A 57,333-nucleotide genomic window follows, 5' to 3' on the forward strand; every position below is an offset into this window, starting at 1 on the left:
GATCACCGTCCAGGAGGCGCTCCAGCTCTACGCCGCCTGCTACCCCGACCGCGGACGTGTGGCCGGACGGCACCGCACGCCCGCGCCGCCGCCGCTGACCGCGCCTCCGGCGAAGTCCCGGCGGAAGGTGCCGGTGTGGATGTTCATCGCGCCGTCGATGATCGTCCTCGCGGTCATCATCCTGTACCCGCTCGGAAGAGCGATCTGGATGTCGCTGCACGGCGACGCGAAGACACTCGACCCCGACACCGGCCGGTTCGTCACGGGCGGGTTCGTCGGTATCGAGAACTACACCCGCTGGATCACCCAGACCTGCGGTACTGCCACCGGATCGATCTCCTGCCCGCCCGGCACTCTCGGTTCCCAGTTCTGGCAGTCGATCTTCAACACGTTCTTCTTCACGGGCGTGACGGTGTCGATCGAGACCGTGGTCGGTTTCGCCATGGCGCTGGTGATGGCCAAGTCGTTCCGCGGCCGCGGTCTGCTGCGCGCCTCGGTCCTCGTGCCGTGGGCCATCCCCACCGCCGTCACCGCCAAGCTGTGGTTCTTCATCTTCGCCAACGACGGTATCGCCAACAAGATGCTCGGCACCGACATCCTGTGGACCGCCGATCCGTGGCCCGCCCGTTTCGCGATCATCGTCGCCGATGTGTGGAAGACCGCACCGTTCATGGCGCTGCTCATCCTCGCGGGTCTGCAGATGATTCCGTCGGATGTGTACGAGGCGGCGAAGGTCGACGGCGCGAACGCCTGGCAACGCTTCACTCAGATCACGTTGCCGCTGGTCAAGCCCGCGCTCATGGTGGCAATCCTGTTCCGCACGATGGATGCGCTGCGCATGTACGACCTGCCCGCCATCATGATGGGCTCCAACCCCGCGACCTCGACGATCTCCGTGCTCGTCGTCGACCAGATGCGCCAGGGCGCCAACTCGGCGTCCGCACTGTCGACGATCACGTTCCTCATCATCTTCGCGGTGGCCTTCGTCCTGGTGCGGTTCCTCGGCGCCAACGCGGTCAGTACGCAGGAGAAGCAGCGGAAGGGAGACGCGGTATGACCGGCACGATCACCGCCACCGAGACGCCTGCCGACAAGACGCCACGCCCCGGTCCGAAGCGTGCGCGCAGGTTCCGGTTGGGCTCGATCGGTACGTACCTCGGGGTGGCGCTCATCATCGTCTGGGGCCTCGCCCCGTGCTACTGGATGGTCGTCACGGCGCTGCGCGATCCGGCCGATACGTTCAGCACGAGTCTGTGGCCGACGAATCCGACCCTCCAGAACTTCGCCGACGCCCTCGACCCCGACGCCAAGGTCAACTTTTCCCGCGCGCTGCTCAACAGTGTCATCATCGCGGGCGCCACTACCGCGATCGCGTTGCTGATCGGTGTGTTCACCGCGTATGCGCTGTCGCGTTTCGAGTTCCGGGGAAAGTATTTCGTCACCGGCATCATCCTCGGCGCGTCGATGTTCCCGGTCGTCGCGCTCGTGACGCCGCTGTTCCAGCTGTTCACCGATATCGGCTGGATCGGGAGCTACCAGGCGTTGATCATCCCGAACATCTCGTTCGTGCTGCCGCTGACGGTGTACACGCTCACCTCGTTCTTCTCCGAGTTGCCGTGGGAACTCGAGGAGGCCGCGCGCATCGACGGCGCGACCCGAGGGCAGGCGTTCCGTCTGGTGATGCTGCCGCTCGCGGCCCCGGCGTTGTTCACCACCGCGATCCTGGCGTTCATCGCGACGGTCAACGAATACCTGCTCATGTCGCAGCTCTCGAGTGAACGAACGGCCCCGGTGACCGTGGCGATGGCGCGGTTCACGGGCACGGACCCGTATGTGACGCCGTATGCGTCGATCATGGCGGGTGGCACGCTCGTGATGGTGCCGCTGGTCGTGATGGTGCTGGTCTTCCAGCGCCGGATCATCTCGGGTCTGACGGCGGGTGGCGTGAAGTCGTGAGACGTCGTCTCCCCCGCCGCCAGCGGCTCGAGATGATGCTCGGTGTCATCACGGTCTTCGCCGTGATGGCGGCGGTGGGGGCGGTCGCAGAAATGGTGTCACCGGAGCCCGGTATCGTGCCGTCATTGGTGCTGGCAGCATTCGCGCTCGCGTGGTGGTTCACATACCGCGCGTGGCGTCGCACGGATACGTCCTAGTGCCGTGTGCGTCACTTCTGCGCGTGACTTCGTACCATACGGTCGGCAGGATGGAAGAATCTGCCGAGTCCCATCCCGGAGAAAGTGGTACGTGTGAGCTCCCCGAATCCGTCGACGTCCAACCGCGGACGGTCTTCCGCTGATTCGAAGCCGCGATTGTGGCGAATAGTCCGATATGTCGTGTTCGCGGTGGTGGCACTGCTGGTGCTCGTGCCACTGGGCGTGTTCGCCGGTGCGTACATGTCGGCAGAGGTTCCCCGCCCGTCCGACATGACCACCAACCAGATCGCCCGGATCTACGCGGCGGACGACACCACCGAGATCACGCGGATCGTGCCTCCTGAAGGCAACCGCGTCGAAGTCGGCATCGACGAGGTCCCCGTGCATGTCCGCAACGCAGTGCTCTCCGCAGAGGATCGCGACTTCTACAGCAACCCCGGCTTCTCGGTGTCCGGATTCGCTCGCGCGGCCCGCGACAACGTCATGGGTAAGGACACCGCCGGTGGCGGCTCCACGATCACCCAGCAGTACGTCAAGAATGTGCTCGTCGGCGCCGACCGCACCCTCACTCGCAAGATGAAGGAACTGGTCATCTCCTCGAAGATGGCCCGCGAGTGGTCGAAGGACGAGATCCTCGAGGCGTACCTGAACACCATCTACTTCGGCCGGGGCGCCTACGGCATCGCCGCGGCCTCGCAGGCGTACTTCGGCAAGCCGGTCGGCGATCTGACGGTCTCCGAGGGCGCGGTCCTCGCAGGCGTGATCCAGACACCGTCGTCGCTGGATCCCGAGTTCAACCGCCCCGCGATCGAAGCACGCTGGAACTACGTCCTCGACGGCATGGTCGACACGGGCGTGCTGGAGTCCGGAGAGCGCGCGGAAGCGGTCTTCCCGGAAACCGTCCCGTCCGACCAGCTGGCGCGCGCAAACGAGGCGCCCGGTCCGGAGGGATTGATCCGGTCGCAGGTGCTGCGTGAACTCGGCGCGGCCGGCATCAGCGAGCAGCAACTCAACACGGAGGGCCTGCGCATCGTCACCACGATCGACCCTGTGGCCCAGCAGGCCGCTGTCGACGCGGCGCGGGGCAACCTCGAGGGCGAACCTGAGGACCTGCGGACCGCCGTGGTGTCCGTCGACCCGAACTCGGGGGCGGTGCGGGCGTACTACGGCGGCGAGGACGGTGCCGGGTACGACTACGCACAGGCGCCGCTGCAGACCGGTTCGTCGTTCAAAGTGTTCGGACTCGTCGCGGCTCTGCGAGAGGGCATCGGTCTCGGTGCCCGCTACGACAGCACCCCGCTGACGATCGGCAACCTCGAGATCAACAACGTCGAAGGTGAATCGTGCGGTAGGTGCACGATCGCGGAGGCGACGAAGCGGTCGCTGAACACCAGCTTCTACCGGCTGATGATGTCGATGAAGAACGGTCCGCAGAAGATTGCCGACGCGGCGCACGACGCGGGCATCCCCATGGAGATCCCCGGAGTCGAGGGGACCTCGCTCACCGAGGCCAACGGCATTCCCGAGGGCGGCATCGTGCTCGGCCAATATCAAGCGCGCGTGATCGACATGGCGTCGGCGAATGCGACCCTGGCGGCGTCGGGCACGTTCCACGAACCGTACTTCGTGCAGAAGGTCGTCACTGCCGAAGGTGACGTGCTGCTCGACCGGCCCGCATCTCCCGGCGAGGAGCGCATCGAATCAGCGGTCGCCGACAACGTCAGCCAGGCATTGCTTCCGGTCGCGGCGTACTCGCGTGGCCACGCGCTGGCAGGAGGTCGACCGTCGGCGTCGAAGACCGGCACCACCCAGCTCGGCGACACCGGAATGAACAAGGACGCGTGGATGGTCGGGTACACGCCGTCGCTGTCGACCGCGGTGTGGATCGGCACCTCGGACGCGGGCCCCATCACCAACCTGTGGGGCGGCTCCATCTACGGCTCGAGCCTGCCTGCGGACATCTGGAAGGACACGATGGACGGCGCGCTCGCGGGCACCGACGTGGAGAGCTTCCCGTGGCCCGACCCGATCGACGGACAGGCGGGCGTGCCCGCAGACGCCGGCATCAGCGATCCGACCACAACCGGTCGTCCCACACCCTCATTGGGCCTTCCCGGCCTGGGCGATCTGCCGCCGATCACGATCCCGGCGCCCCCGATCGAGGTTCCGCCGCAGGTGCAGTTACCGCCGCAGATCGAGGTGTTCCCCGGCGTCACGATCCAGATTCCGGGGATGTGACGTCGCGTGCTGCGGGTTCGTCGAGTGCGACGGCCCGTAGTGCGGCGAGATCGTAGTGCGGCGAGATCGAATATTTCGATGAACCCGGTGGGCACCCGGCGAGGTTGTCGTTCACCGCTCGCCGGTGCCTGGACGTGCGCGTAGGCGACCCCGACGACGTGCACCGAGGGCTCGTGGCACGATTCGAACTCGGCAAATACTACTGAGATGGGGATACAGGAGTGACCGAACTTCCCGACAACGCGCAGGCGGTCCGCGACGAGGACACATTCGACGTCCAGGCCGTCGCGGCATGGCTCGGCGAACACGCCGGCATCGACGAGATCCCGGAAGTGCGCCAATTCGCCGGGGGCGCATCCAACCTGACCTACCTGCTGCGCTATCCGGACCGCGACCTCGTGCTGCGCCGCCCGCCGGCCGGAGCGAAGCCGTCGTCCGGGCACGACATGGCGCGTGAATATCGCATTCAATCGATGCTCGCACCGGCCTACCCGCACGTGCCTGCGATGGTCGGCCTGTGCACCGACCACAGCGTGCTCGGCAGCGACTTCTACGTCATGGAACGCGTGCCCGGCACGATCCTGCGCGCCGACCCACCGACCACCCCGGACCTGACACCGGAACAAACCCGTTCCCTGTGTCTGCGGATCGTCGACCTGCTCGTCGAACTGCACGGCGTCGACCCCGAGAGCACCGGGCTGGACGAATTCGGCCGTGGCACCGGATACGTCGAGCGACAGGTCGCGGGCTGGACCAAGCGCTACGAGAAGGCCCGGACCGACAACGTCCCTGATTTCGCGCGCGTCACCCGCTGGCTCGACGAGACTCGGCCCGCCGATGTCGCGTCGACGATCGTGCACGGGGATTTCCGACTCGACAACATCGTCCTCGACGAGAACGACCCGTTGCGGCCGGTCGCGGTGCTCGACTGGGAACTGGCGACGATCGGCGACCCGCTCATGGACCTGGGGTCGTCGCTCGCGTACTGGGTGCAGGCCGACGACGACCCGATGATGCTCGCGACCAAGCGGCAGCCATCGGATCTGCCCGGCATGCTCACCCGCCGCGAAATCGTCGAGTACTACTCCGAGAGAACCGGTCTGCGGGTGGGCAACTGGGGCTTCTACGAGGTCTTCGGGTTGTTCCGGCTCGCGGTGATCGCCCAGCAGATCTACTACCGCTACCATCACGGTCACACCACCAACCCCGCGTTCAAGGATTTCTGGGCCGTCGTCGGCTACCTCGACTCCCGGTGCAACGCGCTCATCGACCAACTCGAGAAGGAGAGCCGATGAGTCGGCCACAGCGACGCAACATCCTCATCACCGGGGCCAGTTCTGGTCTCGGGGCCGGGATGGCGCGCGAATTCGCCGCGCGCGGACGCAATCTCGCACTCGCGGCACGCAGGGTCGATCGTCTCGACGCACTGCGGTCGGAACTGCTCGCCGAGCACCCGCACATCACGGTCGCGATACGGTCGCTCGACGTCAACCGTCACGACGACGTCTTCACCGTCTTCCGTGAGTTCGACGAGGAACTCGGCGGTCTCGACCGCGTGATCGTCAATGCCGGTCTCGGTAAGGGACAGCCGTTGGGTACGGGCTACTTCCACGCGAACGTGCAGACCGCGCAGACCAACTTCCTCGGTGCGCTCGCCCAGAGCGAGGCGGCGCTCGAACTCATGCGCCCGCGGGGCGCCGGGCACGTCGTCCTGATCTCGTCGATGAGCGCACTGCGCGGGGTGCCGCGCAACATGACGACCTACGGTGCGTCGAAGGCGGGTGTCGCGGCGCTCGGCGAGGGGATGCGATCGGACCTGGTGGGTACCGGAATCGATGTCAGCACCATCTTCCCCGGCTACATCCGTTCGGAGATCAACGAGAAGGTGAAGAAGGTCCCCTTCATCGTCGACACCGAAACCGGTTGTCGCGCACTGGCTGCGGCGATCGAGAAGGAGCCGGCCAAAGCGTACGTGCCGGGGTGGCCGTGGATTCCGCTCGCGTACGCGATGAAGATGCTGCCGTTGTCTGTGGTCCGCCGGATGGCGTAACCACCCCGGAATGGCCGAATGTCGCCTTCATACACCCGAAGTGTACGAAGGCGACATTCAGCCACGAAAGGGGAGAGTTAGTCGGCGCCGATGATGAAGGCCTCGAGCTCGGTGCGAGCTTTGTCGTCGGCCATCTGGACCGGCGGGGACTTCATCAGGTATGCGGAAGCCGGGAGGATCGGGCCGCCGATACCGCGGTCCTTGGCGATCATCGCGGCGCGGATCGCGTCGATGATGATGCCGGCGGAGTTCGGCGAGTCCCAGACCTCGAGCTTGTACTCGAGGTTCAGCGGGGCGTCACCGAAGGCGCGACCCTCGAGGCGGACGTATGCCCACTTGCGGTCGTCGAGCCACTGCACGTAGTCGGACGGGCCGATGTGGACGTCGCGGTCGTGGACCTTGCCGGCCAGCGGGCCGTTGAGGTTCGACGTGACGGCCTGGGTCTTGGAGACCTTCTTGGACTCGAGACGCTCACGCTCGAGCATGTTCTTGAAGTCCATGTTGCCGCCGACATTGAGCTGGTAGGTGCGGTCGAGCACGACACCGCGATCCTCGAACAGCTTCGCCATCACGCGGTGGGTGATGGTGGCACCGACCTGCGACTTGATGTCGTCGCCGACGATGGGGACACCGGCGTCGGTGAACTTCTTCGCCCACACCGGGTCGGAGGCGATGAACACCGGGAGAGCATTGACGAAGGCCACGCCCGCATCGATGCAGCACTGGGCGTAGAACTTGTCGGCCTCGTCGGATCCGACGGGAAGATACGACACGAGAACGTCGACCTCGGCGTCCTTCAGTGCCTGCACGATGTCGACGGGTTCGGCGTCGGAGAGCTCGATGGTCTCGGCGTAGTACTTGCCGATGCCGTCGAGGGTGTGACCGCGCTGCACGGTGATGCCGGTCGGCGCCACATCCGCGATCTTGATGGTGTTGTTCTCGCTGGCGTTGATCGCCTCGGAGAGATCGAACCCGACCTTCTTGGCATCGACGTCGAACGCAGCGACGAACTTGACGTCGCGCACGTGGTAACGGCCGAATTCGACGTGCATCAGACCGGGGACGGTCGTGGTGGCGTCGGCGTCCTTGTAGTACTCGACGCCCTGAACCAGAGACGAGGCACAGTTCCCCACGCCCACAATGGCCACGCGCACCGAGGTGCTGTTCTCACCCATGGTCGGGTTCTCCTTCTTTTCTGCTTGCTGCTGACGACTGCTCGGCGGCGATGAGTTCGTTGAGCCAGCGGACTTCGCGTTCGCTGGACTCGAGGCCGAGTTGGTGTAGCTGACGGGTGTAGCGATCCAAAGTGCCGCTCGCCCGTCCGATGGCGTCGCGGAGCCCTTCTCGGCGCTCCTCGACCTGGCGTCGCCTGCCTTCCAGAATCCGCATCCGCGCTTCCGCGGGCGTGCGGCTGAAAAAGGCGAGGTGAACGCCGAATCCGTCATCGGTGTAGTTCTGTGGGCCTGTGTCGGCCACCAATTCGGTGAACCGCTCTCGGCCTACCGGGGTGAGCTGGTAGACGCGACGAGCGCGCCGCTTCACCGGCCCGGGAACTCCGGCATCCTGCTCGGCGATGAGGCCGTCGGCCTGCATTCGCCGCAACGTCGGATACAGCGATCCGTACGAGAAGGCGCGGAAGGCGCCCAATAGCCCGGTCAATCGCTTGCGGAGCTCGTAACCGTGCATGGGCGATTCGAGAAGCAGCCCGAGGATTGCCAGCTCGAGCAAGGTGGGCCACCTCCTTCGTCCGTTCGAACCCAACCGAGTGATGCGATGCGAAACTATATCGCACCGATATATAAAACCATACGCGTGTGCCGATAGGTGTACGAGGAAGAGTTCGAGCGGTGACCAGCGGAACTCCTGCAGAACACAGGGCTCCCCGCGGCAACAGGATTTCCCACAGCAATAGGATTTCCCACAGCAATGCGCCGACAGCGACGTCGGCCACATTCACGACCACCGGCCGTGCGGGCTCGGGCAGGGTATTTCGATTCAGGCCTCGGCCGGGGGCCTCAGGTCACGCACGAGACTTGCGAGTTCCGGCAGCGTTGTCGCTGTTCCTGCACGTGCGACGAGGTCATGCCACTCTTCCTCGGTGAGCCGGCCGTCGGCATGCGCAGCGTCGAGATGCGTGCGCGCGTGGGCGCGATCGCTGTCGCGGACGCGGGTCGGCGAGGATTGTCGGCGGGCCACGGCAGAAGCGTAGTCGGCCCCGAATGCGTGTGCGGTGTCCAGTACCGAGCGCCCTCCGCGCCCACTTGTGCAGGGGCCGCACGTACTCTGGATCCCGTGCAAACTCAGCGGCAGGTGGTGGACTACGCGTTGCAGCGACGGTCGCTGCTCGCCCAGGTCTACTCGGGGAAACGCGGCGTGGCGGAGGTCTGCGACGCGGGCTCCTACCTGCTGCGAGCCGCAAAGTTCCACGGCAGGGGCAGCGACGTGGTGTGCCCGATCTGCCGCAGGGAGCAGCTGACTATTGTTTCGTGGGTCTTCGGCGACAAACTCGGGCCGGTTTCCGGTTCCGCGCGTACTCCCGAAGAGCTGATCCGCCTGGCATCCAGCCAGGAGGAATTCTCTGTCCACGTGGTCGAGGTGTGCCGAACCTGCAGCTGGAACCACCTCGTGCAGTCGTACGTTCTCGGTGCGCAACCCGCACCGAAGCGGCCCCGTCGCCGATCGACGGGTGCGAGTCGACGCACCGCGAGCGAGTGAACGGACACCGGACGACGTGACATCGACGTACCCGACGGTGTACACAGCTGCACAAGACCGAACGACCGAGTCGTCGACCACCTGTCCGAGGACGGAATCGAGGATGCGGCGTAACGCGTCGCGCCGACATTTGGAGAAACGTACGTGAGTTCCACCGACAACGAACCCGAGGACAACCGGGCGGTTCCGCCCCAGCCGAACGGCCCTGCCGGCGTCCCGCCGCAGCGGCCGACACCGGATGGTGCACCCGCTGCGGGGCGTCCGCTGCCGCCTCCGCCGCGTCAGCAGGGGTCGGGACAACCACCGGGTCCAGGTGCACGGCCGCCGCTTCCGCCTCAGGGGCATCCGCAGCAGCCCCCCGGCCGTGGCGGGCTCCCCCCGCAACAGCCGGGGCCTCGGCAGCCGGGGCCTCAGCAACCGGGTCCGCCGCCACAGGGTCCTGCGCAACAGGGCCGCGGTGGACCGCCGCCGCAGCAGGGTAGGCGCGTGCCTCCTCCGGGGCCGGGACAGCCGATGCGACCCGGCACGGGACCGGTTCCCCAGCAGCAGCGTCCGCCCCAGATGTTCCCCGGTGCACCCACGGATCGCGCACCGGGTGGACCTGCCGGCCCCCACGGTCCGCTGAACCCTGCCGATCGCCGTGCGCCGGGTGCCGATCCCACACGACGAGTGCAGTTCGGCGCACCGAACAGTCAGGAGCAGGCGGCAGTGCGGCAGCCTCTGCCGCGGACCACTGCATCTGCTTCCGGTCCGGCCGGAGGCCCTCCCTCGGGCGGGCCGCCCACTGCACCTCCCTCGGGAAGGCGCGGTGGCGGAGCCGGCGGTAACGGCGGAGGGTTCAGGATCCCGTGGCGCATGATCCGACGTATCGGATATGCGGTGGTCGCGGCGGGCATTCTCGTCCCCGTCCTCACCTTCATGCTCGCGTACGTCGCGCAGGATGTGCCGCGCCCCGGTGAACTCGTGACCAACCAGGTGTCGACGATCTACAACGCTGACGGATCGAGCGTCATCACCAAGATCATCCCACCTGAAGGCAATCGCACCGAGGTGGAGCTGGAGCAGATCCCCGAGCAGGTCCGCAACGCCGTGCTCGCAGCCGAGGACCGGGATTTCTACAGCAACGCAGGATTCTCGATCACGGGCTTCGCCAGAGCCGCGCGCGACAACATCCTCGGCCGCGACAGCGCCGGCGGTGGCTCGACGATCACCCAGCAGTACGTCAAGAAGGCGCTCGTCGGTGACGAGCGCAGTCTGACTCGTAAGGCCAAGGAACTCGTCCTCTCGGTGAAGATGGCGAACCAGTGGCCGAAGGACGAGATCCTCTCCGCCTACCTCAACACCATCTACTTCGGACGCGGCGCGTACGGCATCTCGGCGGCCGCGAACGCCTACTTCGGTAAGCCGGTCTCCGATCTGACCGTCGAGGAGGGCGCAGTCCTCGCATCGTCGATTCAGTTGCCGTCGCTGCTCGACCCGGAACAGAACCCGGTGGGAGCCGAGGCCCGCTGGAACTACGTGCTCGACGGCATGGTGTCCGCGGGGACCCTCAACGAAGCAGACCGTGCGACGAAGCAGTACCCGGCATACGTCCCTCTCGCCGAGCTCGACTTCGGCGACCAGACGATGGGCCCGGAGGGTCTGATCAAGAACCAGGTGCTGGCGGAACTGTCCGCCGAAGGCATCGACGAGAACCTTCTCAACACCGCGGGGCTCGAGATCACCACGACGATCGATGCCACGGCGCAGGCCGCCGCGGTCGACGCCGCACAGTCCAACCTCGAGGGTGAGGACGAGAACCTGCGTACCGCGGTGGTTTCCGTCGACCCGGCCAGTGGTGCGGTGCGTGCGTACTACGGCGGTGACAGCGGTGTCGGATACGACTTCGCGCAGGCAGGGCTGCAGACAGGCTCGTCGTTCAAGGTGTTCGGGCTGGCTGCGAACCTCGACCAGGGCAAACCGTTGTCTACGACCTACGACAGCGGTCCGCTCACCATCAACGGCATCGAGATCAGCAACGTCGAAGGTGAACAGTGTGGCGAGTGCACGATCGCCGAAGCACTCAAGCGCTCCCTGAACACGAGCTTCTATCGGATGATGCTCGACATGGACAACGGCCCGCAGGCCATCGCCGACATGGCTCACACGCTCGGTGTCGCGAAGGAACTGCCGGGCGTCGGCGAGACCCTCACCGAATCCGGCGGCGTGGGACCGAACTACGGCGTCGTCCTCGGTCAGTACCAGTCGCGGGTTCTCGACATGGCGTCGGCCTATGCGACGCTCGCCGCGTCGGGCATGCATTACGACCCGCATTTCGTGCAGAAGGTTGTCACCTCCGACGGTGAGGTGTTGCTCGACCGCGGCTCGCCGAGCGGCGAACAGGTGGTCGACGATGCCGTGGCCGACAACACCACCGCGGCCATGATGCCGATCGCTGCACACTCGAACGGGCACGCTCTCGCCGGTGGTCGTCCGTCCGCCTCGAAGACCGGAACCGCCCAGCTCGGCGACACCGGGTCGAACAAGGACGCATGGATGGTCGGGTACACCCCGTCGCTGTCCACCGCGGTGTGGGTCGGAACCGAGCAGGGTCTGCCACTGGAGAACAGCTGGGGCGGCATGATCTACGGATCCGGTCTGCCGTCGGACATCTGGAAGGACACGATGGACGGGGCCCTCCAGGGCACCGACGTCGAGTCGTTCCCCAAGCCGGGGAAGATCGCCGGTGAGTCCGGTGTGCCGACCTGGTCGGCCAAGTCGACAGCGCCGCCCACTACCAGTGGCAATCCGTCGGCGTCGCGAACGATCCCGACGTTGCCGGAGCTCCCCGAGATCACCGACATCACGACGCAGAACGTGGAAATCTTCCCGGGCGTGACGATTCCGATTCCGGGCGTGGCGCAAGCACCCGCCACCACGACGCCGCCTCGGGGGCCGTCGAGCAACGATTCGACTTCGGAGGAAGCCGAGACCGAGGACTCGGGTGGCAGTGACCAGACCGTGCCGTCGGCCCCCACCACCACGAATCGAGTCCCCCAGTTCAACCAGGCTCCGGGCGCGGCGAACGGCCAGGGATCCGATGTACTCCAGCCCGCCGGGTAGCCTCTCGGCGTGACCGTCAACGAGGAGGCCGAGCACAGGGGACACGTCTCTCCTGAGCCTCTCACCGACGATCGTCGTTCTGTGGATTGGCGCGACACCCCGGGTCGAACCGACCCGATGGTGTCGCGCCTTTCTGCACTCGTAGGGGGCCCGGTCGGCAGGCACGCCGTGCTGGGCCGTACCCGTTTCTTCACGCCGTTGCGGGCAATGCTGTTGCTCGCGGTGGTGTTCTTGGCCTTGGGTTGGTTCGGGAAGGCCGCGTGCATCCAGCAGGCGCCGCTCGGTCCCGACGGGGTGCTCGGGCTGGACTGGAGCGACAACCGCCAGTACGTCGCGATGTGCTATTCCGACGTCGTTCCGCTCTACGGCGCGGAACGTCTCAACGAGGGTGCGTTCCCGTATGCGACGTCGTGGGAGGAACCGGGCGCGGACGGGCAGACACAGACCCGCTACATGGAGTATCCCGTCGTGTCGGGGCTCTACCAGTACGTATCGATGCGCGTCGCGAAGGCATGGGACTCGGTGTCGTGGCTGCCCGGCGGGCTCCAGGTGGCGATCTACTTCAACGTCGTCGCGTTGGGGCTGGCGTTCGCGTGGCTTGCGACGGTGTGGGCCACCGCCATGTCCGCGGGCCGGCGCGTCTGGGATGCCGCGCTCGTCGCTGCCTCACCGCTCGTGATGGTCCATGCGTTCACGAACTTCGACGCCCTGGCCACGGCATTCGCTGCGGGCGGTCTGCTCGCGTGGGCCCGCCGCCGCCCCGTCCTCGCGGGTGTATTGCTCGGCATCGGTGCCGCGACGAAGTTGTATCCGCTGCTCCTGCTCGGACCCCTGCTGGTGTTGTGTCTGCGCACCGGGAAGATGCACGCATTCTTCCGGACGCTCGGTGCCGCAGCGGGTGCGTGGCTCGTGGTGAACCTGCCGATCCTGCTGCTGTATCCGCAAGGATGGTACGAGTTCTTCCGCTTGAATTCCGATCGCGGAGCCGACCCCGACTCGATCTACAACGTGCTGAGGTCGTTCGTCGGGTGGCCCGACTGGTCACCGTCGACCCTGAACATCGTCTCGCTGGTGTCGTTCGCATGCGCATGCGTCGCGATCGGGTGGTTGGCGCTGACCGCGGCCCGGCGCCCGCGACTGGCCCAGCTGTGTTTCCTGCTCGTGGCGGCGTTCCTGTTCACCAACAAGGTGTGGAGCCCGCAGTATTCACTGTGGCTCGTTCCGCTGGCGGTGCTCGCGATCCCGCATCGCAGGGTGCTGCTCGCATGGATGACGGTCGATGCGCTCGTATGGGTGCCGCGCATGTTCTATTACCTCGGCCCCGAGAACAAGGGACTGCCGGAGCAGTGGTTCACCGCGACGGTGCTGATCCGGGACATCGCGGTCCTGGCGTTGTGCGCGGTGGTGGTGTGGCAGATCCGTCGCCCGGTCGAAGACCCCGTCCGGTACGGATTCATCGACGACCCACTCGGTGGTGCTCTCGACCAGGCGCCGGATGCTCACCCGCGGTGGTTGCCGGGGTGGTTGAAGCCGGCGCATCAGCGCGCGGCGCCGATTGCGTCCCGGCCCGTTCCTTTCGATTCGGTTTCGTCCGATCAGGGGACAGCGGAGACGCAGGTATCGTCCTAACCTTGTATGGGGTGGCCTGTGGGGGGCCGGTTCGTAGTGGAGGGAGGGGACATGAACACTGTGCGCGGCGACGGAGTGCTCGGACACTTCACGATGTGCGAGCTCGCGTGGTCGGTGGCTGCCGGCGATGCTGCTGCGATGCCTGCCCTCCTACGACAGCTGTATCCCCAGGTTTCCGCGTATTGCCGCGCACGCGCTCGCGACACCGATGATTCGTTCACCGACGCAGATCGCCTCGCCCTCGACGTGTGCCACACGATCCTCGCCGCGGTGTCGTCGGCAGCGGGTGCCCAGCAGCCGTTTGCACACCTTGCCTATGCGACCGCGGTCGACGCGGCCGACGCCCGGTTCACTCGACCCGTGGGCGGTCTCAGAACCCGCATCCAGCGGGAAATTCTCATTCTGCGCACGATCGTCGGTCTGGACCTCGAGCTGACCGCGATTGCGTTGGGTGTCAGCCCCAGGCGGGTACGTGCCGAGCAGCACGCCGCGTTGAAGTCGTTCCGCGCAGCCTGAATCGGGCGATCGATCGGCCAACTGTTCGGGTCCGAAGCCTGTTCAGATTCGCAGTGACGTGAACGGCGCGACCGGAATGTTGCGCACCACGAACCACACCGCGACCACCGCGAGCACGATGTGCGGGGCCCACCGATATCGCTCCCACCGGGGCATCGGTGTGTTCCGCACACGGCTCACGGTCCACACAGTGAACATGACGAGCAACCCCACCGTCGCGGCGACACCCAGTGCATTGAAATGCAGAGCCGACGAAAAATCAAGGTGCACAAGCGAATACAACATTCGGGACGCGCCGCATCCGGGGCAGAGAATTCCGAAGAGCGTGTACGTGGGGCACGCCGGGATGATCCCGCCCGGGGTGGTCGGGTCGGCCCACGCCACGAATGCGCACGCGCTCACCGCACCTGCCGCGACGGCGACAGGTGCTTTCAGGCGTGCGAGGGTGCGCTCCATGTGGGTCCTCAGTGCGTTGTCGCCACGACTGCGGCCCAGAACGCGAAATAGCCGACGACGAGGGCGATCAACCCGAGAACCCACACCACCGCCGACCAGATCGCCCACCTTTTCGCCGAGCGCGCTGCCCTGTGCGCGTCGTCGAAACGTCCCTGCGCCCAGAGGTTGTTGACCCGCGACGACATCACCAACGACACGATGCCCATCGGCATGCAGAACACCACGGTCGCGACGATGCCCCAGACGAGGTTGTTCTCCGGTGGTCGACCGTAGGGGTGGAAAGGTGGGGCGTAGCCGGGCGGATGTCCACCCGGCCCGGACTGCGGGAACTGTTGGTACGCATTCATGTGCCGGTGCGCTCCTCGGTTCGCATGTGTGGGGTGTGTTCGTCGACTGTCACTGTGCGTGCACCGTGGTGTGTGTGCCTCTCGGAGGCGCGGCGCTCGGACGAGTTGAGGAAGACGAAGAACAACACGATCAACAGTAGTGCGCGTCCCCACACTCCGATGTGGACGAGGGTGAGTGGCAGCGCCGGGTCGCTGTTGCCTGCGGTCGAATCGAACCAGAGGAAGATCCCGATCCCGATCGACAGGTCGGCGAGAAGGTACGTCGCGATGAGTTGCCACGGGATTTTCAGCAGCACGAGCAGGGGTAGCAGCCACAGCGTGTACTGCGGGGAATGCACCTTGTGGAGCAACAGGAATCCGCACAGAATCGCGGCGGCCACCGGAACCCACGGGTAGGTGCCGTCGCGGAGGTAGCGGCGCCATCCGAGCCACATCGCGACCGCGAATGCCGTGAGCATCAACGCCGGCGACGCGAGAGCGACCACGTCGTTGTATTCGGAGGTGACGTCGTGCCCCTGGTAGCCGCCCATCAGCGGGCGCAGTCCCCAGTACCAGATCGAGTTGCTGGTCGCGTCCGCCTCGCGGTTCTGCTGGAACGTGAACGACGCGCGCCACCCTTCGAAACCGAGGATCGCGAAAGGAAGATTCATAGCGACGACGGTCGCGACAGCGGTGCCTGCGACCGCGAGCGCGCCACGGGTGTCGCGGCCGCGGTTCTGCTCGGTCGGGTCGCCGGAGGTAGCGCCGCGCGTGAAGACATACGCGATGAGCGGCAGCACGAAGAGTCCGGGATAGAGCTTGAGGCCGAACCCGATGGCGAGAAGAGCCGCGGCGATCACCCCGCGGGTGCGGAGCGGCCAGCGCTCGATGCCCACGATCGCGATGGCCGCGACGGTCACCGCGACCACCGGAAGATCCCAGTTCAAGAACGCGTACAGCACCAGCGGTGGGGTGGCCGACCACCACAGTGCGTGCCACCCCGCTACCCGTCCGAGAATCCATGCGGTGAGCAACCCGAACGGCGCGAGCAGCAGCGCGGTGTGCAACAGGAAATCGGCGTCGGTCTCCGCGAACAGTGCTCCCACCCACATGAGGACGCCGCCGAGCACCGGGTACTCGACGGTGCCGCCTGTGAGGTTTCCCGCAGTGGTGATGCCGCCGTCGACGAACGGGAACTGGTGGAGATTGATTCCGCGTCCGAGCCACAGTTGCTGGATGTCGGAATAGCAGACGGTTGCGTCCTTGACCTCGTCGAATCGCATCGATCGACCGAAGAGATCGAAGGGAGGGCCTGCGCAGCGGGCCTTGTTCAGGTATCCGAGGAACAGCATCAGCGCACACATTGCGACCGCGACGAGCGTGGCAAGGGATCGGCTCGTGCGCATGTCCTCACCCTAAGTCAATTTCCCTGGTCAAGCTGGGGTCATGTACCCTTCTTGGGTTGCTGACGCAACGACCCTCCTGTCACGGATCGTCCGTGACCGTTCACAGTCCATGGGAGGTGATGAGGTCTTATGCGTCATTACGAATTGATGATCATCCTGGACCCCAGCCTGGATGAGCGCACTGTCGCTCCCTCGCTGGAGACGTTCCTCAACGTGATCCGTCAAGAAGGCGGCACTGTCGACAAGGTCGAGGTGTGGGGTAAGCGTCGTCTCGCGTACGAGATCGCCAAGAATGCCGAAGGCATCTACGCGGTGGTCGACATCAGCGCGACGCCCGCTGCGGTTGCAGAGCTGGATCGTCAGCTCGGCCTGAACGAATCGGTGCTTCGCACCAAGGTTCTGCGCCTCGGAAAGTGAGCCTGTCGGCGCTTGGCCGTAGGCTCTGGCGCATCAGGACTCCACACACTGCAGGAGGAACCACATGGCAGGCGATACCGTCATCACCGTGGTCGGCAATCTGACCGCCGACCCAGAACTGCGTTTCACCCCGTCGGGTGCCGCGGTCGCGAACTTCACTGTCGCGTCCACGCCCCGGATGTTCGACCGTCAGTCCAATGAATGGAAGGACGGCGAGGCTCTCTTCCTGCGCTGCAACATCTGGCGTGAGGCAGCCGAGAACGTGGCCGAGAGCTTGACTCGAGGCTCCCGCGTGATCGTGCAGGGCCGGCTCAAGCAGCGCAGCTACGAAACGCGTGAAGGCGAGAAGCGCACTGTCGTGGAGCTCGAGGTCGATGAGATCGGCCCTTCGCTCCGTTACGCCACGGCCAAGGTCACCAAGGCCGCTCGCGGCGGTGGCGGTGGCGGAGGCGGCTTCGGTGGTTCCTCCGGTGGATCGGGCGGTGGGCGCCCCAGTTCCAATGCCAACGTCGGTGGAGACGACCCGTGGAGCAACGCTCCGCAGGGCGGTTCCTTCGGTGGCGGCGGCGGGGACGACGAGCCCCCGTTCTGATCCGACCTTCGATCGGAACATCTAAGTACGGAGAAAGACCATGCCTAAGTCGCCCGCGCGCGAGAAGGTTTTGAAGAAGAAGGTCTGCACTTTCTGCAAGGAAAAGAACATGCAGATCAACTACAAGGACACGACGCTGCTGCGTAAGTACGTCAGCGATCGCGGCAAGATCCGCGCTCGCCGTGTCACCGGCAACTGCGTGCAGCACCAGCGCGACGTCGCTGTTGCTGTGAAGAACTCCCGTGAGGTGGCACTGCTTCCTTACGTCTCGACGACTCGCTAAGGAAGGGGAAACACGATGAAGCTCATCCTCACCGCCGACGTGGACAACCTCGGTGCGCCTGGCGACACCGTTGAGGTCAAGGACGGTTACGGCCGCAACTACCTGCTGCCTCGCGGACTGGCGATTGTCGCCACCCGTGGTGCAGAGAAGCAGGTCGCGGGCATCCGTCGTGCACAGGAGGCTCGTGCAGTCCGCGGCCTCGAGCACGCACAGGAGCTCAAGGCCGCCATCGAGGGCCTCGACGGCGTCTCGCTGACAGTCAAGACCGCTGCAGACTCGGGCAAGCTGTTCGGCTCGGTCACTGCTGCCGATGTTGCCGGCGCGCTCAAGGCTGCCGGTGGCCCGGTTGTCGACAAGCGCATTGTCGCGCTGCCCAAGGCGCACATCAAGGCGACGGGCAAGCACGAGGTCGCTGTGAAGCTGCACCCGGACGTCACCGCGAAGTTCACGCTGAACGTCGTCGCTGCCTGATCCGGTTTTCGAAGAGCCCCGCGCACCCCGCGCGGGGCTCTTCGCCGTCTGTGTACAACCTGTGGATCAACCCTGTGGGATTCGTTCGGTGTGTGATGCGCAACATATCGTTTCTGGAACGAAACGACGGACACGCCCGACCGCCGATGTGACCACGACACGCCGAAATACTTTTACTCCACAGCTGTGAAGAGCAATTTTTGCGCTCTGAACTGGATGGATGCGCGATGTGACATGTGTTCTCCCCAGGTTGTCCACAGAGGGTGCACAACATTGTCCACGTGTTTCCACAGTTCATCCACAGATGTGTGCACAACCCGATTTGGTGAGTGGCTTTTTCGTCCCTAACGTCGTGCACACGACTCCCACGGATATGTCGGTGGGGACGGGTAGAACGTGAATCATGGATCTGGGCCGCAGGGCTTCGGACCTACTTACGGAAAGTCCGTCGGCCGGGCATGACCGTGCTTGGTTCGGGATTCGGAAGGGCGGTATCGCGTTGGCAGTTGTGGACGATCGAGGCCATTCCGAGTACGCCGGACCGCCCGACGAACCGGAAACCGATTTCGGGCGCCAGCCTCCTCACGACTATGTGGCAGAGCAATCCGTGCTCGGCGGCATGCTGCTGAGCAAGGACGCCATCGCCGACGTCCTCGAGGTGCTCCACCCGGGCGACTTCTACAAGCCCGCGCATCAGTTCGTCTACGACTCGATCCTCGACCTCTACAGCCGCGGCGAGCCCGCCGACCCCGTCACGGTGTCCGCCGAACTCGATCGCAAGGGCGAACTCAAACGCATCGGCGGTCCCGCCTACCTCGTCACGCTCACCCAGACGGTTCCCACCGCCGCGAATGCCGGCTACTACGCCGAGATCGTCTCCGAGAAGGCGATCCTGCGTCGCCTCGTCGAGGCAGGTACGCGGATCGTCCAGTACGGGTACGCAGGCTCGGAAGGGCAGGATGTCGCCGAGGTCGTCGACCGGGCACAGGCCGAGATCTTCGACGTCTCCGAACGCCGCACCAGCGAGGATTTCGTTGCCCTCGAAGAACTGTTGCAGCCCACGATGGACGAGATCGACTCCATCGCCAGCCGTGGCGGCATCTCCGTCGGCGTCCCCACCGGGTTCGCGGAACTCGACGAACTCACCAATGGCCTGCACGCCGGGCAGATGATCATCATCGCCGCACGCCCCGGTGTCGGTAAGGCACTCGCACTCGACACCCCCCTGCCCACCCCCGGCGGGTGGACCACCATGGGCGAGGTCGCGGTCGGCGGCGAGCTGCTCGACGCCGACGGCAAGCCCACCCGCGTCGTCGCGGCCACCGAAGTGATGTACGGCCGTCCGTGCTTCGACGTCGTGTTCTCCGACGGCACCGTGCTCGTCGCCGACGCACAGCACCAGTGGCGCACTTCGGACGGTGCTGTCCGCACCACAGTGGAGCTCGCCGCCACTCTCGACGACGAACACGTCGTCTCCAACACCGCTCCCCTCCGGACGCCCGCAGCGGACTTACCCGTTCCGCCGTTCACGCTCGGTGCATGGTTGGGCGGCCCGTCGTCCGATCCGCACATCCACATGCGCGTCGAAGGCGAAGGCGGGTGCACCGAGGCGCTGATGACGCTCGGGGCGCACATCCCCACCGCATATCTGCGGGCATCGCCGGAACAGCGCCGCGATCTGCTGGCCGGGCTCCTCGACGCCGGCGGCACCATCGACGGCGACGGCACCATCCGATTTGCTTCGGACTGTGCCCGTCTCGTCGAGGACGTCGCCGAACTGATCGCCGGACTGGGCCACACCTGCGTCGTCGACAGCGGTGAAGTGGCGTTCGAGACCGGCGACGACATCTTCGTTCTCCCCAGCAAGGCCCTCCTGCACAAGGAATGTCGCGTCCCGGTGCCGTGCGAGCGTCGTATCGTCGCGGTGCGGCCGGTGGAGTCGGTGCCGGTTCGATGCGTCGAGGTCGACGGCGAACACATGTATCTTGCGGGTCGGGCGATGGTGCCCACCCACAACTCGACGCTCAGCATGGACTTCATGCGGTCGTGCTCGATCAAGCACGGTATGGCTTCCGTCATCTTCTCCCTGGAAATGGGACGAACCGAGATCGTCATGCGACTGCTCTCCGCGGAAGCGAAGATCAAGCTCGGCGACATGCGGTCCGGTCGCATGACCGACGACGACTGGACCCGGCTCGCGCGGCGTATGAGCGAGATCAGCGAAGCGCCGCTGTACATCGACGATTCACCGAACCTGACCATGATGGAGATCCGTGCAAAAGCGCGGCGGCTCAAGCAGAAACACGACATCAAACTGATCGTCATCGACTACCTGCAGCTCATGACATCCGGGAAGAAGGTCGAGTCGCGGCAGCAGGAAGTCTCCGAATTCTCGCGTAGCCTCAAGCTGCTCGCGAAGGAACTCGAAGTTCCCGTCATCGCGGTCTGTCAGCTCAACCGTGGTCCCGAGCAGCGAACCGACAAGAAGCCGCAGGTGTCCGACCTTCGTGAGTCGGGTTGCCTGCCTGCGTCCACCCGGATCATGCGTGCGGACACTGGCGTCGAGGTCACCCTCGGGGAGCTTCTCGAGTCGGGTGAGCAGCCGCTCGTGTGGTCGTTGGACGAGCGGATGCGCATGGTTGCCCGGCCGATGGTGAAGGTCTTCCCCAGCGGTCGTAAGGAAGTGTTCCGGCTTCGGCTCGCGTCCGGACGTCAGGTGGACGCAACGGCGAACCATCCGTTCCTCACCGTCGACGGCTGGATGCCCCTCGGCGAGTTGATGGTCGGCGGTCGTGTCGCGGTGCCGCGGGCTCTGCCCGCGCCGATCGAGATGGTCACCTCCTCCGACGACGAGATCGTCACCCTCGCCCTCCGTGCCGTCGCCGAGGCCGCAGTGCCGCCGCGTGCGTTCGCGTTGCCGAAGGATCAGGTCGCGGCGCTGCTCTGCCACGTGTGGGAAGACAGCGGTTTCCTCGCCTGGGACATGGACGCAGAGCAGGCGATGATCCGGTACTCGACCACCGACCGGCGCCTCGTCGACGACCTGGCCGTCCTGTTGCTGCGGATCGGTGTGTTCGCGCAGATCACCGACACCGAATCGGGCTACGAGCTGCGCGTGACCGACCCGGACGGGCAGGCGGTGTTCCTCCACGACGTGGGCGCCCACGGTACTGCTGCGCAATGGGTGCTGACGCAGCTCGGCCCGAAGTTGATGCGTCGCAACACCGATACAGTGTCATCCGAACTGGAGGCGTCGCTGGGCCGGCTCCTTGCCGTCGAGCGGTTCACGCCGACCGAACTCGTCGGTGCAGCGGCGTCGCGCTCCAACCTGGCCATGGTGGCCGGTGCGCTCGACGAAGCCGACATCGACATGGTTGCCACGAACAACGTGTACTGGGACGAGATCGTCTCCATCACCAGCCTCGGTGAACAGGATGTCTTCGACGGAACCGTCCCGGGCACACACAATTTCGTGGCCGACGGCATCGCGGTCCACAACAGCCTCGAGCAGGACGCCGACATGGTCATCCTGCTCCACCGCCCCGACGCCTTCGAACGCGACGACCCGCGCGGCGGCGAAGCGGACCTGATCGTCGGTAAGCACCGTAACGGACCTACCGCGACCATCACGGTGGCGCACCAGCTGCACCTGTCGCGGTTCGTGGACATGGCGCGCGGCTGAACTTTCCTCCGTTTGTGCGGGTTTCCGTGGGTCGTGAGGCAACGGGAACCCGTACAAGCGGAGGAAAGTTCACACCTGACTCCAGAAGCAACGGCGCGGCCAGCGCACCACTATGCTCGGCGAAATGCTCATCTGGATCAACGGGGCGTTCGGTGCAGGAAAGACGCAGACCGCTTTCGAGCTGAATCGACGCGCCCCGAGTTCGCACGTCGCTGATCCCGAACTCATCGGATTCGCGGTCCACAAAATGCTTCCCGCGTCTGCGCGAGGCGATTTTCAGGACCGCCCCCAGTGGCGATCGGCTGTCATCGCAACGCTTGCCGACGCGATCGCTGCTCACGACGGTCCGGTCATCGTGCCCATGACGTTGGTCGAACCGGACTATTTCGACGAGATCATGGCAGGCCTGGCTGCTAAGAGGGTCGATGTCCGGCATTTCTCCCTCGTCGCATCACCGGAGACCCTCCGCCGCCGACTACAGGCCCGCACCGGTTACTGGCTTGGTCGTGCAGCCGGACGGGAAGAGACCTGGGCCATGCAGCAGATCCCGCGCTGTGTCACTGCGCTTGCCACGGAACGATTCGCTGAACACGTCGACACCGATGGCCGCGCGATCGACGCGGTCGTCGAAGACATCGCGACGCGGGCGGGTCTGGGTCTCACCCACGGCCGACTGCCGTTCGTCCGCTATCAGTTGCGGCGAGCGGCAGTCGGCGTCCGTCACATCAGGATGTGAGCACCGCGCGCGGGCGCCGAGGTCGATAGGGATTCGGCGTCAGTCCTCCGCGATCTGGACGGCGATCCGCGGGCAACTCCCCGCTGCCCTGCGCGCTGCGTCCTGAAGTTCCGGTGCCGGATTGTCGTCGAGGACGGTCACGACGTCCTCGTCGCCGAGCTGAAACAATTCCGGGGCACTCAGTTCGCACAGGCCGTGTGCTTCACAGAGATCCGGATCCACTGTGACCTTCATCTGTTCTCCAAGGGCTGGTGTCGAGCCCGGCGCGAACCCGCGAGGGCTGCGCCGGGCATTACTACGTTCTCGGTGCTCAGCCGATCGGGTCGTACTGCAGGTGCAGGTTGTTCAGCCCGCGCAGGAGATAGGTGGGCTCCCAGGTGAACTTCCGGTCCGACTCGGGGCCGTGCTCCGCGTCGTCGAGCTTGATGTCGCCCATGCGATCGAGGAACCGCTCGATGCTGACCTTTGCCTCGACACGTGCCAGTGGACCGCCCGGGCAGGAGTGCACGCCGCGTCCGAAAGCAATATGCTCACGCAGGTTTTCGCGGTCGACGCGGAACTCCGCAGGACATTCGAAGCGGTCCGGATCGCGGTTGATCGCGCCGGGCAGAATGGCCACCGGAGTGCCCGCGGGGAGGTCGATGCCACGCAGTGTGGTGTTCTTCAGCACCAAGCGGAAGTCGGTCTTCACCGGGCTCTCCACGCGGAGGGTTTCTTCGATGAACGCCGGGATGAGATCGCGATCGTCGCGCAGTTGCTTCTGGATGTCGGGCCGCTCGGCGAGGACCTGGATGGACGAACTGAGCAGGCGGGCTGTGGTTTCCTGGCCCGCGGCGAACAGGAAGGTCGCCAGACGCACCACGTCGATGACCTCGGGCAGGGTGCCGTCGGGGAAGGTGGCGGTGGCGAGATCGGTCAGGACGTCGGCGCGGGGGTTCTTGCGGCGGTCCTCGATGTAGCCGCTGAACTGGGCGTCGAGCCACTCGAGCGGATTGACCTGGAGTTCCTCGTTCTCGTCGAGAGTGCGGGCGGTCGCGGTGAGCAGCTTGTCGCGGAACTGGTCGTGGTCCTCCTCCGGAACACCGAGCAGATCGGCGACCACGATCAACGCGAACGGTTTCGCGTAGTCGTTGAGCAGTTCCATTCGGCCGCTGCCGAAGAAGGTGTCGATCTGCTTGTCCGCCAGTCGCCACATGAACTCTTCGTTCTCCTTGAGCCGCTTCGGCGTCAGGAGTCGTTTGAGGAGAGCGCGCTGGGCAGTGTGCTGCGGCGGATCCATCGTGACCATGTGCTCGTTCAACGGCAGTTGGTCGCGGTGCGCGGCGAGTTGAGCGGTGATGTCATCGCCCTCGGGGGTGAACGGCAGCGGTGGGAACGGTCCGAGGAAGGCATTGGCCGAGGAGTACACCTCATGGTCGCGATACACCTCGAGGGCCTCGTCGTAGCCGGTCACGGCGACCACGCCGTGATGCGGCATGTGGGTCACGGGGCACTTCGAACGAAGGTGCTCGAAATACGGGTAGGGGTCTTCCACCAGGGATGCGTCGGTGAAGAAATCGATCTCGTCGAAGCCGGTCAAGTGTGCCTCCTCTTCGGGGTGCGCAACGGCGTCGTCGCACACGGGATCTTCAAGCACGGCCTGGGCGAACGGCTGGGCTGTGCCGTGCGGAAACCGGATATCCGATTGCGAGAATACGGGATTAATTCCCGAAGGGGAAGAATCATTTGAGTATTGAGGGTTCGACGGCAGACGACCAGGTCAGAGGGTCCGACCGGATTGGGGCAGGAGGGAAGCTCTCCGTCGGAGTTGGAGATCGTAGGCTTGGCGGGTGAGCAGCGAGGAGATTGTCGGCAGCGCGGCAACGCGACGACGCCGCGGCCGGCCCAGCAAGATCAGCCGCGAGCGGATCGTCGCCGCGGCACGATCCCTGGCCCCCGATACGCTCACGATGCAGGCCGTGGCAGACGAACTGGGTGTCGACCGCAAGGCCCTCAACTACTACGTCAGCGACCGGCAGGGTCTGCTCGAACTGGTGGCGTTGGATGTCTTCGAATCTGCGATCCGCGGCGTCGACACACCGGAAAGTCAGGATTGGCGCCAGGTGCTGCGGTCCTGCGCTCGAGCGATGAAGGAGGCGCTGACGGCGGCGGGCGTCCTCATCGTCTACATCCGATTCGACGGAATGACCGACCTCGGCGCTCTCGCGACGGTGGAGCGAATCATGGAACGCCTGGTGCGCGCAGGATTCGACGCAGAGGAGGCGGGGCGGGTGATCACGCTCCTCGCCGTGATCGCGCACGCGGCGGCGCGGGAGGACATCGCCGCGGCGTCGGGAGCCGCCGATCCGCAGGTCGACGATGTCGTGAGAACGGTGGAGGCCGGTGATCTGCCGCTGCTCCACGGGTTTGCGTTGAGTCGTGAAGCGCAGTCCCGAGCGGTCGAGCAGTTCGAGTTCGAGCTGGACCTGATCGTCGACGGGCTGGACAGGCGCCTCGAGCACCGTCCCGCGGGTTGAAGGATCGTCGCTGGTCGGCGGGTGTCGTGAGCGACGCCGAATGGTGGTGGGTGCACGGGTATTCGCATACACCTACCGCCATTTCGGGTACTTACTCGTGAGATCACTCCGCGTCGGCGATTCCGATCCGTTCGAGCATCCACGAATCGATATCGTTGCGCGCTGTCCGGGCCAGTGCAGTCGGGTGGCCCGTGAACCCGTGCGGCGCCTCGGGATAGATTCGGAGCGTGACATCGTTGCCGGCCGCAGACAGGCGAGCGGCCATCGCGAGGTTGTCTTCCAACAGCACGTCGTCGCTCCCGACGGTCATCAGTACCGGAGGAAGGCCGTGCAGGTCGGCGTAGATCGGGGAGATGTCCGGGACGGTGCGGTCCACGACGTGTCCGGCATAGGCACGGATGAAGTATTCGTCCGCGATCCGCCGTCCGGCAGGCGTCTGTGCGCTCATGTCATAGGTGCCGAACTGGAGTGTGGAAGCGGCGAACCTGCCGGCAGCACCCCGGCTCTTCAGACGGAGCAGTGTGGTCAGAGCGAGTGACGCTCCAGCAGATCTGCCCCCGATGAGCAGTCGGGACGAGCCGAAGCGTGCAGCGGCATGCACGACGAGCCACAGCGCCGCCGCTTCGCAGTCGTCGGCTGCCGCCGGCCATGGGTTCTCGGGTGCCAGCAGGTAGTCGATGCCGACCACAGCAACGTTGAGACCATCCGCAAGGTCACGATTCGACACGTCGTCTCGGGCCGCAGAGCCCATGTAGAAGCCGCCGCCGTGGATGTTCAGATACACACCGCGAATCCGGCCGTCGGCGGGGAGTGTGATCCGGATGGGGACGCGGCCGTCGACCATGTCCTCGATCGCTGGCGGCTCGGCTACGGGTGGAATGGGCATCGCCGCTCGGACGGCCGTCAGCTCCTCGATGTCGGCGGGACCGCGCCCGGCGGGCCTCGAGGCATAGAAACTTCGGGCCTCGTCCACCTGCTTGGCCGGAACGTCGACCATCAGCGCATTCAGCGCGAACAGCACAGGCACTCCTCACACTCAGGCGATCGGGACACGGCGAGCGTATCTCTGATCGCCGATAAATCGGATGCGTGGGCAGACGCCGCGGATTACATTCGCGGCCATGGAATTACTTCAGATCTACAGCTGACACCGACGCGAGCGTCGCCCGTAACACCGACGCACCTGTCGCCTGCTCGATGCCCTTCCGCCGTAGACCCGAAATGAGTGGTATTCCATGTCCCTTCGTCGCGCCCACATCGCGATGGTCGGTGTCCCTGCCGTCAGCCACGTCCTGCCGAGCCTCGAGATCATCCGCGAACTGGTTGCTCGTGGCCACCGGCTGACCTACGCCAACGACCCTGCGGTCGCCGAGCTGATCGAAGGCTCGGGTGCCGAGCTCATACCATGCTCGTCGGAACTTCCAGTGGCCGATAATGATTGGCCTGACGACCCAATCGCTGCGATGAGCTTGTTCCTCGACGATGCGATCCAGGCACTCCCCCAGCTGCACGCTGCCTACGACAACGATCCGGCAGACCTGTACCTGTACGACATCGGTGCATACGCCGCGCGTGCCCTCGCCGAATCGCAGGACAGACCCCTCATGCAGCTGTCGCCGACATTCGTCGCCTGGGAGGGATACAGCGAGGAAGTCGCGGCACAGTTGTGGGAACTCCCGGGGGCCGACGCATACAGGGCGAAGTTCTCACACTGGCTCGCGCAGTGCGGGGCGACCACCACCGACGTGGATACTTTCCCGGACCGTCCCGCGCATGCACTTGCGTTGATCACGCGAGCGATGCAGCCGCAGGCCGACCGGGTCGACACCGGCACTGTGACTTTCGTGGGACCCTGCTTCGACGCTCGAGCAGACGCCGACCATTGGATTCGCCCGGCCGACGCGGCGAACGTGCTGCTGATCTCCCTCGGTTCGGCATACACCCGGCAGCCGGAATTCTACCGGCAGTGCCTGGCGGCATACGGCGATCTGCCCGGCTGGCACGTCGTACTGCAGATCGGCAAGTACACCGATCCACGGGAACTCGGCGACATCCCACCCAACGTCGAGGTGCACTCCTGGGCTCCGCAACGAGCGATTCTCGAGCAAGCCGACGCTTTCTTCACTCACGCCGGCATGGGTGGCTGCAGCGAAGGACTGCTGGCGGGCGTGCCCATGATCGCCGTGCCGCAGGCCGCCGAGCAGTTCATGAATGCCGATCGTCTCGTGGAATTGGGTGTGGCTCGGCGCATCGACACCGAAGAAGCGACAGCCGAGACGTTGGGGTCGGCACTCGCGAGCCTGGTCTCCGACCCGGAGGTCGCCCGGCGGTCGGCGCAGCTGCGCGCCGACGCGCGGGCTGAAGGCGGCACGTCGCGCGCCGCCGACCTCATCGAGGACATGCTGCCCTGATACTACGGTTCCAAGAGGGCGCGCAAGCGTTCGAGATCCTCCGCGACCGTCGCGGTGTCCCGATCGAATTCTTCGTCCGATAGATCGATCTGGCGAACGGTGAAGAGGATCTCGGATCCGTTGGGATGTGCGAGTACACGAACGGGATTGTTGGTCGTCGCACCCGACGGCAACGTGACATCGTGGTCGAGTACGCCCAGGTCGTTGCGCGCCGCGAACCGCACGGTGACACGACCCATGGGAGAGTCCACCACGAGGGTGTCGCCGTCGCGTTCGACGTGGCTCTGCGCCAACCCGGCCGCCCACTTGGGCAGGTTGTCGGGATTCGCCGCGAAGTCGTACACCTGCTCCGGCGGACATTCGATGACCTGGCTGACGTGACGGCTGCGGATGGCCGGATCGTTGCTCATGAACGAAAGGTTATTGCGCAGGCCGGCGGTTGTCTTCCAAGAATCGGGTTCGTCGTCGTCGCGACAGTTCCCAGATTCACCGTTGTGGGGAAGGATCGGTGCACCACCGTGCTCGAGAGAGGGGAACTCGTGACCGAAACTGCTGCTCCCGCGACCACCGGCCCCGGCCGTGAGCGTCAGGGTGTCGTCTACCGCGACGGCGCGCTGGGTCGTCGGCCCGCAGTTCCGACTGCGTTCGGCGACCTCGAGCGCGCAGCACGCCGCGCCAGTTCGAAGCGGGCCTGGGCGTACGTCGCCGGTGGTGCGGGCGAGGGCCGCACGATGCAGAACAACCGGCGTGCGTTCGACCGGTGGGCGATCGTGCCCCGTATGGCGCATGGCGTCGTCGAACGCGACCTGAGCACCACTGTCGTGAACACGGCGCTGTCGTCGCCGATGCTGCTTGCGCCCGTGGGCGCCGGCGCGTTGATGGCGCCGGACAGCGACCTGGCGATCGCGCGTGCCGCCGCCGCAACGGATACTCCGTACATCTTCTCGAACCAGGGCTGCACCCCGATGGAAGAATGCGCCGCTGCGATGGGTTCGGCTTCCCGTTGGTTCCAGCTGTATTGGAGTTCCGACGAAGAACTTGTCGACAGCCTGTTGCATCGCGCCGAGACGATCGGTGCCGAAGCTGTCGTCGTCACCCTCGACACGACGATGCTGGGGTGGCGTCCGCAGGACCTGAACCTGGGATCCTTGCCGTTCGCGCGCGGTGAGGGCATCGCCCAGTACACGTCGGATCCGCGTTTCCGCGACATCGTGCGGCAGCGGATCGACTCGGCACGCGAGATGGTCACGGAGAGGCCGGATGTCACGCTCGGTGCGATCCGCACTCTGATATCGATGACGCGCAACCATCCGGGCACGTTCCTCGACAACCTGCGCTCCCCCGTGCCGCGCGCCGCGGCGGAGACGTTCCTCGATATCTACTCCAATCCAGGTCTGAGCTGGGAACATCTGGCCACCCTCCGCGATCGCACCCGGTTACCGATCGTGCTCAAGGGCATCCTGCATCCCGACGATGCGCGTCGCGCCGTCGATCTGGGTGTGGACGCGGTCGTGGTGTCCAATCACGGAGGCCGTCAGATAGACGGTTCGATCGCGTCGCTCGATGCACTCCTCGAAATTCGGGCCTCGATCGGCCGTGAACCGACACTTCTCTTGGACAGTGGAATCCGAAGTGGTGCCGACATGTTCGTTGCTCTCGCACACGGTGCCGACGCGGTGCTGCTGGGCCGTCCGTACATGTACGGGTTGGCGGTCGCGGGACAGCGCGGTGTGGAAGAGGTGATCCGCAACGTGGTCGCCGAGTTTGACCTCACTATGGCTTTGACGGGCGCACGGTCGATCGCTGATATCGACGAGCGGTTCGTCCGGCCCAATCCTTCGTTCTGAGAAGAGAGTTCCGGATGGCCACAATCGTTGTGTACGGGGCCGGCAGCATCGGATGCTACATCGGAGGCCGGTTGGTGGCGGGAGGCGCCGATGTCGTGTTCGTGGGGCGGCAACGGATCGCCGACGAGCTGCGCGTACACGGCCTTCAGTTGACCGATCTCGAGGGCACCGATGTGCGGGCCGGGTCCGTCGACTACCGCACGGAGCCGGACGCGGTCGCCGATGCCGACCTTGTGCTGGTCACGGTGAAATCCTCTGCCACAGCACAAGTCGCTACCGCAATCGCACCGTTGCTGCGGGATGGCGCCGTGGTGCTCAGTCTGCAGAACGGGTTGTCGAACGCGGATGTGCTTCGCGAAAAGATCGACCGTCCGGTGCTGACGGGGATGGTGCCGTTCAATGTCGTGGCGCAGGGCGACGGACGGTTCCATCAGGGGTCCGAGGGCGGGATCGAGGTCGAGGACAGCGGATTGCTCGCGCCGTATCTGTCGCAGTTCGACGCGGCGGGACTTCCGTTGGTATGGAGGTCCGATATGGACGCGGTGCTGTGGGCGAAGTTGATCCTCAACCTCAACAATCCGATCAACGCGCTGTCGGGGCTACCTCTGAAGACGGAACTGTCCCAACGCGCCTATCGTCGGTGCGTCGCGGCTGCCCAACGCGAAGCGCTTGCCGTCGGGCAGCGGGCAGGGCGCACCGCGGCACGCCTCACGCCACTGCCGCCGTCGTGGATTCCGCACTTGCTGACGGTGCCGGACGTCGTGTTCCGCACTCTCGCGTCGTCGATGCTGGCGATCGATCCGCTCGCCCGATCGTCGATGTGGGAGGACTTCGAGGCCGGCCGTACCACTGAGGTCGACTGGCTCAACGGCGAGGTCGTGAGGCTAGGCCGCGAGCACGGCGTCGCGACTCCGGTCAACGAGAAGCTCGTCGAACTGGTCCGCGACGCCGAGTGTGGTGGTCGACGGGGCTGGGCCGGATCCGACCTGTTGGAGGTGCTCCGATCCTGAGGGTCGCGGATCCGGGAATGGAACACCGCTCGCCGCGGTTGAGCTATTCTAGAGTTAGTTGAACAGTCAACTACATGAATAGAGGAGGCCCAATGCCTGCCGTGAGTGTCGACAACATCCTCGCGCTGCCCCGCATCGGCGAGGTGGCTCCGGACGCTACCGAACGGCCCGTCGTGTCGGTGACCACCGCGCCCACCGGCTACGAAGGCGAGGGCTTCCCGGTTCGCCGCGCATTCGCGGGCGTCGGGCTCGAGCAACTCGACCCGTTCATCCACATGGACCAAATGGGGGAGGTCAACTATCCGCCCGGCGAGGCGAAGGGCACTCCCTGGCATCCGCATCGCGGCTTCGAGACCGTGACCTACATGATCGACGGGACGATGGAGCACCAGGATTCCAACGGCGGCGGCGGAATCATCAGTGGCGGCGACACCCAGTGGATGACCGCCGGCGGTGGAATTCTGCACATCGAAGCCCCGCCGGAGCAACTCGTCATGTCAGGTGGGGTCTTCCACGGCGTGCAACTGTGGGTGAACCTGCCGAAGAGTAACAAGCTGGCAGCGCCGCGATACCAGGACATCACCGGTAGCAAGGTTGCTCTGCTGTCCTCCCCAGACGGCGGTGCGCTGGTCCGAGTCATCGCCGGTGAGCTCGACGGTCACCAGGGCCCCGGTTCGACGTACACCCCGATCGCATTGCTGCACGCCACCATTGCGCCCGGGGCAAGTGTGACGTTGCCGTGGAATCGTGAATTCAATGCGCTTGCCTACGTCCTGGCCGGCCACGGCCTCGTAGGTAGCGAGCGACGTGCCGTGCGACACGGTCAGTTGACGGTGTTCGGCCGCGGCGACACCATCACGATCGCGGCGGCAGATGCCCAGGACTCGCGCTCCGAATCGCTCGAGGTGTTCATCTTGGGTGGCAAGCCGATTCGTGAGCCCATTGCGATGGCCGGACCATTCGTTATGAACACCAAGGCCGAGGTGATGCAGGCGTTCGAGGACTTCCAGGCCGGCCGCCTCGGATCGATCCCCGCTGCCTACGAAACTCTCGAGTGACAACATCCGAATCCGGATTACTCGAGGCCTCGGCTCCATCGGTGGTCTGTTGTCGGGGCCAGCGGCCATACTCGGATGATGACGCATTACACGCTGTTCGGCACCTCACTCGGCCGGTTGTGTGGTGATATGGCGCGAGAATAAGGTCGTTGGCTTCCAGCTTCCCGAGCGCTCCGACACGGCAACGATCACCCGCGTCCGCGATCTGTTTCCTGAGGCCGATCAGATCGAGCCCGGGCCACTCGCGCGTCGCGTCATCGACGGTATGACCGCGCTACTGCGGGGAGAGCCCGACCCGCTGACGGACGTCGAGCTCGACCTGACCAGCAGGCCGGAATTCGACCGGCGGATCTATGCCGTGGCCCGTGCGATCCCGCCCGGCCGGACTCTCACTTACGGCGACGTTGCGTCCGCGGTCGGCGTGCCGGGTGGTGCGCAGGCGGTCGGACAAGCACTGGGCCGCAATCCGATTCCGATTCTGGTGCCGTGTCACCGGGTGCTGGCGGCCCACGGTGCGGTGGGCGGCTTCTCGGCTGCAGGCGGCGCGGTCACCAAACGCGCGCTGCTCGCAGCCGAACGTGTTCCGGGTTTCGACGACCCGACGCTGTTCTGACGATGCTCGAACAGATATTCGCATATCTCTTGTGTATCGAATGTCTGTTCTATACAATTCGATCATGGGTGGGGACCTCTGGAAACTCGACAACACACAACTGATGGCCGAGACGCTCGCCGTCTCCGCCGAAATCCATACCTGGCAGGTACACCGCGTGGACCTGATGATCGCGATGGTCGAACGCGACACCGTCCGCGAACACGGCTACCGCAGCCCCGCGCACTGGCTGTGCGCCGCCACGAACCTCGAGATCGGTGAATGCCACCGCATCGAATCACTGGCACGGTTGTTGCGGTTGGAACCGGAAGTCCGCGAAGCCTATTCAACCGGCCTGCTCGACGCGGAGAAAGCCCGGCAGATCGCCTACTTCTGCCAGCACTACCCCCGCACCATGAACCCCTGCGACTTCGAGAAGGCCCGCACCATCCTGATCGAACATGCCTCCGACAGGGTCGCAACAAAAGCGACCGTGCGCGCTGTGATCCGCCGACTCGAACACCTCTACGGCACCGGCGACGGACCACCACCGGGTGAAGACTCGTCGCGCAACGAACTGTTCGTCTCCACCACCTGGCACGGCCGGGTGGTGCTCACAGGCGAGTTCGACGCCGTCACCGGCGCGCGCCTGCGGCACCTCCTCTCGCCGCTGGCCGCACCGAAGCCTGAAACAAACGGCATCAAAGACGAGCGCTCCGCGTCGAAGCGCAACGCCGACGCGTTCGATCAACTGTTGCAGTTCGTCGAAGCCGCCGGCCTCGTTCCCGTCGAAGGCGGCGTGAAACCGCACGTGACGGTCACGGCGTCAATCAAGGACCTGACGACGAACGCCGCGGTGAAGGAACTGTTCGCGAACAGTCCCGAGCATGGGTTTGCGACCGAGCCGTGGGCGGGTCCGTTGTCGATCGATGCCGCGCGGATGCTGGCGTGTGATTGTCAGGTCACCCGGATTCTGCTCGACGAACACGGGGTGCCGCTGGCGCACGGGCAGACCCGCCGCACCGCGTCCGCCGCGCAACGTCGAGCACTGACGGTGCGGGACGGTGGATGCGCTTTTCCTGGGTGTTCGACACCACCGGCGTGGGCGGATGCGCACCATCTGCGGCACTGGGTGGACGGCGGCGACACCGACCTCGACAATCTGGTGTTGCTCTGCGGGCATCATCATCGGTTGATGCACCACACCGAGTGGGAGGTGGAGATGACCGGCGAGCGTCGGCCGCAGTTCATTCCGCCCGCAAGTGTGGATGTGTTCCGGACACCGATACCCGGGAGCCGGCCTGATCTGGTCGCCTAGCTCCACAACAGAACACAAAGACAGCCACCGTTGCCAGGGCACCCGTGTGCCCCGGCAACGGTGGCTGCAGTTGTGGAACTGCTTCGAATCATGCGTCCGAGACTCGGCAATCACACGAGGTCTGGACGCGATCTTGGTTCAGTGAGAAGTCATGGTCGAATAGGGGCCGGCCCGCATCTCGGATAGCATCGCGTGGCGTGAGTGAGGCCAGTACGACCGAAGACCCCGTCCGACCATCGGCAAGCGAGCCGTCGGCGACCCGCCGCGATGTGACGCGGGCCCGGCTCATCGCCCTGGTCGGTGCGCTGGTCGGCATTGTCGCTGCACTGACGATTCCGTTCCTGCCCGTCACGCAGACACAAGCGACGCTCAGCTGGCCGCAGGACGGAACCAGCGCGAGCGTCACCGCGCCGCTGGTGTCGTACGCGCCCGTCGATCTGGACATCACCATTCCGTGTGCTGTCGCAGGGGCCGCCGAGGGCCGGACCATCGTCTCGACGTCCCCGCAGGGTGCGCCCAACGCCGAGCGGTACGGGCTCGTTGCTCGGGTCACGACCGGCTCCGACGACCGCCCGGCAACGCTCGAGGTGATCGCACGCAACACCAGGCTGGTCTCGGCGCCTGTCGACGAGCTGGCCCCCGGCTGCTCGGTCACGGTCGATGCGAATCCCACTCGCACCGTCGCCTCCATCACCGGCGCGGGCGGTGCAGACACCGAGCAGGTATTCGAGCGCGACCTCCGACCCCAGATGGTGGGCGTCTTCACGGGCCTCGAGGGAGATCTGCCCGACGGTCTGTCGGTCGAGGCGACCCTCGACACTCGCTTCACGACGTCCCCGACCTGGATCAAGCTGCTAGCGATGGCTGTTGCAGCGCTCGCCACGGCGCTCTCGCTGTGGTCGCTGCACCGGCTCGACGCCACCGACGGGCGACGTTCCCGCCGCATCCTGCCCGCATCGTGGTGGTCGTTCGGCCGGGTCGACGGCGTCGTCGTCGGCACCTTGTTGCTCTGGCACGTCATCGGTGCGAACACCGCGGACGACGGCTACCAGCTGGGTATGGCCCGTGCGGCGGGCGAAGCCGGCTACATGTCCAACTACTTCCGGTGGTTCGGGGTGCCGGAGTCGCCGTTCGGTACACCTTTCTACGACGTGCTCGCGCTCATGACCCAGGTGTCCACGGCGAGCGTGTGGATGCGGTTGCCTGCCCTGCTCGCAGGCCTGCTCGCCTGGTGGGTGATCAGCCGCGAGGTGGCACCGCGGATCGGCGCGGCAGTCCGCCGCAACTCGATACCGCTGTGGACGGGCGCCTTCGTGTTCCTGGCGTTCTGGCTGCCGTTCAACAACGGTCTGCGTCCCGAACCGATCGTCGCCACCGGTGTGCTGCTGACCTGGTGTTCGGTCGAGCGCGCGGTCGCCACCCGACGCCTGTTCCCGGCGGCTGTCGCAGTGCTCATCGGCGCCGTCACGGTCACCGCCGGGCCGTCCGGCATCATCTGCTTCGCCGCGCTGATCGCCGGTGCGCGGCCGATCGCCCGCATCGTCCTCGCTCGGGGCCGCGAGTTCGGATTCTTCGTCGTGCTCGCACCGATCGTCGCCGCGGGGGTCGTGATCCTCGCCGCCGTGTTCGCCGATCAGACGCTGGCCGCAGTGTTGGAGATGCAGTCCGCGCACGTCGTCGGCCCGAGCGTGCCGTGGTTCCAGGAATACCTGCGCTACCAGTATCTGCTGCAGATCACCGTCGATGGGTCGCTCGCGCGGCGCTTCGCGATGTTCACGATGATCCTGTGCCTGATCACGGTGATCGTGGCGCTGCTGCGGCGCGGCGGGAAGATCCCCGGAGCAGCTTCGGGCCCGTCCCGGCGCCTCGTGGGTATCACCCTCGGCGCGATGGTGCTGATGATGTTCGCCCCCACGAAGTGGACGCACCACTTCGGTATCTATGCCGGGCTGGCCGCGGCCGTGGCGATTGTCGCCGCTGTTGCTGTGGGCCCCCGGGTGCTGCGGTCGCGGCGTAACCGCGCTCTGTTCGCGGCGGCGGTACTGTTCACGCTCACGATGTCGTTCATCGGTCCTAACGGCTGGTGGTACGTCTCGAGTTACGGAGTGCCGTGGTGGGACAAGCCGCCGTCGGTCGCGGGGTTCGGGTTCTCCACCGTGTTCTTCGGGCTCACCGTGCTGGCCTTGCTGCTCGCCGCGTGGTGGCACATCCACCCCGTCGCGTCCACACGCACCGATAAGCCGTCGCGCCTGTGGTCGATTCCGCCGCTCACGGTGGCGGCCGCCGCGATGGTGCTGTTCGAGGTGCTCTCCCTCGCCAAGGGCGCGGTGTCGCAGTACCCCGGGTACTCGGTGGCGCGCTCCAATATCGATGCTCTGAGCGGTTCGTCGTGCGGACTCGCGAACGACGTCCTGCTCGAGATGAACCCCAATACGGGCATGCTCGCTCCGGTCAGCGGTGACATCGCGAACGCGCTCGTGGCCGAGGGCGGAGACGGATTCTCCCCGGACGGAGTCGCTGATGACCTGACCGCCGACGACGAGTCCGCAGATGCGGGCACCGCCAACACCGTCGACTCCGACAACGACCAGACGGCCGGCGGCACGGCAGGTACCCAGGGCGGCACCGGGCAGGCCGGCGCCAACGGCAGCACCGTCGCACTGCCGTTCGGTCTCGACCCTGCCACTACCCCGGTCCTCGGCAGCTACGGCGGCATCACCGGTAACGTCACCACCGACTGGTACCGCCTCCCGGAACCGGATGCGGCGGGTTCTCGCGGCGACATCGTGTCGATATCGGCGGCCGGTCGGATCTTCTCGGTCGACGCCGACGGCACCGAAACCTACGGGCAACGGATCGAACTCGAATACGGCGTGAGCGAGGGCGATACCGTGCGCGCACTCGGCTCTGCCCTTCCGATCGACATCGGCCCGTCGCCGTCGTGGCGAAACCTGCGGGTGCCGCTCGACGCACTTCCCGCGGAAGCCGACACGGTGCGGATCGTCGCGCACGACCACGATCTGGCTCCGGAGCAGTGGCTCGCGTTCACCCCGCCGCGGGTACCGCAGACTCAGACGGCACAGGCAGTTCTCGGCACCGAGTCCCCGGTCCTGCTGGACTGGGCCGTCGGCCTGAACTTCCCGTGCCAGCATCAGATGTTGCACAGCAACGGTGTCGCCGAAATCCCCGAGTTCCGAGTCCTCCCGGACCGGGTCGGTGCGATCTCGACGAATCTGTGGCAGGACCACTACGGCGGCGGTCCACTCGGATGGACCGAGATGTTGCTCGGCGGCCGCACGATCTCGTCGTACCTCGACAACGACTGGGATCGAGACTGGGGTTCGATCGAGCAGTTCCGTCCGCTCGACTCGTCGGCCGAGCCCGCGCGCGTGGACACCGAGGAGGCGAACCGGACAGGGTGGTGGACCCCCGGCCCCATCGAGACTTCGTATTGAGTCGGCGGCGCCGGGGTGGTTCCGTCAGAATGAGGGAATGCTCTCACCGATCCCGGACTATCTGAACCAGGTGCTCGACACATGCGCAGCCGATTCGGGAGAGCTCGCCGAGTACATCCCGGAGTTGGCGGCGGTCGATCCCGATCGGTTCGCGCTGTCGTTGGTGACCGCGGAGGGCGACGCCTACTCCGTCGGTGACCATCAGGACGAATTCACGATCCAGTCGATCTCCAAGCCGTTCGTGTACGGCCTCGCGCTCGAGACCCTCGGGTTCGAAGCCGTACTCGATCGGGTGGGCGTGGAGCCCTCCGGCGAGTCGTTCAGCGAGATCTCGCTCGAGCGGAACACCGGTCGGCCGCTCAACCCGATGATCAATGCCGGTGCACTCGCGGCACATGCCCTCGTGGCGTCCGATGCGTCGGCGGACATCGGTGTCGAGCGGATTCGGAAGTTGCTCTCGGCGATGGCCGGACGCGAACTCGACATCGACGAGAAGGTTGCCAGGTCGGAGCTGGACAATGCATACCGAAACATTGCGTTGTCCAACCTGCTTCGCAGTTACGACGTCTTCACCGGTGATCCGGACGCCGTAGTGGAGGGGTACATACGCCAGTGCGCGGTGCGTGTGACGACCGCCGATCTCGGCATGATGGCGGCAACCCTTGCGAGCGGTGGAATTCAGCCGCACACAGGCGAAGAGATCTTCTCCAGACCGGTGGTGCGCCAAGTGTTGTCGGTGATGGCGACGTGCGGAATGTACGACGCCGCAGGAGACTGGTTGACGACCATCGGGATTCCCGCGAAGAGCGGTGTGTCCGGTGGAATCATCGGAATCCTCCCGGGGCAGTTGGGGATTGCAGTCTTTTCTCCGCGCCTCGATTCGCACGGTACGAGTGCGCGCGGAGTCCAGGTCTGCGAACATCTTTCGCGCGACATGAATTTGCATCTCATGGATGCTCCGATGGTTGCGCACTCGGTGATGCGTCGCCGCAGGGAATTCGGCGATGGAGACACTGCCGTCACTCTGCTGGTCCTCCAGGGCGACCTTCAGTTCACGAACGCAGAAGCGCTCGTACGCGATCTGATCGACGAACCGATCGCCACCCCGCGGCTCGTGCTGGATCTCGCTCTCGTCCGTTCGGTGTTCCCGGCAGGCAGCAGGGTGCTGCTCGAGGTGGTCCGGCGGCTGCACCTGGACGGGATCGAGGTCATGTTCATCGACCCGGAGGAACATTTCCCCGATCCCGAGGTGGGAAGCGGCTACCGGCCGCTGGTGCTGGAATCGATCGGCGAGTTGCCGATGGATCTGCACTGGCGGCGCGAGATGCCTGGCCGCGTCGAGTCCTGAATCTTCAGCTCCCCCACGCAGCGGCGCGGACCGCGGCGACGACACCACCGTCGACCAGAAGGTCTGTGCCGGTGATGAAGCTGGATTGCGGATCGAGGAGGAAGGCCGCTGCACCGGCGATGTCGTCGGGTGTGCCGAGCCTGCCGGTTGCAGACATGCTCACCATCCCCTGCATCCGCTGCCCGGATTCGCCGGAGAGTTCCTCGCGGCCCATGGGGGTCGAGATGACGCCGGGGCTGATGGAGTTGATCCGCGCCCCGCGCTTTCCCCACGCGGCCGCAGCGCTCTGCACCCGCACGGCATTCCCACGCTTCGCGACCGTGTAGGCGATTCCGGGATGACCCAGCTTCTCCGGAGCGAGGAAGGGAAGGTCGAGCAGGTCGGTGGCCGGGGTGACGGCGAGCGCTTTCTCCTGCTCGGGAGGTAGTGCTCCCATATGGCCGGCCATGCTGGCGATCACGACGCCGGCCCCGCCCGGCGCGATGACCCGGGCAAACTGGTCGAGGACGAGTGCGACGCCCAGCAGGTCGACCTTCAGGACAGCTTCGATGGGGGCCTGCTCCGGCGACACGCCGGCCGTGTGCGCGACGTGGGTGACGCGACCGAGCCCGGCTGCGAGATCGGCCAGTGAGGCAACCGAGTCGTGATCGGATACGTCGACGACCTGTGTTTTCACCTCATGTCCCTCGCCATGGAGGGTCGTCGCAGCGGCGTCGAGGGTTGTTTCGTTGAAGTCTGCCAGCAGGACGGTGCGTCCTGCGCCCAGCCGGCGCGCGAGTGCGAGCCCCATCCCGCCTACTCCGATGACGACGAGTACGTCGCTGTCCATCATGCCCCTTTCGCGAAATCCACTGGTGGTCAAGACCGTACGGTGGTGTGTCAGGAGCCACACCGTGATCGGAACGATACCCGCTGATGGTGCTGATGGGGATGTTGATGCTGGTAGTGCGTTCTTTCCGGCTGCCTGCTGGCGTGAGTGCCGAACAGTGAGCTACGGTGTCCTGCGGTGTGCCGGAAGTCTGGTCGGCGAGAGATGTGTCGTACGTACGAGAGAAGATCCAAACATGCCGTTCACCTGTGAAGACGCCGTTGCAGTCCGGATCGGTGGGTGACTGGGAGTGCTTACCAAGTCCCCGTACCGCTGCCCCGGTGATGACAGCGTCATCCACCACGCGTGTGCAGGAATGCTGTCGCACTGGCCGAAGCCGGTCGGCGAGCAAGTTGCGCGTACCTCCCTCGGTGAGACCCGCGTGCTCAGCGTCGGGCCTGCGACGGGTCATCCGATCGTCGTCCTCGCGGGAGGTGATCTCCCCGCTGCAGGCCTGCGTGATCTGGCCGGCTCGTTCGATCCCTCCCGACGCGTGCTCCTCGTCGATCTGCCCGGGTTGCCGGGAGCGAGCGCGTGCACCCGTCCTGAGGGCAACGTCCACGCTGCATACGGCCGGTGGCTCACGGAGGTCCTCGATGTCCTGGAGGTCGGTGTCGTACCGATCCTGGGGCTCGGGTGGGCCGCGTCGGCTGCTGCTGCGATCACCGATGTGGAGCGAGTCGAGAAGCTCGTGCTGGCCGCACCCCTCGGTCTGGTGCCGCGTGCGCGATGGCACCGGGCGCTGATTCCGGGCCTCCAGTGGCGCAACGAGCCGAATTTCGAGAACACCGAGCGGTATCTCCGCGCGCTTGCGGGTTCGGGCTTCGAACCCGACGACGCCACGCTGCGGTGGTCCTGCCGTGTAGGCGCGTACTGCACCTCTCTGGCGGGGATGCCCCGGATCGGTCGGTCGCTGTGGCAGCGGTGGAACGGCCGAGCCGTAGAGGTCGTGGTCGGGGATCAGGATCCGCTCGTGCATATCGCTCCGCTCAGGAAGGTAGCGGAGGAGATCGGCGCACGCTTCGAGGTCGTGGAGGGTGCGGGGCGTCTGCTCCCGCTCGAAGCGCCGGCGCTTCTTGCCGAGGAGATGTTCGCGCCGATCAGGTGAGTCCGGCTGCGGGGGTCCTCGCGCGCTGGATTTCCGTGTCTGCGGCATGATTTCGCTCACCTCGTCGACTTCGGGGATGCACGGCCGACGTGGTGACCTGTCCGGTTCGCAGTCACCGAAACCGATGTGACCCACTTCGCATTCACATCCAAGTTACTCGGTGGTAGACCCGTAACGGACAACCTGTGTGTTCGGGGAGCCCTGCCCGATCGTTCCTACCCGAGCATGCAGCCGTGGTGTCGGTACCCATCCGGCAGACCCCCGAAAGGCTCAACATGCTCTTCAGCGCGATGTTCCCCTTGGCCGGACGCGGCAAGCGCCGTACGGCGTCGGCAGCGTCGGCCTCGAACCCATCGGCCGAGTCGCTGCGCGTGACCGCGTCGGCGCTGCGTGCGTGGGGCGCCGAGGCCGACGCCGACGAGCTCGAGGTCCAGGCAACGCGAGTCGCCGCTTCGTAGATTCGGCGGTAGTTTCTTCTTTTCACGGAAGGAACTGCCTGTGGCCGACGACCGAGGCGCCGTCGCGCATCGCCGACCATCCGCGCTTGCTGCGGTCGCTGTCGGCGGCGCGATCGGGACGCTCGGTCGCTATGGCGTAGGGCTCTGGTTTCCTGCATCACCCGATAGTTGGCCGGTGGGCACCTTTGCGGTGAATGTCGCCGGAGCCTTCGCCCTCGGCCTGCTGCTCGAGGCTCTGCTTCGGACCGGGGCCGACACCGGTCGGCGATATCTGCTTCGCCTCGCCGCGGGAACAGGCATGCTCGGCGCATTCACGACGTACAGCACGTTCGCCGTCGATGTCGTTTCGCTCGTGCGTGACGGCAGTCCGGTGCTCGCTGCGTCCTACGCGGCCGCCTCGGTGCTTCTCGGCGTCTGCGCGGCGGGGCTGGGTATTGCGGTGGGTGTGCGCATCGCCGGGCAGCGCGGATGTCTGCGATGACACTGTGGGTCGCGCTCGCGGGAAGTCTGGGTGCACTGACGCGTTTCGTGGTGGACGGCGAGATACGCAGTCGACGGAGCCTGCAGTTTCCGTGGGCAACGATGGTCGTGAACGTGTCGGGATCGTTGTTGCTCGGCGTCCTGGTCGGTCTCGTTCTCTGGCACGACGCAGATCAGCGACTCGAAGTCGTTCTCGGTGTCGGGTTCTGCGGCGGATACACCACATTCAGCACGGTGAGCGTCGAAGCTGTTCGACTGATTCACGAGGGTAGGTACCGTGCCGCGCTGTTCGGGGCACTGGGAACCCTCGTTCTCGCGGTCGCTGCGGCGGCCGCGGGGTGGGGGGTGGTCGGGCTTGCCTCATGATCGCGAGCATCGTGAGGGAGATGCGGCGCCGGGCTACCCCCGACGGGTACACACTTTCAGCCCGGCGCCGCTGGTCGATCTTCCCGTTGCGGGATATCAACGACCGTAGGCGAATATAACGGAAAGGTCACGCCCCGATTGCGGGCGAGTCGGGAGTCGAGATGATTCACGTAGTCATCACTGCAGGTGAGAGTGAATTCCGGTGAGCGCGGAACCGAACGATTTTCTTTCGCCGATGTGACCTAAAGCACGTTTTTTGGTGAATGGTTGCGAGAAGATCACGAACCCATAGTGCTGTATCGACAAGTACGGCTGACGACACTGTCGTCAGCCGTACTTGTCAGAAGTCAGTAGCCCGTGTGGTTACCCGAGCTCACTCTTCGCGCCTGCTCGGCCACCGCTCGTGCAGGCGGCCGCGCTGGACGCTCGGGCTTGTGCCGGGGTTCGGTGGTCGAGGCGCCGGATCCTGCTGCCATCCACCGTCGCCTGCATTGCCCTGGTCGCCCTCGTACTGCTGGCCGTACTGCGAGCCCTGACCGTGCTGGGGTTCGGGCTGGTACTGGGATTCCGGTTGGTACTGGGGCTCCGGCTGGTACTGAGAGTCGTTGCCGTACTGGGGTTCCGAACCGTACTGGGGTTCCGAACCGTACTGGGGTTCCGAACCGTACTGGGGTTCCGAACCGTACTGGGGCTCAGGGTCGTACGGGGACTCCGATTCGTACTGCAGACTCGGGTCGTACTGCGCCGTGTCGGGGGACGAATTCCTCGACGGCAGTTGCCCTGCAGGGCGCTCGGAAATCTCCTGCGCGAGCGGGTACGGGTTGATGGCGTGCTCGATCTCCGTTGCCGATCGCTGCAGCCGACGCGGACGGTCGATCTGGTACGTATCGGCCGGAGCGTTGCCCACTCCCTTGAGGAGTCGAATGGGCAGGTAGACACTCGCGGTGATACCGGCGTTGGTCGTGGAGTCGAAGGTCGGGCGCAGACGCACGGTGATCCCGTTGCGTGCAGCGAGTCGCGCGACCACGAACAGACCCATGCGTCGGGCGGCGCCCCAGTTGCCTTCGTCGTCGCTCGAGAGCCGTTCGTTGATCTCGGTCAGTTCTTCGGCCGGGATTCCGATACCGCGGTCGGCGATCTCGAGCAGCAGCCCGCCGTCGACGGCGCGGGAGAACGCGAATGCGACGGTGCTGTCCGGCGGGGAGGCGCGGAGCGCGTTGTCGAGGAGCTCGGCGACGAGATGCACGATATCGGTGACCGAACTGCCGAGCAGACTGCCGTCGGGTGCGTTACCGAAATCGACACGCTGGTAGTTCTCGACCTGGGAGACCGCGGCGCGGAGCACGTCGCCCAGCGGTGTGTCGGGCACGCGGCCCATGCGCTGACGGGTGCCGGCGAGAACGAGCAGTGAATCACCGGTGCGTCGCATACGCGCGGCGAGGTGGTCGAGCGCGAACAGGTTCTGGAGTCGCGTGGGGTCGCGTTCTTCGTGTTCGAGCGAGTCGATGAGAGAGAGCTGTTGCTCGACGAGGGTCTTGTTCCGTCGTGCGAGGGTTTCGAGCATCTCGTTGACCTGGCGGCGAAGTGCCGCCTGCTCGCCTGCGAGGCGGAGCGCGCCTGCGCTCATGTTGTCGACGGCGCGGGCCACCTCACCGATCTCCTCGCGCGTGGTGACGCGGATCGGTTCGAGGATGACCGTCTCGATGTCGGCCCCGTTCTTGATGTCCGCGATCGCTTCCGGCAGACCGACATCGGCAGCCCGGAGCGTGTCGTTGCGAAGGCGTCGTAGTGGCCGGATGAGGGAGGCTGCAACGAGCAGGGCGAGTCCGAGGGCGAGTGCGAGGACGACGCCTACACCGATCACCGTTCCCGTGGCGTCCCTCCTGGCTGTGGAGGCGAGGTCATCGAGTGTCGAGACGATGCGGGTGCCTGCTGCCTCGACCATTTCCTGATAGATGGTCAGGCTCGTGAAGATGGAGTTGCGCAGTGCCGAGACATCGGTGGACGTGTCGTCGATACCCGCAATGAGGGCTCGTCGTTGCTCCATCTGCCCGTTGAGTGCGCTCGCCAGCTCGGGATCGTTCACATCCTCGAGGAACAACGCGAGCTTGCCGGCTTCCGAGGCCTGCGCGTGGGTGAACATGAGGCTCGCTGCTTCGGATCCGTCCATGAGCGTGCCGAATGCGACGATCTGGTCGATCACCTCCCACTGGGTGTCCCAGGTGGCAAGCAGCAGGCCTGCATCGGCGAGCACATCGGGGTCGCCGGTCGCGTCGACGACGCTCCGGAACACCAAGGTGACCCGGGAGACGAATCCCTGGAGGCGTTCGTGGGTCGCCTCGCGCGACATCCCACCCCGCGTGGCGCTCTCGTAGAGGGCCTCGCCCTCCTGGACGGCGCGGGACACCGAGCCCATGATCTTGGGATCGAGTTCCTTGTTGGCGAGGAATTCATCGAGCGCCGGCTCGTTCTCGGCGATGATCGCCGCGGCGTTGTCGGTGGGCAGTCCGATCATCGTTGCCAATGCGGCACCTGCGACACCCGTGCTCCACTGTGCGAGCGCGGGGATGATCGCTACCTGTTCGGCTTGTTGGCTGTAGTGATTCGCCTCTTGGACGGTGTCGTAGGCGCGCAGCCCGCCGTAGAGCGATGCTGCAATGAGGGGCACAGCGACAACCGCCGTGACCTTCTGCCACAGGCGCCAATTGTCCGGTGTTGGCACCCGCAGGTTGCGGAGGAGGCTCATGGGGGGTGGGCCTGGCCTTTCTCGTACGTGTCTCAACCGGCCGGGCCGAAATCGGGATATGTCCTGGGAAAGGATCGGCAATCTAACACTCAACCAGCAAGATCTGGGCCAGATTAGGGCCGTGTCGTGCATTTATACAAACTGCATGTCCGAATTGAATAGCAGGTATGCAGAGTAACAGATACCGGACGTTAAGTATGTAACGGACTCCTGAGTTACGATCCCCGAGGCCGGGCGATCCCATGAAGAGGAGAAATGCGGTGGAACTGCGACGAGTCGATCTGAATCTGCTCGTCGTCCTCGACGTCCTCCTCACCGAATGCAATGTGACGAAGGCCGCTCGCCGGCTGAACATGTCGCAGCCCGCCACCAGCACCGCCCTTGCCCGTCTGCGTAAGCAATTCGACGACCCGCTTCTCGTCAAGAGCGGACGGACACTGCGCCCGACACCGCGTGCACTTGCCCTCGCCGAACCACTACGACGTGTGCTGGTCACCGTGGAGCGGTCGATTCTCACCGTTCCGGAGTTCGATCCGGCGACGGCCGAGCGTGCCTTCACCCTGCTGACCGGGGACTATTCGGAGGTGACGCTGCTGCGGAACCTCCTGAGACGAAACCGCTACCGATCGCACGGCATCAGATTCGACATGCAGCCGCTGTCGGCGGCCGGCTTCGAGGCCTTCCACAGGCATGAGATCGACCTTGCGGTGGTGCCCGAGCAACTTCTCTCCACATCCGAATTCGAACACTGTCGCCGCCGAGTGGTCCTCCACGACCGATACGTCGGGGTCGTGTGGAGCGGCCACCCTTATGCAGGTATCGAACTCACCGCGGATGTGCTCGCGGGCTATCCTCTGCTGTCCTATCTGCAGTACGGCGGCGACATGAGTTTGGGCCGGACCCTGGCCCGGGCCGGGATCGCCACGAGGTCGTCGGCGACGACCACGAACATCGCGGTGTTGCCGTACGTACTCGAAATGACCGACCTCGTGACGATCGTCCCGGAACGGATGGCGCGGCGGATTGCGGGTGTGGCGCAATTACGGATCCTCGAACCGAACTTCTCGCTTCCCGCTGTGCGTGAGTGGGCGGTATGGCACCAGGAGTTCGACGACGACCCCGGACATCATTGGCTGCGTACCGAGCTGTCGGTGATCGCCACACCGGATCTGGCTGCCGGACTTCACACCACACGCCTGGCCGCGGCGACCTGAGGAGTCCCCAGGTACCGCGCCCAGGCGCGTGGTCGTGATCAGTGCGAGCGCTTCCGGCGAATGACCGCCAGGATCAAGACGAGAACTGCGAGGACTCCCACGACCGGCGCGATGCGCTGGATCGCAGATCCGCCCGCGTATTCCATGAGGTCGAGCGGCTCTGCCTCGGGCTGAGCTTTCTTCGGTGCGCTCGAGGGCCGGGGCACGGTGGCGGCCGGAGCGGCCGCGGTTGCGGTACTCGTGCTGCCTGCGGGTGCGGCCGGGGCTTCCTCGGGTTCGGCCGTTGCCGGGCCGAGCTTCTCGGACAAGCACGCCGCGAACTGCTCGAGGATCTTGCCGCCGACGTCGGAGATCATGCCGCGGCCGAACTGCGCGGGTTTGCCCGTGATCGTCATGTCGGTGGTCACGGTGCCGTCGGTGTGGTCGCCTTCGCCGGTGAGCACGATGGTGATGGTCGCGCTCACGGTGCCGTTGCCGCGTGCGTCCTTCGCGTTCGCTTCGATGACTGCCCGCCTGGCCGACTCGTCCTTCTCGACGTAGACGCCGGTGCCCTTGTAGGTGAGCGCGACCGGGCCCAGCTTGACCTTCACCGTGCCGGTGAAGGTATCGCCGTCCGCACCGGTCAGCGTTGCCCCGGGCATACAGGGTGCGACCTTCTCCGGGTCGAGCAGTGCCGCCCAGACCTCATCGACGGGTGCCGGCACGGACAGCTGGTGTTCGAGTTGCATCGGGTCTCTCCTGCGTCGTTTCTGCGGGCCTCAGAGCCCCACAGCGGTCGTCACGGCGCGCCGCGTGAGGACTTCCGCCAGGTGGCTTCGATACTCGGCGTCGGCGTTGCCGTCGGTCATCGGGTCGGTTCCGTCGGCCGCGTGTGCGGCGGCCGACGCGACCGTACCGGCGGTGGCCGCTTGTCCGACGAGTGCTTCCTCGACTGCGCGGGCCCTCACGGGCACCGCCGCCATGTTCGTCAGGGCGACCTTCGCTTGTCGGATCGTGCCATTGTCGGTCTCGATTGTCGCTGCGACACCCACGATCGACCATTGTTGCGCTGCGCGATGGAACTTCTCGTAGCGTGCCGACCACCCGGTGTGCTTGGGAATGCGGATCTCCGCGAGGATTTCGCCGGGCTCCACCGCGGTCGTGAAATAGTCCTGGAAGAAGTCCGGCGCCGCGATGGTGCGCCGGCCGGAAGGGCCGACGACGACGAATTCCGCGTCGAGCGCCAGGGCCGGAGCCGACAGATCTCCCGCAGGGTCGGCGTGCACAAGTGCTCCGCCGAGCGTTCCACGGTGGCGTATCTGCGGATCGGCAACGGTGCCCGTGGCTTCGGCCAGTAACTTCGCGTGTTGTGCGACGAGTGGATCGTGCAGCACCTCGTAGTGTGTGGTGGTCGCGCCGATCACCAGGGTGTCGCCGTCCTCGCGGATCCCCCGCAGATCGGGGACGCGGCCGAGGTCGACGACGGTGGACGGCGCCGCCATCCGGAGTCGCAGCACAGGCATCAGACTCTGGCCCCCGGCCATCACCTTGGCATCCTCACCGGCGTTGTTCAGCGCGGCGACCGCTTCGTCGAGAGTGGTCGGGGCGGTGTACTCGAATTCGGCGGGGATCATCGGTTTCCCTCCTGAGCGGAACGGATCGCGTGCCAGACCCGCATGGGCGTGCACGGCATGTCGATGGATCGAACCCCGAGCGGCCGGAGCGCGTCGAGCACGGAGTTCACCACGGCGGGTGTCGACGCGATCGTGCCCGCCTCGCCGACCCCCTTTACTCCGAGCGGGTTTCCGGGAGCAGGTGTGTTCGTGCGGTCGGTGATGAAATGCGGCAGGTCCACCGCCGTCGGCAGCAGGTATTCGGCGAACGACCCGCTGAGCAGCGTCCCCGTCTCGTCGTGCACGGCCTCCTCGTACAGGGCCTGAGCGATGCCCTGTGCCAGACCGCCGTGCACCTGGCCCTCCACGATCAAGGGGTTCACCACATGTCCGATGTCGTCGACGCACACGTACTTGCGGATGCGTGCATGTCCGGTCTCGGTGTCGACTTCGATGGCGCACAGGTGGGTGCCGTGCGGGAACGAGAAGTTGTCCGGGTCGTAGGTGGCCTCGGAATCGAGATTCGGTTCGACCCCGTCGGGCAGATCGTGTGCGGCGAACACCGCGAGTGCGACGTCGGTCAGCGCAACGGCCTTCTCGGTGCCCTTCACCTTGAATCGACCTTCGGTGAACTCGAGATCGTCCTCGGCACATTCCATCAGGTGCGCCGCGATCGGCCGGGCCTTCGCCACCACCTTCTCGGCGGCCTTGACCACCGCGATACCGCCGACGGCAAGCGAGCGCGACCCGTACGTATCGAGGCCGCGGGGCGACGACTGGGTGTCGCCGTGCAGAATTTCGATGTCGTCGAACGGGATTCCCAGTTGGTCGGCGACGATCTGGCTCCACGCGGTCTCGTGCCCCTGGCCGTGCGACGACGATCCCGTGACCACTTCGACCTTGCCGGTCGGCAGCATGCGGACGGCAGCATGTTCCCATCCGCCTGCGCCGTACGACAGTGATCCCAGTACCCGCGACGGCGCGAGACCGCACATCTCGGTGAATGTCGACACTCCGATGCCGAGTTGCACAGGATCATTCGACTCGCGGCGCTGCGCCTGCTCGCGGCGCAGGCCGTCGTAATCGAACAGTTCGAGGGCCTTCGCGGTGGCCGCCTCGTAGTTGCCCGAATCGTAGGTCAGCCCCGCCACCGAATCGAACGGGAACTCTTCATGCTTGATCCAGTTCTTCTCGCGTATCTCGATCGGATCCATCGACAGTTCGGCAGCGAGTTCGTCCATCATCCGTTCGATCGCGAACGTCGCCTCCGGGCGTCCCGCGCCGCGGTACGCGTCGGTGGGCACCTTGTTGGTGAACACGTTGGTGCAGGTGAAGTGGTAGGAATCGAATTTGTAGATGCCGGTGAACATGAATGCGCCGAGGATCGGCACACCGGGAGTGACGAGACGCAGGTAGGCGCCCATGTCCGCGAGCAATTCGACCTTCATGCCGGTGACGGTGCCATCGCGTCGCGCTGCGAGCGTGAGCTTCTGGATCTGGTCGCGGCCGTGGTGCGCGGCGACCATCGATTCACTGCGGGACTCGGTGTATTTGACGGGCTTGTGGAGTCGGCGCGCGATGAGCAGAGTGAGGACTTCTTCCGGAGTCACCTGCAGCTTGCCGCCGAACCCTCCCCCGACGTCGGGTGCGATCACGCGCAGCTTGTGTTCGGGGATGCCGAGCGACATCGCCAGCATCAGTTTCAGAATGTGCGGCACCTGGGTGGCCGACCACATAGTGATCTGTGTGGCGGTCGGGTCGACGACCACCGAGCGGGGTTCCATGAACGCGGGAATCAGCCGTTGCTGACGGAAGGTGCGTTCGACGAGGACTTCGGCGTCGCGGATCGCGTCCTCGATGTTGCCTCCGCTGCCGGCTTCGGCGGAGTCGAATGTCCATGTGGCGCTGCGGTTGGTTCCGAGATCGGGATGCACTATCTCGGTGTCGGCGGCCGCGTCGGCGAGGTCGAGCACCACCGGAAGGTCCTCGTAGTCGACGTCGATGACGTCGAGCGCATCGTGGGCCTCGTAGGTGGTGCGGGCCACCACGACGGCGACCGCTTCACCGGCGAAGTTGACGGTGTCGACGGCCAGGGATGGCGCGGGTGGAGCTTTTTGGTCTTCAGTGATCGGCCACGCACACGGCAGGCTGCCCTGCTCTTCGGCGAGGTCGGCGCCCGTGTACACGGCGATGACGCCGGGTTGCTTCTTCGCCTCTTCCACATCGATCGCGGTGATACGGGCGTGCGAGAACGGGCTGCGCAGGATCGCGGCGTGCAGCATTCCGGGAAGGACGATGTTGTCGGTCCAGCGGGTCCGGCCGGTGATGAGGTGTTCGTCCTCCTTGCGGCGACGGGACTGCCCGATCTCGGGCTCGGCTCCGCTGGTCCGTGACTCGGTGGTGGTCATCGTGCGTCCTCCGCCGGAGTTGAGTGCATACGACGGGCCGCATCCTGCGCGGCTGCGACGATGTTCTGATATCCCGTGCAGCGACAGAGATTTCCCTCGAGGCCGTGGCGGACCTGTTCTTCGTCGGGGTCGGGGTTCTCGTTCAGCAGGTCGACGGTCGACATGATCATGCCGGGCGTGCAGTACCCGCACTGCAACGCGTGGTTCTCGCGGAAGGCCTCCTGGACCGGGTGGAGGGTGCCGTCCTTCGTGAGTCCTTCGACCGTCGTAACCGCTCTGTCGTCGGCCTGCACGGCGAGCACCGAGCAGGATTTGACGCTCTTGCCGTCCAGCAGGACGGTGCATGCGCCGCAGTTGCTTGTGTCGCACCCGACCACTGTGCCCACCTTGCCGAGTCGTTCTCTCAGGTAGTGGACGAGAAGGAGTCGGGGTTCGACGTCGTCGGTGTAGACCGCTCCGTCGACCGTGACAACGATGCGCATCGGACCTCCCAGTACTTCGTGCAGTCCCGTGATCTGGACCCAGTGATATGGATCACTGCCAGCTTCCTGCATCGCGCGCGTAGAAAGGAGAGGAATGACGGAAATCCTTCGGCGGCACCGACATGGACGACGCGTTTTCGACGACGGAAGGAACCTGCATGGGCCGGCTCGACAACAAGATCGCGTTCATCACCGGAGTCGCCCGAGGTCAGGGCCGTGCGCACGCCGTGCGGCTCGCGAGTGAAGGCGCACAGATCGTCGGTGTCGACCTTGCCGGTCCGCTGCCCGGCGTCCCTTACGATTCCGCGACCCTCGACGACCTCGAGGAGACGAAGCGGCTCGTCGAGGCGGAAGGCGCGAAAGCGCACCTGGTGCAATGCGACGTCCGCGACCTCGACGGCATGAAAGCGGCGGTCGAGGAAGGGGTCGCGCACTTCGGTGGTCTCGACGTGGTGGTCGCCAACGCAGGCATCTGCATCCCGGAGACCTGGGACGAGGTCACTCCCACGAGCTTCCGCGACACCCTCGACATCAACGTCACCGGTGTGTGGAACACGATCACGGCCACCGCACCGCACCTCATCACCCGCGGTGGCGGATCTATCGTCATCACCAGCTCACTCGCCGGTGTCAAGCTGCAGCCGTTCATGGTGCACTACACGACAAGCAAGCATGCGCTCGTCGGCATGGCCCGCGCATGTGCGGCGGAACTCGGGCAGCACGACATCCGCGTCAACAGCATTCATCCCGGTGCTGTGAACACTCCGATGGGTTCGGGAAGCATGCGCGAACGCATCGCGCAGACCGCGGAGTCGAATCCGCGACTGGGTGGCATGACCATGCCGTTCCTGAACCAGTACATGGCGGAGGCCGACGAGATCTCGAACATGGTCGCGTTCCTCGCCTCCGACGAATCGGCGTTCGTCACCGCCCAGAGTCTCGCGATCGACGGCGGAGCCCAGTACTTCTAGGAATCTCGCCGTCGCGGGTGTGCCTACCCGAACAGCCGCTCCAACCGCTCGTTCGGCCCGTCGGTATCGAACGCCTTCGGATCGATCCGCTCCCCGGGATTCAACCCGAGCCACTCGCGCATCTGTTCATGGTCGTCTGCGGCCGGGTCGTCGATGGCTGCGACGATCTGCGCCCAACCCCATGGCCCGCCGCTGTCCTCGGCCGGCGCCATTCCACGCCCTCCGGTGCACACTGCGCGCGGCGCCTCGGGGTCTACGTCGCCGATCGCCTCGACCACGATCTCGTGTGTCCAGCTGTCTCCGAAGTCGTACTCGTACGTCAGCTTCGCCCCCACCTTCGGGAGTGCGGTGGCCACGGCGACGGTCTCCTCCGCGACGACATCATGGAACATATCGGCGAAATCGGAATCCATCTGGTGGTCGGGGAGATATGCCCGACCGGCTCCCCGCTTCGCACCGTCCGTGTACATGTGCAGATGACTGTCGTCCCAATCGAAGCACGCCTGGATGATGTCGTGCAGACAGCACAGTGGCAGTCCACTATCGACGACGACACGTCTCCACACCGGTGGCTTCATACCGCTGAGTGACACTTTCACGGTGTAGGAAAGTCCCGGTTCGGGCTCGATGTCGTCGAAGTCGATGTCGCCGAGGAGGACAGTAAGCGCTTGGTGCACAGCGGGCTTCAATGGTTCGGGAACGCGATAGGTGCCGTCGGTGATGTCGAAGAATCCATCCGCCACCATGGACTCGGCACGCGTGTCGGCCACCAGGTCGAGAAGGGAGAGCAGTCCCTCCGGTGCCGTTTCGAACACCGCGCGGCGTTCGTCCGCATCACACGGTACGGGTTGGTCGCCGGATCCCGCCGCAAAGAGAATCGTGATCGCCTGGTCGATCATCTGAAAGTACGCGCCCAGCCGGCTCTCGTTGCGCGTGGACAGGCTCGCGACGATCCATCCGGACACCACGTTTCGGCAGGAGTCGAGGAATGCGTTGCCGTTCACCGGACGGTGCCAGAGCGTCGCGGTCGGCCCCGGCGTGACAACGGTGGAGTTGCTCGTGAGAAGGCCGGTGTCGTGTGCGACCGTCCAGGCCTCCGACAATCCCGCGACGTCCCACATGGACCGCACCGACCGGGTGCCGTCCGCGCCGGCCGGGTCGTCGAACAGCCCGGGAGCGTTCGAGCGCTGGACAGAGGTGGTCACGGAATGACCGAACAGGGCGGCGGCTTCCGGCACCGCGGCGAGCTTCAGAGCGCCTGTGGACGTGATGGGCCGCGAGGTGCCGACCCAGTCCACCAACGCCTCCATCCTCTTCACGAGTGGCATCTCGGTCAGGGCGGCGAGCTCGACGGCAGGTTCCACCTCGGGAACGGGAATGTCGAGGATCGACGGGCCCGTGCCGTCCCTGTCCACATACTCACCGATCCGTTCGATGCACGACGTGTAGTCGTCGTCCGAACCCGTCCAGAATCCGGATTCGCTGAGGAACAGCAGATATGCGGCGACTTCGCTCACGATCAGCAGACGGGCCTCGTCGCTGGCGACGACACGGTCACTCAGCAGAACCACGTCGATCAGATGGTCGACGTCCGATCCCCGCCAGGCAGTCGCCGAGAATCCCGGGGTCTCCTCCGCGAGCGTGTCCACAGCCTGGGCGACACTGGCGATCAACTCCCCGGCTCTCTGATCGTCGAGGACTGTCTCGGTGTCGAGTAACCAGGTATGGAATTCGGCAGTGATCCGGGTGTACTCGTCCAGAGCGGTCCGCCTGAAACGTTCGGTCAGCGAAATGACCGCAGCCCGGTCCCGCTGCCGCCGCTTCTTGGTCTTCTCCGCGCGCTTCCGGCCGCGCGAACCGCCGTTCTTGTTGGACATGTCTGGCAAGCGGTCCCTTCGTCTTCTGTGTCGGCCGGCGTGACTTCAGGCCGGATCGGGCTCGGTCGATCCATGACCGGAGGACTGGCCGGCCGGATACTGCGCCAACTCCTCGTGAGTGTGGATCGGTCCACCGCGGTCCGCGAGGCGTTGCCCACCCCCACCCCATCGCAGGGCGATGATCTCGGCGCCGATCGACACCGCGGTCTCCTCGGGAGTGCGGGCACCGAGGTCGAGGCCGATCGGCGAACTCAGCTTGGCGATCTCCTCGTCGGTGATACCGATGTCGCGCAGGCGGGCCAGTCTGTCGTCGTGCGTGCGGCGCGACCCCATGGCTCCCACATAGGCGACGTCGATCCGCAAGGCCACCTCGAGGAGCGGCACGTCGAACTTGGGATCGTGGGTGAGCACCGCGATCACGGTGCGTTTGTCCACGCGGCCGGCCTCGTGTTCGGCGGCGAGATAACGGTGCGGCCAATCGACGACGACCTCGTCGGCTGCGGGAAAACGTGCGTGTGTCGCAAATACGCCGCGCGCGTCGCACACCGTCACCCGGTAGCCGAGGAACGAACCGAGCGTGGCCATCGCGGCGGCGAAATCGATCGCGCCGAACACGAGCAGCCGGGGCCGCGGTTGGAAGGCATTGACGAACACGGACATTCCTTCGCCGCGTCGCTGTCCGTCGGGTCCGTAGTGCAGGGTTCCGGAGCGGCCCACGTCGAGCAGGCCGCGCGCGTCATCCGTGATGGCGTCGGTCATGCGGGCCGACGCGAGTTCGCCGTCCGTCCGTTCCGGCCACACCGTCATGCGTCGTCCGACCACGGCGGGATCGGGGTGCTCGGTGACGGTGGCGATCGCGACGGGCTCGCCCGCGTGGATCGAGTCGATGACCCCGCCGAGCGCGGTGAATTCTGCGGGGTCGATGCGTTCGACGAAGACGTCGATGATGCCGCCGCAGGTGAGGCCGACCGCGAAGGCGTCGTCGTCGGAGACTCCGTACCGCTGCAGGACCGCGTTGCCGTCGCCGATGACGTCCTGTGCGAGTTCGTAGACGGCGCCCTCCACACATCCTCCCGACACGCTGCCCGTGACGGTGCCGTCGCCGGCGACGAGCATCGAGGCGCCGGCGTCGCGTGGGGCGGACCGGAACGTCGAGACCACTGTGCCCAGGGCGACGGTTTCTCCGGCGCGGTAGCGGCGCTCGAGTTCGTCGAGAACATCACGCACGGTGGACCTCCTTCAACAGTTTCTCCAACGTCGCAAGGCTGTGCCCGGCGAGCAGTCGGTCGAGATGCGGGAGTGCGGCGGAGATCCCCGACTGGATGGGTTCGTAGCCGTCGGCGCCCGCATGGGGGTTGACCCACAGTACGGCGTGGGCGAGTCGGCGCAAGTGTGCCATCTGCTCGGCGAGCAGTGAGGTATCGCCGCGTTCCCAGCCGTCCGAGAAGATGACGACGACAGCGCCGCGCGCCACGCCACGTCGACCCCAGCGGTCGAGGAACGCACGCAACGTGTCGCCGAGACGTGTGCCGCCCGCCCAGTCGGGGACGGTGTTCGATGCCGCGGCCAGCGCGCGTTCGGGGTCGCGGGCGCGCAGTGCGCGCGTCAGGCGGGTCATGCGGGTGCCGAGGGAGAACACTTCGGTGGCCGACGGGTTGCTGCGGGTGACGACATGCGCGAATCGCAGCAGCGCGTCGGCGTACGGGCTCATGGATCCGGATACGTCGATCAGCAGCACCACCCGGCGGGGACGGGTCGCGCGGTGGTGTCGGGCGGGTCGGACGGTTTCGCCGCCCGCGGCGAGCATGGCTCGCAGGGTGCGTCGTGGGTCGACGGGGCCGCGTCGCGACGGTCGTAGTCGTGCTGCCGGTCGCCGCGGTGGACGGGGTTTCAGCAGTGTGAGCATCTCGTCGAGGTGTGCGCGTTCGGCGGGGGTGAGTTCGGCGATGTCGCGGTGCCGCAGGATCTCGGTGTCGTCGGCCGCGACCTGGAGTCGCGGTGAGTCGTCGCCTCCGGTGTCGGATCCGTCAGGTGCGGTGAGTGCGGCGACCGTCGCGGTGCGTTGTTGTTGTCCGGTGGTGCGGGAGAGGACGGGAAGTTCGCCGCCGAACCAGGCTTCGAAGGCGAGGTCGTAGCGGGGAAGGTCGTCGGGGTCGCGGCAGAGGGTCGCGCGGCCTGCCCAGTACACCTGGGTCGGGTCGCTCGCGTCCACTTCTCGGAGGGCACGGACGTAGGTGTGGGTGGAGTCGAGCGCGACCGGGAGTCCGGCCTCTTCGAGGGCTCGCGCGAACCCTGCGACGCCGACGAGCGCTCCGCCGCCCATGTTTCAGCCTGCCAGGAGGCGGTCGAGACCGGCGCGCGCGACCCGTTCGAGGTCTTCGCGATATTTCAGGACTGCGCCGAGGGTTGCGGCGGCAGTCGCGGTGTCGAGGACGTCGCGGTCGAGTTCGATCAGAGCTCGTGCCCAGTCGAGGGATTCGGCGACACCCGGCGGTTTGAGCAGGTCTGCGTCGCGGAGGGCGTGGACGGCACGGGCGATCTGTTCGGCCAGCGCGGCGTCGATGCCGGGTAGGCGGCGGCGCAGGATCGCGATCTCGCGTTCGAGGCCGGGGTGTTCGACCCAGTGGTACAGGCAGCGACGTTTGAGGGCGTCGTGTACCTCGCGCGTGCGGTTGGAGGTGAGCACGACGAGGGGTGGAACACTGGCCCGGATCTCCCCGAGTTCGGGAATGGTCACGGCGTTTTCGTCGAGGACCTGCAGCAGGAACGCTTCGAATTCGTCGTCTGCGCGGTCGATTTCGTCGATGAGCAGGACGCACGGAGCGTCGGTGAGGGCTTGCAGCAGTGGGCGGGTGAGCAGGAATCGTTCGGTGTAGAGGGAACGTTCGGCGGTGTCGGCGTCGAACGTTCCCTCGCTCGCGGCCTCGAGGGTGCGCAGGTGCAACAGTTGGCGGGGGAAATCCCAGTCGTACAACGCCTGCGACGCATCGATGCCCTCGTGACACTGCAGCCGGATCAGCGGCAGGTCCAATGCCTCGGCGAGCGCCACGGCGAGCGAGGTCTTTCCTGTGCCGGGCTCCCCTTCGCAGAACAGGGGCCTGCCCATGCGCAGCGCGAGGAACGCTGCCATCGCGACGCCGTCGTCGGCGAGGTATCCGGTCGATTCGAGTGCGGCGGCCAGGTCTTCCGGGGACCGCATCTCCACCGTCATGTCTGCCATTCAGCGAGCCTACCCAGCGCGCGAGCCCATCGAGCGAATGATTCCTTGGATCGGTCCACTCCAGTGGATGGGCAGGGTTCGATCGATTGCTGTGAACAAGTCACGTCGTCCACAGATCGGCGTGGGCCGTCACTCCTGGAGCCGGTGCTTCTCCCATGCCTCGGGGAACGTCTCGTTGAGATGCTCGAAGAAGGTCATGCTCGTGTCGACAGCGCCGGCGAGATGCTGCAGGAGCTGGTCGTCGGTCAAACCATGCTCGTAGTCGACATTGAGTTCGGTGTTGAGGCGCACCTTGCCCTCGTCGTCACGTCCGACATAGGTTTTCGGCCAGAGCCTTTCGGCGTTCCACTCGTTGCAGACCTCGAGAGCCCGGAGGTAGTCGGAGTCGTCGAGCGTGCCCAGCCAGAAACCGCGCACGCACAACAACTCTCCGTTGTTGCCGTTGACGAAGAAGTAGAAGGATCCGTACTCCCAGGTGCCTGAGACGTCGCCGTCGGTGTCGACACTGTACGACCAGCTTTCCTGCTCCAGCGTCCTCTTGATCCGGTCCGGTGAGAGCGGGGTGAGGCGGCTTCCGAGGCCGGGTACCGCGTCCTTCGTGAAAAAGCCCATGGTGTGTTCTCCTGGATCGGCCCGAATGCAAGTCGCACGGATAGTTGTAGCGGGAGCCACCGACGCGTACGCATCCGGTACCGCGATAGCGATGATCGGCAGGAGCTTCGGGACAGTACGGGAGACGTTGGAGTGGAAAAGAGTTCAGTTCGGGCGGACGGTGAGGATCTGCGACATGGTGCCGATCGGGCCGTAGATGTCGTGCAGAACGCTGCTGGTCAGGCCGAGGCCGTCGGCCCCGAACGACACGGTGGTAACGACGCCCGCAGCCGCACGGCGGCGCGGCCGCTGTGCTGAGTATTGCCTCGACGAGTTCGATGGTGCGTCCGGGGCGCAGGACGGTCACCTCGACGTCCATGTCGCCGATCGGCAGGACCCCGAGGATGTCGTAGGACAGGCGGCCGATCACCAGACCGTCGTCGCGCCGTGCGTCACGGTCGCATTCGACGACGTGCGCGAGCAGCCCGAATGCGGGTGCGATGTGCTGTTCTTCGATGTTCCATGCGCCACCCACATGCTCGGTTGCGCGGAAGGAATTCGATCCGTTCGAAGTTTGGCTCAGGCCACGAACGATGTGAGGGCAGTCGCGATGGCATCGACATCG

At 65.7% G+C, this 57,333-nt stretch carries 52 protein-coding genes and 2 pseudogenes (1 of these 54 only partly in view); 31 read left to right on the forward strand and 23 right to left on the reverse strand.

Features of this window, described 5'->3' with window-relative positions:
• Positions 1-58: 58 nt before the first annotated feature.
• From ACFWB0_RS12120 to ACFWB0_RS12145, 6 genes are all read left to right on the forward strand, one after another.
• Positions 59-1,057, forward strand: a complete 999-nt coding sequence (locus ACFWB0_RS12120) for a carbohydrate ABC transporter permease (protein WP_378490771.1) — start codon at positions 59-61, stop codon at positions 1,055-1,057.
• Positions 1,054-1,956 (forward strand): carbohydrate ABC transporter permease, encoded by a 903-nt coding sequence (locus ACFWB0_RS12125; RefSeq protein ID WP_378490686.1) that lies wholly within the window; start codon positions 1,054-1,056, stop codon positions 1,954-1,956. Before ACFWB0_RS12120 ends, ACFWB0_RS12125 begins: the two co-directional genes overlap by 4 nt.
• Entirely contained in the window at positions 1,953-2,153 is a 201-nt protein-coding gene (locus tag ACFWB0_RS12130; RefSeq protein ID WP_378490687.1) for a hypothetical protein, read from the forward strand. Before ACFWB0_RS12125 ends, ACFWB0_RS12130 begins: the two co-directional genes overlap by 4 nt.
• A gap of 93 nt (positions 2,154-2,246) precedes the next feature.
• Positions 2,247-4,391 carry a transglycosylase domain-containing protein gene (locus ACFWB0_RS12135; protein ID WP_378490688.1) on the forward strand — a complete coding sequence of 715 codons (2,145 nt, stop codon included), beginning with the start codon at positions 2,247-2,249 and terminating at the stop codon, positions 4,389-4,391.
• Positions 4,392-4,612: 221 nt separating this feature from the next.
• Positions 4,613-5,686, forward strand: coding sequence for a phosphotransferase family protein (locus ACFWB0_RS12140; protein WP_378490689.1), 1,074 nt, complete (start codon positions 4,613-4,615; stop codon positions 5,684-5,686).
• Positions 5,683-6,441: an SDR family oxidoreductase gene (locus tag ACFWB0_RS12145; RefSeq protein ID WP_378490690.1), complete on the forward strand. Its 759-nt coding sequence runs from the start codon at positions 5,683-5,685 to the stop codon at positions 6,439-6,441. Before ACFWB0_RS12140 ends, ACFWB0_RS12145 begins: the two co-directional genes overlap by 4 nt.
• Before the next feature lie 77 nt (positions 6,442-6,518).
• On the opposite strand, the gene ACFWB0_RS12150 is transcribed toward ACFWB0_RS12145, so the two are convergent.
• The 3 genes from ACFWB0_RS12150 to ACFWB0_RS12160 form a co-directional block, all read right to left on the reverse strand.
• Positions 6,519-7,616: an inositol-3-phosphate synthase gene (locus tag ACFWB0_RS12150; protein WP_378490691.1), complete on the reverse strand. Its 1,098-nt coding sequence runs from the start codon at positions 7,614-7,616 to the stop codon at positions 6,519-6,521.
• The gene (locus ACFWB0_RS12155; RefSeq protein ID WP_169689005.1) at positions 7,609-8,169 is read right to left on the reverse strand and encodes a PadR family transcriptional regulator; all 561 of its coding nucleotides are present in this window, start codon (positions 8,167-8,169) and stop codon (positions 7,609-7,611) included. Before ACFWB0_RS12155 ends, ACFWB0_RS12150 begins: the two co-directional genes overlap by 8 nt.
• A gap of 267 nt (positions 8,170-8,436) precedes the next feature.
• Complete coding sequence (locus tag ACFWB0_RS12160; protein ID WP_378490692.1) at positions 8,437-8,637, reverse strand: DUF1707 domain-containing protein; 201 nt, start codon at positions 8,635-8,637, stop codon at positions 8,437-8,439.
• Positions 8,638-8,733: 96 nt separating this feature from the next.
• On the opposite strand from ACFWB0_RS12160, the gene ACFWB0_RS12165 reads away from it, so the two are divergent.
• The 4 genes from ACFWB0_RS12165 to ACFWB0_RS12180 all read left to right on the forward strand — a co-directional run bounded on the left by ACFWB0_RS12165 (position 8,734) and on the right by ACFWB0_RS12180 (position 14,403).
• Complete coding sequence (locus tag ACFWB0_RS12165) at positions 8,734-9,156, forward strand: DUF5318 domain-containing protein (RefSeq protein WP_378490693.1); 423 nt, start codon at positions 8,734-8,736, stop codon at positions 9,154-9,156.
• An 855-nt stretch (positions 9,157-10,011) separates the two neighbouring features.
• A complete protein-coding gene (locus ACFWB0_RS12170) occupies positions 10,012-12,258 on the forward strand; it encodes a transglycosylase domain-containing protein (protein ID WP_378490694.1) in 2,247 nt (748 codons plus the stop codon).
• Between the two features lie 9 nt (positions 12,259-12,267).
• The gene (locus ACFWB0_RS12175) at positions 12,268-13,887 is read left to right on the forward strand and encodes a glycosyltransferase family 87 protein (protein WP_378490695.1); all 1,620 of its coding nucleotides are present in this window, start codon (positions 12,268-12,270) and stop codon (positions 13,885-13,887) included.
• 51 nt (positions 13,888-13,938) lie between these two features.
• Positions 13,939-14,403: an RNA polymerase subunit sigma-24 gene (locus tag ACFWB0_RS12180; protein ID WP_378490696.1), complete on the forward strand. Its 465-nt coding sequence runs from the start codon at positions 13,939-13,941 to the stop codon at positions 14,401-14,403.
• Between the two features lie 42 nt (positions 14,404-14,445).
• Here ACFWB0_RS12180 and ACFWB0_RS12185 read toward each other — a convergent pair whose 3' ends face one another.
• The 3 genes from ACFWB0_RS12185 to ACFWB0_RS12195 are packed head-to-tail and all read right to left on the reverse strand — an operon-like array spanning position 14,446 to position 16,591.
• Positions 14,446-14,859: a DUF2752 domain-containing protein gene (locus tag ACFWB0_RS12185; protein ID WP_378490697.1), complete on the reverse strand. Its 414-nt coding sequence runs from the start codon at positions 14,857-14,859 to the stop codon at positions 14,446-14,448.
• Positions 14,860-14,867: 8 nt separating this feature from the next.
• Positions 14,868-15,206 carry a CD225/dispanin family protein gene (locus tag ACFWB0_RS12190; protein ID WP_378490698.1) on the reverse strand — a complete coding sequence of 113 codons (339 nt, stop codon included), beginning with the start codon at positions 15,204-15,206 and terminating at the stop codon, positions 14,868-14,870.
• Entirely contained in the window at positions 15,203-16,591 is a 1,389-nt protein-coding gene (locus tag ACFWB0_RS12195; protein ID WP_378490699.1) for a glycosyltransferase 87 family protein, read from the reverse strand. The genes ACFWB0_RS12190 and ACFWB0_RS12195 overlap by 4 nt, the downstream gene beginning before the upstream one ends.
• 129 nt (positions 16,592-16,720) lie before the next feature.
• On the opposite strand from ACFWB0_RS12195, the gene rpsF reads away from it, so the two are divergent.
• From rpsF to ACFWB0_RS12225, 6 genes are all read left to right on the forward strand, one after another.
• Positions 16,721-17,008, forward strand: coding sequence for a 30S ribosomal protein S6 (gene rpsF / locus ACFWB0_RS12200; protein WP_378490700.1), 288 nt, complete (start codon positions 16,721-16,723; stop codon positions 17,006-17,008).
• Between the two features lie 64 nt (positions 17,009-17,072).
• Complete coding sequence (locus tag ACFWB0_RS12205; RefSeq protein WP_378490701.1) at positions 17,073-17,600, forward strand: single-stranded DNA-binding protein; 528 nt, start codon at positions 17,073-17,075, stop codon at positions 17,598-17,600.
• Between the two features lie 40 nt (positions 17,601-17,640).
• On the forward strand, positions 17,641-17,883 hold the full coding sequence (rpsR, locus tag ACFWB0_RS12210; protein WP_378490702.1) for a 30S ribosomal protein S18: 243 nt from the start codon (positions 17,641-17,643) through the stop codon (positions 17,881-17,883).
• A gap of 15 nt (positions 17,884-17,898) precedes the next feature.
• Entirely contained in the window at positions 17,899-18,354 is a 456-nt protein-coding gene (gene rplI / locus ACFWB0_RS12215; RefSeq protein WP_378490703.1) for a 50S ribosomal protein L9, read from the forward strand.
• 499 nt (positions 18,355-18,853) lie between these two features.
• Entirely contained in the window at positions 18,854-22,036 is a 3,183-nt protein-coding gene (dnaB, locus tag ACFWB0_RS12220) for a replicative DNA helicase (protein ID WP_378490704.1), read from the forward strand.
• Positions 22,037-22,160: 124 nt separating this feature from the next.
• Positions 22,161-22,772 carry an AAA family ATPase gene (locus ACFWB0_RS12225; protein ID WP_378490705.1) on the forward strand — a complete coding sequence of 204 codons (612 nt, stop codon included), beginning with the start codon at positions 22,161-22,163 and terminating at the stop codon, positions 22,770-22,772.
• 39 nt (positions 22,773-22,811) lie between these two features.
• On the opposite strand, the gene ACFWB0_RS12230 is transcribed toward ACFWB0_RS12225, so the two are convergent.
• Both ACFWB0_RS12230 and ACFWB0_RS12235 read right to left on the reverse strand, forming a co-directional pair.
• Positions 22,812-23,006, reverse strand: a complete 195-nt coding sequence (locus tag ACFWB0_RS12230; protein WP_378490706.1) for a ferredoxin — start codon at positions 23,004-23,006, stop codon at positions 22,812-22,814.
• Between the two features lie 76 nt (positions 23,007-23,082).
• The gene (locus ACFWB0_RS12235; RefSeq protein ID WP_378490772.1) at positions 23,083-24,351 is read right to left on the reverse strand and encodes a cytochrome P450; all 1,269 of its coding nucleotides are present in this window, start codon (positions 24,349-24,351) and stop codon (positions 23,083-23,085) included.
• 250 nt (positions 24,352-24,601) lie between these two features.
• On the opposite strand from ACFWB0_RS12235, the gene ACFWB0_RS12240 reads away from it, so the two are divergent.
• A complete protein-coding gene (locus ACFWB0_RS12240) occupies positions 24,602-25,288 on the forward strand; it encodes a TetR/AcrR family transcriptional regulator (protein ID WP_378490707.1) in 687 nt (228 codons plus the stop codon).
• 103 nt (positions 25,289-25,391) lie between these two features.
• Here ACFWB0_RS12240 and ACFWB0_RS12245 read toward each other — a convergent pair whose 3' ends face one another.
• Positions 25,392-26,309 carry an alpha/beta hydrolase gene (locus ACFWB0_RS12245; protein WP_378490708.1) on the reverse strand — a complete coding sequence of 306 codons (918 nt, stop codon included), beginning with the start codon at positions 26,307-26,309 and terminating at the stop codon, positions 25,392-25,394.
• A gap of 214 nt (positions 26,310-26,523) precedes the next feature.
• Here ACFWB0_RS12245 and ACFWB0_RS12250 point away from each other — a divergent pair, with 214 nt between their 5' ends.
• Complete coding sequence (locus tag ACFWB0_RS12250) at positions 26,524-27,699, forward strand: macrolide family glycosyltransferase (protein ID WP_378490709.1); 1,176 nt, start codon at positions 26,524-26,526, stop codon at positions 27,697-27,699.
• Positions 27,700-27,701: 2 nt separating this feature from the next.
• Here ACFWB0_RS12250 and ACFWB0_RS12255 read toward each other — a convergent pair whose 3' ends face one another.
• Complete coding sequence (locus tag ACFWB0_RS12255; RefSeq protein ID WP_378490710.1) at positions 27,702-28,109, reverse strand: SRPBCC family protein; 408 nt, start codon at positions 28,107-28,109, stop codon at positions 27,702-27,704.
• A 129-nt stretch (positions 28,110-28,238) separates the two neighbouring features.
• On the opposite strand from ACFWB0_RS12255, the gene ACFWB0_RS12260 reads away from it, so the two are divergent.
• The 7 genes and pseudogenes from ACFWB0_RS12260 to ACFWB0_RS12290 all read left to right on the forward strand — a co-directional run bounded on the left by ACFWB0_RS12260 (position 28,239) and on the right by ACFWB0_RS12290 (position 38,327).
• Positions 28,239-29,546, forward strand: coding sequence for an alpha-hydroxy-acid oxidizing protein (locus tag ACFWB0_RS12260; RefSeq protein ID WP_378490711.1), 1,308 nt, complete (start codon positions 28,239-28,241; stop codon positions 29,544-29,546).
• Positions 29,547-29,560: 14 nt separating this feature from the next.
• A complete protein-coding gene (locus tag ACFWB0_RS12265; protein ID WP_378490712.1) occupies positions 29,561-30,556 on the forward strand; it encodes a 2-dehydropantoate 2-reductase in 996 nt (331 codons plus the stop codon).
• A 92-nt stretch (positions 30,557-30,648) separates the two neighbouring features.
• Complete coding sequence (locus ACFWB0_RS12270; RefSeq protein ID WP_378490713.1) at positions 30,649-31,614, forward strand: pirin family protein; 966 nt, start codon at positions 30,649-30,651, stop codon at positions 31,612-31,614.
• Between the two features lie 75 nt (positions 31,615-31,689).
• A pseudogene (locus ACFWB0_RS12275) lies at positions 31,690-32,227 on the forward strand (methylated-DNA--[protein]-cysteine S-methyltransferase).
• 64 nt (positions 32,228-32,291) lie between these two features.
• Positions 32,292-33,524 carry a DUF222 domain-containing protein gene (locus tag ACFWB0_RS12280; RefSeq protein WP_378490714.1) on the forward strand — a complete coding sequence of 411 codons (1,233 nt, stop codon included), beginning with the start codon at positions 32,292-32,294 and terminating at the stop codon, positions 33,522-33,524.
• 197 nt (positions 33,525-33,721) lie between these two features.
• Positions 33,722-36,979, forward strand: coding sequence for an arabinosyltransferase domain-containing protein (locus ACFWB0_RS12285; protein WP_378490715.1), 3,258 nt, complete (start codon positions 33,722-33,724; stop codon positions 36,977-36,979).
• Between the two features lie 37 nt (positions 36,980-37,016).
• A complete protein-coding gene (locus ACFWB0_RS12290; protein ID WP_378490716.1) occupies positions 37,017-38,327 on the forward strand; it encodes a glutaminase in 1,311 nt (436 codons plus the stop codon).
• A 4-nt stretch (positions 38,328-38,331) separates the two neighbouring features.
• On the opposite strand, the gene ACFWB0_RS12295 is transcribed toward ACFWB0_RS12290, so the two are convergent.
• Positions 38,332-39,156: an SDR family oxidoreductase gene (locus ACFWB0_RS12295; RefSeq protein ID WP_378490773.1), complete on the reverse strand. Its 825-nt coding sequence runs from the start codon at positions 39,154-39,156 to the stop codon at positions 38,332-38,334.
• 289 nt (positions 39,157-39,445) lie between these two features.
• Between ACFWB0_RS12295 and ACFWB0_RS12300 the strand changes: the two genes are divergently transcribed.
• The 4 genes from ACFWB0_RS12300 (at position 39,446) to crcB (ending at position 41,607) form a co-directional block, all read left to right on the forward strand.
• Positions 39,446-40,303 (forward strand): alpha/beta fold hydrolase, encoded by an 858-nt coding sequence (locus ACFWB0_RS12300; RefSeq protein ID WP_378490717.1) that lies wholly within the window; start codon positions 39,446-39,448, stop codon positions 40,301-40,303.
• Positions 40,304-40,536: 233 nt separating this feature from the next.
• Complete coding sequence (locus tag ACFWB0_RS12305) at positions 40,537-40,761, forward strand: hypothetical protein (protein ID WP_378490718.1); 225 nt, start codon at positions 40,537-40,539, stop codon at positions 40,759-40,761.
• A gap of 40 nt (positions 40,762-40,801) precedes the next feature.
• Complete coding sequence (locus ACFWB0_RS12310) at positions 40,802-41,242, forward strand: fluoride efflux transporter FluC (RefSeq protein WP_378490719.1); 441 nt, start codon at positions 40,802-40,804, stop codon at positions 41,240-41,242.
• Complete coding sequence (crcB, locus tag ACFWB0_RS12315) at positions 41,239-41,607, forward strand: fluoride efflux transporter CrcB (protein ID WP_378490720.1); 369 nt, start codon at positions 41,239-41,241, stop codon at positions 41,605-41,607. Before ACFWB0_RS12310 ends, crcB begins: the two co-directional genes overlap by 4 nt.
• Positions 41,608-41,980: 373 nt before the next feature.
• Here the strand turns inward: crcB and ACFWB0_RS12320 are convergent, their stop codons facing one another.
• Positions 41,981-44,353: an ATP-binding protein gene (locus ACFWB0_RS12320; RefSeq protein ID WP_378490721.1), complete on the reverse strand. Its 2,373-nt coding sequence runs from the start codon at positions 44,351-44,353 to the stop codon at positions 41,981-41,983.
• Between the two features lie 260 nt (positions 44,354-44,613).
• On the opposite strand from ACFWB0_RS12320, the gene ACFWB0_RS12325 reads away from it, so the two are divergent.
• Complete coding sequence (locus ACFWB0_RS12325; protein WP_378490722.1) at positions 44,614-45,567, forward strand: LysR family transcriptional regulator; 954 nt, start codon at positions 44,614-44,616, stop codon at positions 45,565-45,567.
• 38 nt (positions 45,568-45,605) lie between these two features.
• On the opposite strand, the gene ACFWB0_RS12330 is transcribed toward ACFWB0_RS12325, so the two are convergent.
• From ACFWB0_RS12330 to ACFWB0_RS12345, 4 genes are read right to left on the reverse strand one after another with little or no spacing between them, the layout of a single operon-like run.
• Entirely contained in the window at positions 45,606-46,295 is a 690-nt protein-coding gene (locus ACFWB0_RS12330; protein ID WP_378490723.1) for an SRPBCC family protein, read from the reverse strand.
• 30 nt (positions 46,296-46,325) lie between these two features.
• On the reverse strand, positions 46,326-47,180 hold the full coding sequence (locus ACFWB0_RS12335) for an FAD binding domain-containing protein (RefSeq protein WP_378490724.1): 855 nt from the start codon (positions 47,178-47,180) through the stop codon (positions 46,326-46,328).
• Entirely contained in the window at positions 47,177-49,567 is a 2,391-nt protein-coding gene (locus tag ACFWB0_RS12340; RefSeq protein ID WP_378490725.1) for a xanthine dehydrogenase family protein molybdopterin-binding subunit, read from the reverse strand. Before ACFWB0_RS12340 ends, ACFWB0_RS12335 begins: the two co-directional genes overlap by 4 nt.
• Positions 49,564-50,049, reverse strand: coding sequence for a (2Fe-2S)-binding protein (locus tag ACFWB0_RS12345; RefSeq protein ID WP_378490726.1), 486 nt, complete (start codon positions 50,047-50,049; stop codon positions 49,564-49,566). Before ACFWB0_RS12345 ends, ACFWB0_RS12340 begins: the two co-directional genes overlap by 4 nt.
• A gap of 158 nt (positions 50,050-50,207) precedes the next feature.
• Between ACFWB0_RS12345 and ACFWB0_RS12350 the strand changes: the two genes are divergently transcribed.
• Entirely contained in the window at positions 50,208-51,020 is an 813-nt protein-coding gene (locus ACFWB0_RS12350) for a mycofactocin-coupled SDR family oxidoreductase (RefSeq protein WP_378490727.1), read from the forward strand.
• A 23-nt stretch (positions 51,021-51,043) separates the two neighbouring features.
• Here ACFWB0_RS12350 and ACFWB0_RS12355 read toward each other — a convergent pair whose 3' ends face one another.
• From ACFWB0_RS12355 to ACFWB0_RS12385, 7 genes and pseudogenes are all read right to left on the reverse strand, one after another.
• Entirely contained in the window at positions 51,044-52,897 is a 1,854-nt protein-coding gene (locus ACFWB0_RS12355) for a plasmid pRiA4b ORF-3 family protein (protein WP_378490728.1), read from the reverse strand.
• A 45-nt stretch (positions 52,898-52,942) separates the two neighbouring features.
• A complete protein-coding gene (locus tag ACFWB0_RS12360; protein WP_378490729.1) occupies positions 52,943-54,124 on the reverse strand; it encodes an XdhC family protein in 1,182 nt (393 codons plus the stop codon).
• Positions 54,117-55,220, reverse strand: coding sequence for a VWA domain-containing protein (locus tag ACFWB0_RS12365; RefSeq protein WP_378490730.1), 1,104 nt, complete (start codon positions 55,218-55,220; stop codon positions 54,117-54,119). The genes ACFWB0_RS12360 and ACFWB0_RS12365 overlap by 8 nt, the downstream gene beginning before the upstream one ends.
• A gap of 3 nt (positions 55,221-55,223) precedes the next feature.
• Positions 55,224-56,117 carry an AAA family ATPase gene (locus ACFWB0_RS12370; RefSeq protein WP_378490731.1) on the reverse strand — a complete coding sequence of 298 codons (894 nt, stop codon included), beginning with the start codon at positions 56,115-56,117 and terminating at the stop codon, positions 55,224-55,226.
• Positions 56,118-56,246: 129 nt separating this feature from the next.
• Positions 56,247-56,729, reverse strand: coding sequence for a YbjN domain-containing protein (locus tag ACFWB0_RS12375; RefSeq protein WP_378490732.1), 483 nt, complete (start codon positions 56,727-56,729; stop codon positions 56,247-56,249).
• Positions 56,730-57,081: 352 nt separating this feature from the next.
• Positions 57,082-57,243: pseudogene (locus tag ACFWB0_RS12380) on the reverse strand (thioesterase family protein); the annotation flags it as partial.
• Between the two features lie 44 nt (positions 57,244-57,287).
• On the reverse strand, positions 57,288-57,333 hold the 3' end of the coding sequence (locus ACFWB0_RS12385) for a type II toxin-antitoxin system death-on-curing family toxin (RefSeq protein WP_378490733.1). The gene runs 332 nt beyond the window's last position; 46 of the gene's 378 nt are visible here — the last part of the coding sequence; its start codon lies off the right edge, out of view — the gene reads right to left on this strand; its stop codon occupies positions 57,288-57,290.

Source organism: Rhodococcus sp. NPDC060086 (assembly GCF_042730275.1).
Taxonomy (GTDB): domain Bacteria; phylum Actinomycetota; class Actinomycetes; order Mycobacteriales; family Mycobacteriaceae; genus Rhodococcus.

What these genes read in the sequence shown, in the direction of transcription:
- ACFWB0_RS12345 (WP_378490726.1), bottom strand. Translation starts at nt 50,049, where the DNA reads ATGCGCATCGTTGTCACGGTCGACGGAGCGGTCTACACCGACGACGTC.
- ACFWB0_RS12295 (WP_378490773.1), bottom strand. Translation starts at nt 39,156, where the DNA reads ATGGACAGCGACGTACTCGTCGTCATCGGAGTAGGCGGGATGGGGCTC.
- ACFWB0_RS12255 (WP_378490710.1), bottom strand. Translation starts at nt 28,109, where the DNA reads ATGAGCAACGATCCGGCCATCCGCAGCCGTCACGTCAGCCAGGTCATC.
- ACFWB0_RS12280 (WP_378490714.1), top strand. Translation starts at nt 32,292, where the DNA reads ATGGGTGGGGACCTCTGGAAACTCGACAACACACAACTGATGGCCGAG.
- rpsF (WP_378490700.1), top strand. Translation starts at nt 16,721, where the DNA reads ATGCGTCATTACGAATTGATGATCATCCTGGACCCCAGCCTGGATGAG.
- ACFWB0_RS12270 (WP_378490713.1), top strand. Translation starts at nt 30,649, where the DNA reads ATGCCTGCCGTGAGTGTCGACAACATCCTCGCGCTGCCCCGCATCGGC.
- ACFWB0_RS12195 (WP_378490699.1), bottom strand. Translation starts at nt 16,591, where the DNA reads ATGCGCACGAGCCGATCCCTTGCCACGCTCGTCGCGGTCGCAATGTGT.
- rplI (WP_378490703.1), top strand. Translation starts at nt 17,899, where the DNA reads ATGAAGCTCATCCTCACCGCCGACGTGGACAACCTCGGTGCGCCTGGC.
- ACFWB0_RS12320 (WP_378490721.1), bottom strand. Translation starts at nt 44,353, where the DNA reads ATGAGCCTCCTCCGCAACCTGCGGGTGCCAACACCGGACAATTGGCGC.
- ACFWB0_RS12180 (WP_378490696.1), top strand. Translation starts at nt 13,939, where the DNA reads ATGAACACTGTGCGCGGCGACGGAGTGCTCGGACACTTCACGATGTGC.
- ACFWB0_RS12125 (WP_378490686.1), top strand. Translation starts at nt 1,054, where the DNA reads ATGACCGGCACGATCACCGCCACCGAGACGCCTGCCGACAAGACGCCA.
- ACFWB0_RS12350 (WP_378490727.1), top strand. Translation starts at nt 50,208, where the DNA reads ATGGGCCGGCTCGACAACAAGATCGCGTTCATCACCGGAGTCGCCCGA.
- ACFWB0_RS12335 (WP_378490724.1), bottom strand. Translation starts at nt 47,180, where the DNA reads ATGATCCCCGCCGAATTCGAGTACACCGCCCCGACCACTCTCGACGAA.
- ACFWB0_RS12205 (WP_378490701.1), top strand. Translation starts at nt 17,073, where the DNA reads ATGGCAGGCGATACCGTCATCACCGTGGTCGGCAATCTGACCGCCGAC.
- ACFWB0_RS12265 (WP_378490712.1), top strand. Translation starts at nt 29,561, where the DNA reads ATGGCCACAATCGTTGTGTACGGGGCCGGCAGCATCGGATGCTACATC.
- ACFWB0_RS12355 (WP_378490728.1), bottom strand. Translation starts at nt 52,897, where the DNA reads ATGTCCAACAAGAACGGCGGTTCGCGCGGCCGGAAGCGCGCGGAGAAG.
- rpsR (WP_378490702.1), top strand. Translation starts at nt 17,641, where the DNA reads ATGCCTAAGTCGCCCGCGCGCGAGAAGGTTTTGAAGAAGAAGGTCTGC.
- ACFWB0_RS12375 (WP_378490732.1), bottom strand. Translation starts at nt 56,729, where the DNA reads ATGGGCTTTTTCACGAAGGACGCGGTACCCGGCCTCGGAAGCCGCCTC.
- ACFWB0_RS12170 (WP_378490694.1), top strand. Translation starts at nt 10,012, where the DNA reads ATGATCCGACGTATCGGATATGCGGTGGTCGCGGCGGGCATTCTCGTC.
- ACFWB0_RS12190 (WP_378490698.1), bottom strand. Translation starts at nt 15,206, where the DNA reads ATGAATGCGTACCAACAGTTCCCGCAGTCCGGGCCGGGTGGACATCCG.
- ACFWB0_RS12330 (WP_378490723.1), bottom strand. Translation starts at nt 46,295, where the DNA reads ATGCAACTCGAACACCAGCTGTCCGTGCCGGCACCCGTCGATGAGGTC.
- ACFWB0_RS12365 (WP_378490730.1), bottom strand. Translation starts at nt 55,220, where the DNA reads ATGGGCGGCGGAGCGCTCGTCGGCGTCGCAGGGTTCGCGCGAGCCCTC.
- ACFWB0_RS12230 (WP_378490706.1), bottom strand. Translation starts at nt 23,006, where the DNA reads ATGAAGGTCACAGTGGATCCGGATCTCTGTGAAGCACACGGCCTGTGC.
- ACFWB0_RS12185 (WP_378490697.1), bottom strand. Translation starts at nt 14,859, where the DNA reads ATGGAGCGCACCCTCGCACGCCTGAAAGCACCTGTCGCCGTCGCGGCA.
- ACFWB0_RS12150 (WP_378490691.1), bottom strand. Translation starts at nt 7,616, where the DNA reads ATGGGTGAGAACAGCACCTCGGTGCGCGTGGCCATTGTGGGCGTGGGG.
- ACFWB0_RS12370 (WP_378490731.1), bottom strand. Translation starts at nt 56,117, where the DNA reads ATGGCAGACATGACGGTGGAGATGCGGTCCCCGGAAGACCTGGCCGCC.
- ACFWB0_RS12225 (WP_378490705.1), top strand. Translation starts at nt 22,161, where the DNA reads ATGCTCATCTGGATCAACGGGGCGTTCGGTGCAGGAAAGACGCAGACC.
- crcB (WP_378490720.1), top strand. Translation starts at nt 41,239, where the DNA reads ATGACACTGTGGGTCGCGCTCGCGGGAAGTCTGGGTGCACTGACGCGT.
- ACFWB0_RS12340 (WP_378490725.1), bottom strand. Translation starts at nt 49,567, where the DNA reads ATGACCACCACCGAGTCACGGACCAGCGGAGCCGAGCCCGAGATCGGG.
- ACFWB0_RS12290 (WP_378490716.1), top strand. Translation starts at nt 37,017, where the DNA reads ATGCTCTCACCGATCCCGGACTATCTGAACCAGGTGCTCGACACATGC.
- ACFWB0_RS12250 (WP_378490709.1), top strand. Translation starts at nt 26,524, where the DNA reads ATGTCCCTTCGTCGCGCCCACATCGCGATGGTCGGTGTCCCTGCCGTC.
- ACFWB0_RS12145 (WP_378490690.1), top strand. Translation starts at nt 5,683, where the DNA reads ATGAGTCGGCCACAGCGACGCAACATCCTCATCACCGGGGCCAGTTCT.